This is a genomic window from Bradyrhizobium sp. CCBAU 11434 (assembly GCF_028128895.1).
Classification (GTDB): Bacteria; Pseudomonadota; Alphaproteobacteria; order Rhizobiales; family Xanthobacteraceae; genus Bradyrhizobium; species Bradyrhizobium zhengyangense.
On the sequence record NZ_LBJX01000086.1, the window covers coordinates 1 to 57,671 of the forward strand.

Here is a 57,671-nt window from a genome sequence, read left to right on the forward strand (position 1 = left end):
GACAGTCATTGGAATGTCGCCATGGCCGGTAATGAAAATGATCGGAATATGTATGTTCAACCTCGCGAGCTCGGTCTGGTAGTCAAGGCCGCTCAAGCCTGGCAGCCGGACATCAAGAACCAGACAGCTAATAACGTCCGGGATCGGGCTCTGCAGCATTTCGCGCGCCGATCCGAATGCAATGACGCCTAACCCTACCGATTGAAAAAGGTTCGTAAGCGAGCGACGCATTGAGATGTCATCCTCCACGACGAAGACGGTCGCCTTTGTCGAGGCCTCGGCATTGCTGCCTTCACCTGGCGAGTTAAATCGTCCTGTCACGAGACGGCCTCCTTATGCGGCGGTAGGGCAACCTGGAAGGTCGCGCCCGGTCCACTTTTGTGGACCATTGACAGCCGTCCTCCGTGAGCTTCCACAATCGACCGGCAGATTGAAAGACCCATTCCAAGGCCACTCGACTTGGTGGTGAAGAAAGGATCCAAGACGCGGTCCGCGTCGTTCTCGGCGATGCCGACGCCGCAATCCGTCACGGCAAGGTGGATGTGCCCCACATCGTCCTTTGATGATTGAATCAGCAGTTCGCACGTCCGGTCGGTAACTGCCTCCATGGCTTCGATTCCGTTCATCACGAGATTGATGATCACCTGTTGTAGCTGAATCCGATCGCCGAGGATCCTAGGCAGCCCTGCCGTCAACTCGGTTCGTAACGTCACTCGGTGGCTCACCAGCTCTCGTGTTACCAGCACAATGACGTCCTTAACGACCTCATTGATATCGAGCGGCACCATCTCAATCTCGCCCTTCTTCGCGAGCGCGCGAATACGACGGATCACCTCGCTTGCCCGGATTGCGTCTTCGATGATCCACTCCACCGAAGAGCGGGCGGCGGAAAGCTTAGGCGCTTCCCGGCCCATCCAACCGAGGCACGCATCGGCGTTGCTGATAATAGCGGCGAGTGGCTGGTTTATTTCGTGGGCGATCGAAGTTGTCAGCTCTCCCAAAGTCGTTACACGCGTCACATGCGCAAGCTCCGACTGTGCCCTTCGTAGTTCTTGTTCGGCTTGATCGGCGCGAATGGTAGCGGTGATGTCAGTGCTGACGCCACGGTAGCCGAGAAAATTGCCCTTTCCATCGAAGAAAGGCTTGCCACTCGTGCGGACGTAGATCGGAGAACCTGTCCGATTCACGGTGCGGTAGACGAGATCCCGAAACGGAAGATGGGCCTCCAATATCGCCCGATGCTGCCGCCACTTCTCGGGGTCCTCTTCGACGTCGCACGCAATGTCCCAGCGAAGCAGGCCGATCAATCCTGTCGCCAAAATTCCCGCAGCGCTGGTGTGCTCGGATAAGCGAGTGACCTGATGATCCGGCCCGGTCTCCCAGAGCCAGTCGGAAGCCGTTTCGGCGTAGTCGCGAAAGCGCTGTTCGCTTTCGCGCAGCGCGGCAAGCGTGTTTTCCAGGCGTTCCCTAGCTGCGTGTTGCTCGGTCACATCCATATGTGTTCCGATCAGCTCGCTGACGTTGCCATCGCTGCCGACCACCACGTGCGCAACGGAGTGTATGCGTCTTATCCCGCCATCCGGTAGTAGGATACGAAAATCATATTCGAACCGCCCCTCCTTGTGTTCAATCGCCTGGCGCTGCACCTCCTGTAGCCGCGGCAAGTCGTCCGGATGGATGCGCGATCGAATGGTCTCGATCGACACCGGCTCTTGTGGGCGAAAGCCGAACAGACGATCGACCTCGGCGGACCGATATATGAAATCTAGACGGTAGACGTCCCAGGACCAGCTCCCCGTGTGACTGAGATGCTGGGCCTCGGCCAGATAGGCCTCGCTGCGGCGCAGCTGCTGTTCTGCTCGCCTCGCCGCCGTGATATCCGTAGCTGCTCCAACAAACTCGATGTCACCAGAGGCTGTTCTCGTCGCCCGTGCCTGGGCATGGATGTGCTTTACCGAGCCGTCCGGCAGCAGAAGCCGGTATTCGTGCTCGAAATCGCTCGGGTCTCGCATCGCGCGATCGATAATTTCTTTAACCGAAGCCCTATCATCCGGATGAGTGCGTTCAACGACGAGCTGCGGCCCCGGCTGCACTGTGTCAGGATCTAATTGGAAAATGCGAAATGTTTCCTTTGACCAGAAGGCCTCGCCCGTAGTGGGATTCCAGCTGAAGCTGCCTGTGTGACTCAATTCCTGCGCCTGGGCCAAATGTGCTTCGCTCCGCTGCAGGGCAAGTTCGGTCCGCCTTCGCTCCGTGATATCTTCGCAGGCGATAAGGACAATGGGCTGCTCATCGCCCCAGAGCATGGCTTTGGCGTTTTCACGTACCCACAACACCGAGCCGTCCTTCCTGACTTTCCGGACGTCCCACGTGCGCGTTTGTCCGACATCCTCAAGGCTCGTCCGAACGCATTCGCGAACGAACGCGCGATCCTCCTCGAGAAATACGTCCAGCACTGATCGACCGACCAGTTCAGCAGGAGCATAGCCGAGCTGTGTCGCGCCGAGCGAATTGACGCTGAGGATAGTGCCGGCTTCATCGACCATGAAGTACATGGCGGGATTGTGCTCGAAGATGGCGCGCCACCGCTTCTCGCGATCCTCCAAATCGGCCGCACTCCGCTGAAGCTTGGCCGCAACGACACGCGCAGCCTCTCTTTCCTGGCGGAGCTTTCCGACCAGGTGCGCTCCCACAACCGAGGCAATAAAGAATGCAACAACCACCGGCAGATCTTGGGGGTCATGGATTCGCAGGCTGAACGCCGGCGGCGCAAAGTAGTAAGCGAGAGCAGCGATGGTTACGATGCAAAGCGCCGACGACGCAATGAAGCTGCCCATCAGCGAAAACAGCAAGATCACTAACAAATACGCGAACGCCGTCGCGGCGAAATGCGCGTGAAGGTACAAGCAGGCCAGTGTTACCACGGTCAGGGTTATGCTGCCGAAGGTAAACTGAAGGGCCGAACGTTCTAAACTGCTGATCTGGCTACGCATTCTGATACCACCCGGCCTGTTCTCCGGCGGGAGAGCTATAACATTTTGCCAAAGTAGTGTTAGGGCGCGTACTCATAAAGCCACGACAATACCGGGCCTCAGGTCAGTTGTCCGCGCAGTTCTGGTTCAGTTGATCAAGCGGGTTTTTGGCGCAACCATCCCTTCATTTTGAGACCGTCCCGCATGTTGAGAGCAAGAAGTGTAATGTTTGTTGCGCCCGCGACGAGCTCGATCACCTGCACAGCATAGAACGTGCCATCGAATTCTGCCGCCTGAGCCTTGGACGCAAGGAAGAGCGCAGACGGAATAAGAATCAGGATGCCGTTTCCTGCAATGAATGGCATGCGCTTGAATTTGGCCCCGATCAGTCCGGCCCGGCGCGCCTTTGCCAAGATGACACCTGTACCACCGGTCGCAGCGAGCGTCGGAATCAGCAACAAGAAACCCCACGGTATGGTGCTCTTAACCGCTGCAACGGTGGCATGGGACGCGAACAGCTCGCTGAGTACCGTCGACAGCCAAAATGAGCCGATCGTTCCGATAGCCAAGGCACCAGCGACAGGATGGATCAACTTGATCATGAGTATCTTCCCTTCCTAAAAAGAGCAGGGCTAGGCAACGCAGATGCCGGGCACGGCAACTTTCTGGAACAGATGAGGGGAGGCTATCGCGGAGGCCGGATAGCTGGCGATTTTTGCTAGAAAGTCAGGATGGGTGAAGGCCGCGCGGAAGTGTGCGGTGGATTCCCAGACGGCGTAGTTCAGATAGGTCGAGCTGTCGCCGAGAGCTCTGTGCAGCTGAGTGGAAATGAAGCCCGGCTGTCGCTTCATGAACGCTGCATCGTCCTGCCAGGTCTTGAGAAAAGCCGCCTCATCGGCTTTGTCGAGTGTGAATGGGTTCACCAGGACGACCGAATTTGCCTCAATAGCGATCTGGCGGTCGATCGGGAAAGAAGGGTCGAGTGGGCGTAGCAGCGACATGAGTGCCTCCATTGCTATTTGATATGTGATGTCTAATTGGTATTATGTTCACGTACCACGTTGACATCATGATGTCAATATAAAATAATGGTGACAAATGAAAAGAGCCAAGCGAACCCCGGAGGGTGACGCCCTGACCGACCTTGTTCTCGATCTATTCAGGCTCGACAGCCTATTTCTGACGGCCGGCGACCGTCTGGTCGCCCCGCTCGGCCTAACAAGCGCACGCTGGCAGGTGCTTGGCGCCATTGTGTCCGCCGAACGTCCCCAACCGGTCGCTTGGCTCGCACGTGACCTCGGCGGCAATCGTCAAAACGTGCAGCGGATTATCAATGATCTGCACAGAGAGGGCCTCGTATCTTTTGAGGTCAACCCGCATCACCGACGGGCGCAGCTCGTCGTGCTCACTACGAATGGACAGCGCGCCTTCGAAGCCGCAATGGAGTTGCAGGCTCCTTGGATCAACGATCTTTCAGAAGGGCTGTCGGTCAAGGATATACGGATTGTCCATCGCGTGATCACGGCCTTGCGAGATAAGCTTGAGGGCAGTCGTGAGGACAAGTCGGCCTGACACGGCAAAAGCATTGTGATTGGCCCGGCGCCCGTGATTCAAGCTCCCAAACTGGGGCTTCGAATCATGCGCCATGAACTAACGGACTACGAATGGGCAGCTATCGAGTCGCGTGGAGCCCCTCGGGTAAACGACCGACGCGTCCTCAATAGTATCTGCTGGATGCTGCGATCTGGTGTATGGTGGCTTTAATGAGTTTCAACCTTAGTACGCGGTTCGCGCGCCGATTGCCCTCAAGCCGCACGACCTCATCGCGCAGAACCGTCCTCGCGATATCGTGCGGACTTCGAGTGTACAAAGCATCCAACACTGATCTTGTTAAATCATGATTATCGAGAATTAGTGGGAGGTGTTCTGCGGCCGACCTAAGGTTTGGCAGTTCGTCTAGGAATTGCCGAGTGCATCTTCCAGAATAGCCTTAGGCCGCGCGGCTCCCTTTACCAGCTCGCGATCCAGGTCCGCTTTGATGGCTACGGCATAATCGTTGCCGAACTCTACGCGTGGCCTGAATCGTTGTGGTCCAGCGTTCCTGGGGCAGGCCCTGATAGGCTCTTATACCCAGGGCGGGCGTATCGTTCGCGCAAGCAGCAACTCGTGCTTCATCATAGGGCGGGGCTTCGACTGTCGGCAGCAGATCGGCTCCAGCGCATCAGTTTAACTCCCCCACGAATACGCCTGGAGATCGACCAGAGAGTCCTCACATATGCTGTGGAATGTCGGCGCGCGCGTATATGACGTCCCGTCGGATCGCTTTGCGTGCAAGATGACATGCAGTTTGTTACTGCGTTGATCGCCGTTATGTTGCTTGGGTGCAACGCAGCTCCAGGTCCCCATCCAGATGGACAACGAGCTTCAGCGCGCGCAACCTTCTTCCTCAGAGCGCGAATTGTCTGTGAGGATCGCAATCCCCGCCGGAAGACCCTCGAGGATGCAAGTTCCCTGGTCTTGTTCATCCTTGCAATCAAGAGCGTCGTCATATGTCGGCCGATCGATGTCGATGTCGACGAAATGCCAGCGGTAGGTGTCCTTTCCTGCTGGCGTTGAATTTATAGTCGTACGCCCAGTTTGAGATGGCGGCCAACGAAGTGTGCCGATCGGCTCCTTGAGCTTGGGCCTGCGCTGCCGGACTTAAGTGCCGCTACGCCAGTTCCGCAATGACAGAATGGCGTGGCTGTCCCCACGCTAGGGCGGAAGATGTGCTGTCTACAGCAGCGGTGCAGATCGCAAGTATGGATCTGAGTGGTTGCCCAATATTGATGACTGCGTCAAGTCGTTTGCGGACAGAGGCAGGTGCCTGGGTTACGGCACGTCGACCGGGGGCATGGATGCCGTCGGGCGTGGCACGAAGCCATTTTGGTGCCGGTCACGTGCCGCCAACATGATCGTAAAAGCCGCGAGGAGGATTAGGAGAGCGCGCATGCAACAAGGATTACTCGAAAGGATATATCGCAACTATGAAACGACGCGCACCCCGGCCTTGGAGGAGGGGCGGCTCTTACAGGGCATCCCACGGCCTATTGGCCAGCAAACACCCACAAATTTTGATACTCGTTCGTTCTCGCCGGTCGCCGCCTAATAGCGCGACGATTGCGCTAATAAACTGCATTTTCCCGTGCAGACTGCAGGAATAGTGCAGCGAATTTGAGTAGTAATCCGGTGATTGGCCATTCACCACGAAGGTAGCCGCCCCTCGTGGTGCTTTCCGGGCGCCATGAAGGACGGTTCATGCGCAATCATGACATTGTGTCCGGCAGCCTGTTGGCGCTGACCGCGGCTGGGCTTGCGCTGCTTCGCTCTAGCCTGCTCGCATTTGTTTTTATTTTGATCCGGGGGCCGACCTTGGTCGCGCTAGGATCCCTGCGAGACCCCACGCGTACGCAGCTGGACAGGGGCGCTGGTATGTTTTCCACGTATGAAGGCCCGGCGCTTGCAGATGATCTGCTCAGGCATCCGTAGGGATCCGCTTCCTCGATTCGCGTCGTTTTCGCATGTAGTGCCCGTCTTTTTGAACGGCCGACCTGATCTCGTGGCTGGCCTTCGTGCAGTTGCCCACTAACAACGCAATTCCCCTCCATCGAACGATATAGTTAGTCTTATGATTGCGCTCGCATCACGCGTTTGTTGCGTGGGTTGCGCAGCATTTTTGCGCCAAGCCACTTCGACGCTGCGACTAGCGATCCTCGAACAATCAGGCCCAGAACCGCAGGAAGCCTCACCTAGCAAATCCCCGACGCGCATTGCCTTTCGGTGAGGCGGCCCCCTCAAGAGCACAGGTATGAATGTGGTGCTTCACGGGTAATCCCCTCTACCGGCCCTCATTATTTACCTCACCACCTGCAGCGCAGTGCGTTGCTCGCAAAAACCCTGATGCGATCAAGTCCCGGCTTTGGGGACAACATTGCTGAAAACGATGCAGCGAGGGTTGCGGCTTGCGGCAGCTCTTGACCATCTTCTGCTATCGCGGCAACGAGAACAACCAAAGCAGATCGAGATGACGAGAGTGGGGTGTGGCTGTGACGGATCAATCCCAAGCATCGGAGTTGCCGCCGGTCCTGCAGAGACCGTCGAAAGGCCTTCGGTGGATCTTTGCTCTTCTAGCCGTATTGCTCTTTCTTTGCGCCGGAGGAGCCTATGTTTTGACGAATATCGAAACATTTGCGGAGGCGCCGCCAGCGCATGAAGTCGCGCCTCAAACGCTTGGCTTGTCACCTGAGGATAGGGCCGTCCTTTTGGAGACCCAATCTGGGCAGCAGAAGACAGCCGATGAACTTGCCGAGCTCAATCGCAACGTCGATGCGCAACAAGCCGATCTAAAGCGGATCTCGGATCAGATCACAGCGCTGACCCAAAGAATCGAGGAGCTGCAGAAGCCGGCGGCTGTTGTTTCTCCTGCTCCTGCTCCTGCTCCTTCTTCACCACCCGTGCGCACCACATCCAAGCCGGCCAAGAGAGACGTCCGGCCCCCGAAACCACAAGGTCCGGTTTCCGTCGGAGGCGCGCCGCTGACTGCGGAGCCGAGCACGGAACAGCGCTGATTATCACAAAATGCCGGCCACTATGACGCTGCCCCTTCGTCCAAAACCAACGCTCCCCCCTCCTTGATCGGCAGGCAGACCCTCTCATTGCTCCGCGTGGTTTCGGAAATCCTCTGTGAGTCGCAAGAAGTTCATAAGCAGGACGTGCCCCTGTGAGGTAAGGATCGACTCGGGATGGAATTGGACCCCATAGGTGGGATAATAGCCGTGCGTGAGGGCCATGATCTCGCCTTCCTCCGAAAGCGCTGTCACTATGAGGGTCTGCGCACATGACTGATCAAGCTCGACGATAAGGGAATGGTAGCGTCCGACGTCAAGCGGGGTTGGCAGCCCCTTGAATAACCCTCGGCTGTTATGCGCAACGTATGAGCGCTGGCCGTGCATGGGCCGTCGCGCACGCGCCACCCGTCCTCCAAAAACGCTCGCAATACACTGATGTCCAAGGCAGATGCCGAGAATTGGTACGCGTCCCGAAAGTTCGCGGACCACTGCTGTCGATATTCCTGCCTCAGTTGGGGTGCAGGGACCGGGCGATATCACCACCGCGCGCGGCTTGAGACCAACGAGCTCGCTGATGCTGATAGCGTCGTTTCGGATCACTTCGGTTGCTTCATCGAGCTTGTGGAAATAGCGGGCAATGTTAAACACGAAAGAATCGTAATTGTCGATGATGACAATCAAAATGCACCAGCTGGTTCAGAGCCAAATGCATCGAAGATTCGCTCTGCCTTGGCGAGCGTTTCCTCGTATTCGGCCTCGGGCTCCGACAGGGCCGTTATACCGCTGCCCGCATGAAACACAGCCAGGTCGCCGTCGATTGTGACAGTGCGAATCGCAATACTTGTGTCCATGTGCCCGTTGAATCCGATGAAGCCGATCGCCCCACAATAGACCTCTCGCGCTATGCGCTCGATTTCTGTAATAATTGCCATCGACCGCAGCTTTGGGGCTCCCGTAATCGAGCCGCCGGGAAAGCAGGCGCGGAGCAGGCTCACGGCGTCTTCGTCTCCGCCAAGTTTCCCCGTAACGATCGACACGAGATGGTGCACCGAGGCATAGGACTCGAGATTGCACAGGGCCGGGACCTCTACCGAATGCGCAGTGCAAACGCGTGACAGATCGTTACGCAAAAGGTCGACAATCATCGTGTTCTCGGCATGATCCTTTTCGGAAGCAAGGAGAACAGCCGCACGCCGGTGGTCTTCCTTGGAATCACGCGAACGCGCGATCGTACCCTTGATGGGTCGTGTCTCGACTTGTCGCCCCTCAAGCTTCAGGAATCGTTCCGGCGAACTTGACGCGATGGTCAGCTTTCCCCATCGCAGCAGGGCCGCAAAAGGCGCCGGATTCAACGATCGTAGATGGCAATAGAAGGCGAGCGGGTCAAACGAGGTTGACAGGCGGGTGCTGAAACGCTGCGCAATATTCGTCTGGAACACGTCACCCGCCAGGATCAAGTCGATCACGCATTGTACCGCCGCAATGTAGTCCTCGCGGCTGAAGTTCGAGCGCCATGTGCCCGCTTTGCTGGGACAACCCTTCTGTGGCGCCTTTGGACCGGCAATCAATGCTGCAAACTCGTCGGCTCGACGGCGCGCTCGTTCGCTCCGTCGCACGCGATCCTGCTCCGGCCATCCGGTCGAGACGATCCAGCATTTGTTATCCCGGTGGTCGAAGCTGATGACCAGGTCATAGAAATGCAGGATGGATTGGGGCAAACCCAGACCGGTAATTGCCGGCGCAGACAATCGCTCCAATGTCCTGTTCATGTCGTAGGCAAAGTAGCCTGCCGCTCCTCCCTGGAACGGCGGGAGATCGGGACGATGCTCTTGAGGGTATTTCGCGAGTAGCGTGCGAAGGACCTTCCATGGATCGGCCTCGAGAGTAAGTCCGTTCCAACTGGCTTGGTCGTTCGCGACCCTATAGGTGCTGAACGGGTCGCACGTTAGATATGAGTAGCGCCCAAGCAGCTCGTGCCTTGCTGCGCTATCGAGAAACGTGAGATGCGATCGATGCCCAAGACGTCGCATCGCTGTGACAGGTTCGACCCACTGCAACTCGCGAACGTACATCGGGTTATCGATCACCGGCGGCTGACGTCGTGAAAGTGCTGTACCATCTGTTGCCCCAGCCGATGACAATGACGCTTGTCTGCGATGGCCCGAAACTTGAGCTCCATTGCCGAGTTAACCCGGCGGTGGACTTTTTGCTGCGGCAGCACCTCGATCATCCTGCCGTTGAGGCGAAAGGAGTATCTATTGATACATCGTAGTCGGCCGCGAACCGCAGCTCGCGGAGCGGTCGGACCCGTTTAATCGACTGCTGGTAGAGATCGTGCGCCTTGTACGCGGCAAGCTCCGCCTCGCTGTCGAACTCGCCATAGACCACGATGTCGATATCGTTGCCGAGCTGATCGGTCTTGCGGTTGCGGGCAACCTCAAGCCGGCGCGCATGTGGTATCGTGGTCAGAAGCGAAAGACCTTCGACGATCTGGTCGATATGGGCCTCGTCCTTGGCGCTGAAGAAGACGATGTGACGAATCATGACTGTCCGTGGAGATGTCGCTAGCGACTGGCATAACTATCGGGGAATAGAACCCGTTGCAATGAGGCTAGTCGCTTGCTGCATGATCGTCGCTCGCGACCGCTGGCGGTCTGCAATGAATCTTGCCAGAGTTGCTCAGGACGCTGGAAAGGCAAGGCGCTCAATCGTCTGAATGTGCCGCGTGAGCAGGTTACAGGCTTGATCGATGTTGCGCGTTCGCAAGGCTTGCAGAATCAGGCGGTGATCTTGATTGGAGCGCGGTCGCCAGCCCACCGATCGCGCCATAGCGAACACCAATCGAGAATTGGCAAGCTGCAGTCCATCGAGGCTCGCGAGCAGACGCGGCATTCCGCACGGCGCGACCAAGGCTTGGTGAAAGGCGCGGTTGGCCGTCTCAAACTCCTCGATCGTCTTTGCATTGTCTCCTTCGATCAAGGCGAGCTCGATCCGAGCTAAATGAGCTGTCGCGAGCCTTGGCGCCGAATGGCGCAATGCCACCACTTCCAGCGCGGCGCGCATTTCGGCGATCTCCTTCACTGACCGGGTATCGAGCGGGGCAACCCGAACACCGCGGCGCGGCACAGCGACAACAAGATGTTGTGCCTGCAGCTGCCGAAAGGCCTCTCGCACCGGGACGTGGCTGGAACTAAATTCTCGTGCAACGTGATCCTGACGGAGTGGCGCGCCTGGCTCTAAGGCGCCGCTGATAATGCGCTTAGCGATCGAGTCCGCGATGCGCGCGACCGTCGTCATGTTGTCAGTAGTGATCATAGATTATCTACCGCAATAACCGGTGCATTTGCGAGGCAGCTCGATTAGCATCTCCTCGAGAGCGATGACTATAGATAATTCACGTGATTATCTACAATTGGGCGGAGTTGGGTTATGGATGCTGCTGCGCAAGTCCAACCGAAGGAAAGAAGCAACGGGGCGCAGGTTCGGAATGGTTGGAACGTCGAAGAGGCTAAGGTGCTCTACGACCTTCCTTTTGCGGACCTGATGCTTCAGGCGCAGCGCGCTCATCGCAAGAACTTCGATCCAAACCACGTCGAAACCACGAGCCTGCTCAGCATCAAGACCGGCGGCTGTCCGGAAGACTGCGGGTACTGCTCGCAAAGCGCGCATTACGAGACCGGCCTGAAAGCCACCCGTCTGATGCGTTGCGCAGATGTGGTTGCGACCGCGCAGCGCGCGAAGGATGCCGGCGCCACGCGCTTCTGCATGGCCGCAGCCTGGCGCACGCCTAAAGATCGCGATCTTGATTCCGTCTGCGAGATGGTCAACGCGGTCAAAGGGCTCGGCATGGAAACGTGCGTGACGCTCGGCATGCTGACGCCGAAGCAGGCCGCGCGCCTAGCCGAGGCCGGGCTTGACTTCTACAATCACAACGTCGACACATCGCCCGAATTTTACAGCAAGATCATCTCCACCCGCAGCCTGCAGGACCGCATCGATACGCTGGCGCATGTGCGCGATGCCGGCATCAAGATCTGCTGCGGCGGGATTATCGGTATGGGCGAGCGCGTTGAGGACCGCCTAGGTATGCTCGTGCTGCTCGCCAATCTTCCCAACCACCCCGAAAGCGTGCCGATCAACCTGTGGAATAAGATCGAGGGCGTGCCGGTGGAAGACACCGCGGAGCCGCCCGATCCGATCGCGCTAGTCCGGCTGCTGGCGACCGCGCGGATCATGGTGCCGAGGAGTGTGGTTCGCTTGTCCGCCGGGCGGCAATACATGACCGATGAATTGCAGGCGCTTTGCTTCTTGGCCGGCGCAAATTCAATCTTCATCGGCGACGTGCTCTTGACCACCGAAAACCCGAAAGTTGATCGCGATGCGGATCTGCTGGCCCGGCTCGGCATCACGTCCAGGCTCGCCTGACAGAAGCATTGCGCGAAATATGTTGCCTCGACTCCAGCCTAGGTGAGAAATGCAGATAACTTTGATGAAGGGCAAAATCCATCGCGCCTCAGTGACCGAAGCTGATCTGCACTACGAAGGATCGATCTCGATAGATCGTACGCTCCTGGACGCGGCAGGAATGGTGATCAACGAGCGCGTCGAAATCTACAATGTCGAAACAGGGGCGCGCTTTGCCACCTACGTGATCGAGGCGCCGCCGAGGTCTGGTACGATATGTCTGAACGGTGCGGCCGCCCGACTGGCGATGCCCGGAGACAAGATCATTATCGTTGCATATGCCTCATTCGACGAGGCCGAAGCAAAGATATTCAAGCCCCGCATTGTGCGTGTGGACGGAGAGAATCGCATCTTGGCACGTTGAACCTAACTGGCCATCCATCCTTAAACGGCCGGCGCAGTTTTTGCGCGGTTTGATGCGATCCTGTGAGTGATGAATGCGGTCAATCCAAACAGCTAGACTTAGTCGCTACGTCGCAGCGTTGAATGCCTTGAACGAAGAGAAACGGCTGCGCTGCATCAAGCCGCGCGTGGGTATCGACTTCGCATCGAACGACTATCTGGCGCTCGGGAGCGCCTCGCGCATCAAAAAGGCGATGGTCGCCGCGCTCGAGGCGGGCACTCCGGTTGGAGCCGGTGGGTCGCGCCTTCTGCGCGGCAATTGCGAGGAGCATGAACGGCTCGAAACGGAAGCAGCTCAGTTCTTTGGCGCGGAGGCAGCGCTTTTCTTTGGAGGCGGCTACATCGCAAATTTTGCCCTCCTGACAACGCTGCCGCAGCGCGGCGATTTGCTCGTTCTCGATTCGCTCGTGCACGCCAGTATCCACGAGGGCGCGCGGGCCGGCCGCGCAGAGTGCCGAATTCACGCGCATAATGATCCCCAGTCAGTCGAAGACGCAATTCGCGACTGGCGAACCAAAGGTGGAGCGGGCCGCGTCTGGATTGTGGCCGAAAGTCTCTACAGTATGGATGGCGACTTCGCTCCACTCGAAGCGCTGGTGGCAATCGCTGATCGCCATGACGCATTTCTGATCGTGGATGAAGCTCATGCCACAGGTGCTTACGGGCATCAAGGACGAGGGCTCACGGCCCCTTATGACAGGCGCGACAATCTCATCGTAGTTCATACCTGCGGCAAAGCGCTCGGTGCGGCGGGGGCACTTGTTACCGCTTCCGGCATCCTGCGCGATTTCATGATCAACCGCTGCCGTCCGTTTATTTTTGCTACCGCCCCATCACCATTGATGGCCGTTGCCGTTCGAGAGGCACTCCTCATCCTGCAGAACGAGCCGGAGCGGCAGCAACGGCTGGCCAAACTCGTTGCGTTCGCGCATCGGCAGATCACTTCGCTTGGCTTGCGCACACCTTCGACCTCTCAGATCGTGCCGTACATCGTCGGTGACAATGCACATGCAATGCGACTTGCCTCTGCTCTGCAGGCGCGCGGCTTCGATATCCGAGGAATTCGGCCGCCAACCGTCCCCGCAGGCACCGCCCGCTTGCGAATTTCGTTGACACTCAATGTTGGGGAAGCGGACGTGCGCGCAATGCTCGATGCGCTGGCCGAGGTGACGAGGGGCTCGTTTTGATGAATAAGCAGATCGTCGTGGCTGGTACGGACACCGGGGTCGGCAAAACGGTATTTTCCGCGGGGCTCGCCGGCCTTCTCGGCGCGAATTACTGGAAGCCGGTCCAGGCCGGGCTCGAGCAAGAGACCGACTCCGAGTGCGTCCGCCGCCTCGGCGGCATCTCGGCCGATCGGATTATCCCGGAGCTCTATCGACTTCTGACGCCTGCGTCGCCCCATTACTCCGCGGAGATCGACGGCGTTCGCATAGACACAGAGACGCTTCGACCGCCGCACAGCGGTGAGCGGCAACTCGTGATCGAGGGCGCCGGCGGCCTCATGGTGCCGCTGACAGCGCGCACTCTTTACATCGACATCTTGGAGCGCTGGCAGCTGCCCGTCGTGCTTTGCGCAAGGACGGGACTGGGCACAATCAATCATTCCCTGCTCTCCATAGAGGCTCTGCGCAAGCGTCAGATTCGAATCCTTGGAATTGCGTTCATTGGTGAAAGAAACGCCGAAACTGAAAGCGCGATTTGCGAGATCGGGAGAGTGCGTTGGTTGGGACGGCTCCCGTGGCTTGTTCCCCTCACGAACGACACGCTGCAGGCCGCTTTCAAGGACTCCTTTGTTGGCAGTGATTTTCTGACCCTATGAAGGTAGCCAAGAGGTCGCCGATCTGGCACCCGTTCACGCAGCATGCTCTACAGCAGGACATGACGAAGGTGCTGCGAGGAGAGGGGGCTTATCTCTACACCGAAGATGGCCGACGCCTTATCGATGCAATCTCCTCCTGGTGGGTCGTGACCCACGGCCATTGCCATCCGTGCATCGTGAACGCAATCCGAGAACAGGCAGGCAAGCTCAATCAGGTCATCTTCGCCGGATACACTCACGACCCGGCTGAGCAAGTTGCGACGGAACTATTGAAGGTCACCTCCCCGGCGCTCGAGCATGTGTTCTTCTCCGATAGCGGGTCGACCAGCGTCGAAGTCGCGCTGAAAATGGCGCTCGGCTACTGGCACAATACCGGAAGACAGCGAACCCGAATTGTGGTGATGCAGCACTCGTACCATGGCGACACGATCGGGGCGATGTCGGTAGGTAGCCGAGGCGTCTTCAATGCGGCCTACGGGGCGCTGATGTTCGAGGTGACCTCGATTCCGTTCCCGGCAAGAGATCGTGAGCAAATAGCGCTCGATGCGCTTGAAAACGCGTGTCGAAACGAACATCCCGCAGCCTTTATCGTGGAGCCCCTGATATTGGGTGCCGGTGGAATGCTGATGTATTCTCCCTCGGTGCTAAGAGAGATGAAGCGGATCTGTGAAGCCTTCGATGTCCTGTTCATTGCGGACGAGGTCATGACCGGCTGGGGCCGGACGGGTACCTTGTTTGCGTGTGAGCAGGCCGATGTCACGCCCGATATTGCCTGCTATTCGAAGGGCCTTACGGCTGGGGCGCTGCCGCTCGCCGTCACGCTCTGTCGAGCCGATATTTTCGATGCGCATTATTCTGAAGATCGCACGCGTACGTTTTTTCATTCGAGCTCATATACGGCCAATCCAGTGGCCTGCGCCGCCGCCAAGGCCAATCTGGACCTATGGCAGGATCAGGAATATCGCCGGCGGCTCGCATCCTTGGCCACGATGCAAGAACAGTCTCTCGCGCCATTTTGCGCCGATTCACGGTTCGCAAACGTCCGACGCACAGGAACAGTCACAGCGCTTGAACTCAACACGAGCGATGCCGGCTATCTGGCGGACATCGGGCCAAAGCTTTTAGCTTTCTTCCAAGCGCGGAACCTGCTGTTACGCCCACTCGGTAACACGATCTACGTGATGCCGCCTTACTGCGTTACGGCGGCCGACCTTGACGAAATCTATGCTGCCATCCGTGACGCTGCTGACTTGCTGATGTGAGATGCATGAGGCTGTGCATCGTATGCAGTGACAAGATCTTGCAAGGTGAATGCGTCCGTATTGCTGCCGTTTGATAGTGCAACGAGGCTGCAGCCCCCACGGCTCGCAGGCTGATCGTGCTTTGAGCACTTGCTTTAAGCGCTCCCGATAAAGCTGCCGCAGCAATCCTGCGGGCTAGCCGTGATAGGCGCAGCATTTGGTCGAAATGTCGAGCGAATTGCGTTAATCACGATAGAGAAATCCATTAACTTGAACAAATTCTCGGCGAGGCGTTCTGCGGAAAGTACTGCTTCTCGAGGCGGCCGCACATCAGTGTCAAGGCTCTTGATGGCTGCAAGAACCAGGGAGACGGCCCGCCGGGCGACCGCAGCTTTAGTCCGCGCGTGGTGCTGTGGTCAGAGGGCAGCTGGGCTTTCCAAGTAATGTCTGACAGGAGGCGCGAATGCACATTGGCTTCCGTAATTCCCTCGACCCGTCAGCCAAATGCTGCGCCGTATGCGGCGGAAAATTTGGGATGATCCGCCATTACTGCTGGCGAACGGCCCTTTGCTCCACGAAATGCCTCAACCGCTTCAAGGCGCGGCGGGAGGCCGATCAGAAATGGCTTCGATGGTTGCGAGCGGCTTAGGACTAGACCGAGCTGTGCCGTTACCGCCTGGTCAGACTTGTTGCAGCCTCGAATGGTCCTCTAGAGCGCACGGAAATCAAGTGACAGAAACATCGGCAAAAATAATCGATTTCAGGGCCTATAGGGCCAGCAGGCTGGCTCGGTCTGAGCGTCTTCGCGACGACATCTACTCGACCGCGACACTCGCTGCGCTTACATCGGCTTGTCACCTTTGGACGTTCCTGGCCTGCCATCCGTTTGCTTTGCTCGCTGCGCCAGCGCCGAAGCAGGAGTCTCACGAGTACCCCATGAGGGGCAGACACGAAGATGTGCACTGAAGAGGAAGTGCCCACTACGTGCATCTGCAGCTCGGTCCGGCGGTGCCTTCACCGTCTGGAGAGTCTGCAATCAGCCCAGATAGCGCGTGCAGATGGTGGCTCGTCGCGAGCGCCGCTCCTCGATCGAGGCGGCGGCCGGCATAGTCTTTGAAGCCGTACGAGAAGATCAGCCATCGGGTGGTTAAATCGCGGTCTAGCGATGAGGAAGGTCTTGCCTCATGATTGCGCGACCATTGGACTGTTTTTGTGTTGTTCTCCAGTTCTAGAGAACTTCGATCTCCATCCTGCATGCTATTGACAGGTTTCTCCCGCATTCTCTAGGAAGCGCCGACGGTGTGCGGGGAGCGGATCCAATATGAGCCACAGTTCAGGACGGCCTCTAGAACGTGTCACGATTCCGGCACTGCAGCAGTGGAAGGATAAAGGACGGCGTGTTGTGATGACCACCGCCTACGATGCTGTTGCGGCGCGCATCGTGGATCCCATTGTCGATATCATCCTGGTCGGCGATAGCGTTGGAAACGTGTGCCTGGGATTCGACAACACGCTGCCTGTCAGCATGGCCATGATGAATCATCACCTGGAGGCTGTTGCGCGCACGAGGCCTCATGCCCTGCTTGTGGCCGACATGCCCTTTCTGAGCTTTCATGTCGGTTCTAAGGATACGATTCGCAATGCAGGAGGTTTTCTGCAGCGCGGCGCCGATGCTGTGAAACTCGAGGGTGGTGCCAAACGCATCGACGTGGTACGCGCCTTGGTTGATTGCGAAATTCCTGTGATGGGACATCTCGGTCTGACCCCGCAGAGCGTCAACGTCATGGGTGGATTCAAGGTGCAGGGACGGACAAAGGATACCGCCTTGCGGCTACTCGATGACGCGCACCGTCTGCAGGAAGCCGGCTGCTTCGCGCTGGTCCTGGAGGGCATTCCTGCCGAGCTCGCGGCGCGAGCGACCGAATTTCTCACGATCCCCACCATCGGGATCGGAGCAGGACCCGATTGCTCGGGCCAAGTGCTCGTGTCTCATGATGTCTTGGGGCTAACCGAAGGCCATCGGCCCAAATTTGTTCGTGCCTATACAAATGGATTCCAGCTGTTGCAGGAGGCGCTGTCGCGCTGGGCTGCCGATGTCCGCAAAGGTGCATTCCCGGGCTCAGAGGAGTGCTATCGGCTTCCTGATCAGCTTCGGCATGCCGTCGCCAACTGGGTGCCCTCCAATTCAACCTCAAGGTAAGAAATGCAAGTAATTACGAAGGTCGCTGAGCTGCGTCGCGCCCTTGCAGACGTTCGTAATGCCGATAAGCGCATCGGATTCGTTCCGACGATGGGGTACTTGCACGACGGCCACCTGGCCCTGATCTCGGCTAGCCGGGGACACTGCGACGTCACTGTCGTTAGCATCTTCGTCAACCCCACTCAGTTCGGCCCAAACGAGGATCTCAGCAAGTACCCTCGCGACTTCGCGCGCGATGAAGCGTTGTGCCGCAGTGCCGGGGTCTCCATCATCTTCGCGCCAAGTGCAGAGGAGATCTATCCGGCTCAGTTTGAGAGCTTTGTCGACCCGGGCGAACTCGCAAAACCGCTCTGCGGAGGTTTCAGGCCTGGACATTTTCGTGGTGTAGCGACAGTCGTCTGCAAGCTATTCAACATGGTGCAGCCGGACGTCGCGTACTTTGGACAGAAGGATTTTCAGCAATGCGCTGTGATACGCCGCATGACGGTTGATCTGAATCTTCCGATCGAGATTGTCACCGCGCCAACCGTGCGGGAACCAGATGGACTCGCAATGAGCAGTCGCAACCGTTACCTCAGTCCCGAAGAACGTGGTCGGAGCCTTGCAATCAGCCGTGGCTTGTTCGCCGCGGCCCAAGAGTTTGCCTCAGGGGAGCGCGAGGCGTCAACGCTGATTGCGCTTGCAAGAAAGCATTTGGAAGGGGTCGATCGACTCCAGTACCTTGAGCTTGTCGACGCTGGGACCCTCAGGATTGCTGAGAGCCCTCTGCGCCATCCAGCGGTGCTCTGTGTCGCAGCGTACGTCGGCTCGACTCGGTTGATCGACAATGTAGTCCTGACCTAGTCGCCATCGTAGCCAGATCCGCAAGCGACTGCGCTCAGAAGCAGTCGAACCCGATCAGTTGGCGCTGAAATCCTCAACATCCTGAAAGAGCTCTCGAACGCGATCCGAAAGTGCTCCTTTGCGTCCTGAACAACTGCCCCACGCTCGAGCACTTGATGTCGGTTGATCGGCTCTGCCGCTGACAAGTGGAGCGAGACGGAGCCGCTCCACTCTGCCGAGAGCAGCCAAGCGCGGGTTCGCTTTTCGTATTATGACTTTGGCGGCTCGCTCAGACGTTCCGGGCCATTCCGACCGCTTTGCGCGCTTTCTACGACGTGGCGCAAAGCAATTTCAGAAAGTCGTACAACCAGCTGTTTGAGGCGCGCAATCTCCTTCTAACGGCGCTCCAGCTCGTACTGTTCGGCCGTCATCACAGATGTTGTGCGACGTTGGCTGCTGCCGAGATAATTCATGTAGTTGCCTTTCCGATTGGACAAGCACAGCAGAAAGTCTGAACAGCCCAGTCGCTTCTCTTCGCTGAAACGAGGCGCCTCGCCGACAGATCGGAGGTTTCATATGCAGGCCGCGGCGGGCTGGTTTGCTAGCTCACTCCCTCCCAAAGGGTTCGCGCCCAGCTCGCTGATGCGACCGTACTTTCGGCGACGCCATCTCGCTCATGGCTCATGCTCAGTTGCAGTAATGGCTCACAATGTGGCCGCGGAATATGCCGCCCTCCGGCTGCGTATGATCGCTCTGGGCGGAGACTGTAACAAAATGGCAATATCGATTAATGCGACGAGTCCTGCTCCCGCGCTCAAATCCTGCATTACGGCAGCGCCTTCGATGAATTTTCACACGACGTTCGCGTGTCCGTGCTTGGGCCTTCGGCTGCGCCAGGCTTATATGCCCAAAAACGCAAGTCGCTACTGAGATCATCCGCCTGTAAGCGAGCATTGCCAAAGGAGGCTCGCTCAAAATCGTGTGCTGCCAATGCGTGCGATTAATTAATCCCCACACGTCCGTAACCACGAAATCGCTTCACGATCGCGAGCCGACCGGCTAGGGGACGAGTCACGGGTCACTGATCGTCGCGTCAGATCAGATCTTGGCGCGATTTCGGCGCCAAACACAGGGTTGACGCTGGTTTTTGACGCGAAGATATGCTTCATCCCAACAATTGATCGCGACGTCCCTCTGCAGTGCAAGATGCGAAGCGCTCGGACTTGGTTGGACGCGGCAGGCGCGATAAGCAACAAATCCTCTGACCGCAATTGAACCTGATGAGATCGGCAACCGAACTGGCACCGTCCGAACACATTGGTCAGCCGCAGCCGGCCAGCCAGTCCGGCGCGCAATAGAAGTCCCCGCATGCCTTGCGTAATCCCAGGGCGTCGCGTTCGGCTCTGAGCTTCGCCAAGCTTGTCAGTTAAGCCAGAGAGGGACGACGAGAAAAGCAAAAGCGGGCCGATTAAGCGAGCTGCCGCAATTTGCACCGCCATGAAAATCGGCTCACCTGCAGTCACAAAGCCTCACGCGATCTGATGTGCTTGCGTTGCGGCCCAGCAAATGTCCATTATCTTCCTCGATGGGATGAGGGAGATCTCCCAATGCTGGACGGTGTCACGACCGCGCTCCTGCGCACGATCCTGGAGGAGGTTTGCGAGAACGTCTCACCGTATGACGCCGGCATCCGCGCCTACGTTGCTTCCAAAATCCTGGAGGCCGCCACCAGAGGTGAGACGCGGCCCGATCGGCTTAGACAGATAGGTCAGGAAGCTCTTTCCAAAGCGCCAACGATGTGGCGATAGATCTAGGACGTGGCTTGTCATTGAGGTGAATTTACAAGTCGCAGTGCTGAAGATCCTGGCCTGTTCTCTAGGTTCGGTCGCCGTCGCGTCGCCTGCGGCATGGCGACCCGGCTAGCTCGCAGAGGTGTATCCGTCCGCGCAGAGGTTTTACTCCCGTGCGAGCGCCGCAAGTGCCTTTTCGATCACTGTGATTTCTTGACTGACCTGAGCGATCGCTTCCTTCGGATCAATTCCGGTTACGCGGTTCAACTTCAGCAGTAGCTCCCGCCGATGCGTCAGAAGGTTCTCCAGCGCGCTGCGGTTGTTTAGTTTCACATAGCCGTCCACAATCAATCCAATCGAAAGAGACATCGAAACTCTCAAACAAACCTGTTCTCAACGGAGCTCCGTATAACACATCGGCAGATGATGTTCAGCTCGCCGGAAGAGAATACTGACGGGCGAGCTTGTTAGCGATAAGCCTCCGCACCCGCGGCCTGCCAACCGTTCCTTGCGTTTTACAAGCGTCCAGCTCTGTTTGAGGGACTAGCGGAGCAGAAAATCGGCGCATGGGGAGCAAAAAACGCTGCGGATCGTCGAAATGGAAATGCTAGGAATGATATTGCGAACTGCCATGCCGAACGGTTTCCGCGATGCGACGACAGGCAGCGCGTTAACTAGCGACATGCTCGCCTAAATATCTCCTCGTAGACATTGCGACGACGTCAGGAGCGCCCAGGATGCTCGATGAATACTTCGCCCGCATTCGTGCTTACCGCAACAACATCCACCGCTATCGTCGCCTGCTGAAGTCGAACCTGTCGGATGTGGAGCGTCAGTTCATCGAAAAACGCCTCACCGAAGAGCAGACCACGCTCGAGTCTATTTCGGCCGAAACCTTCCCGCTCGCGTTTGGCCTTCGGAAAGGGGGCGGACGTGACGGCGAGCTAGGCGCGGAGCCGCGAACGACGTGCGCGTCCGGGACCCCGGCGGTCTGATCTGCCGACCTGCGCAGGGCGCGGTGGCACCCCAGTTCTACTCAGGGATGCCCCAATTTTTCCGACGAAATCGAATTCAGATCAATATGTTAGTTAGAGTGTTTCTGGGACGCGCACGCGACTCATCGAAGCAAAATGGCCGCGCGAGCGAGCGGCCATTTGTCCCTGTCGTCGCGACGAGTGGGCTGGCCAGGGGATAGCCTGGCTCAGTAGCTTGAGCGTGCGCGTTCCGTCCGCGTTGAAACAGAACGCCACCGATTGAAGACGTGCAGGGGCGCGGTAGGCTCGTGCAGGTGGTAATCAGCGGAGTCCTATCATGCCGCAAGGATCTATTCTTCTCGTGCACGGCACTGGTGTTCGGCTTGGCAATTACGAGAAGAGCTTAGAGGGTCGCCGAGAAAACGGCCAGCGAGGGCAGCTTGGGACGGAATTTGTTCCCTGTGCTTGGGGAGACCCGCTCGGGGTTGAATTCGAAGGGCTTTCTCTTCTGGATGTTCCGACTGCGGAAGTCGAGCTCAAGGCGGAAGAGGATCTCGCTCAGTGGATCTGGATCCTAGATGATCCGCTTGTTGAACTTTCCTTGCTCGGAATTCCAGATGGAAGTGCTGCAAATGCAGGCGTTCTGAATCCGGAAGGACCAACGCCGGCCGAGCAAAATCTCGAACAGGTGAGGGCGTACGCTCCCAGCCTGGAGTTCCGGCAATTGCTCGCTCGCGGCGGCCTTGAGAATGTTTGGGAGCCCGCCCGGACCCGGATTTTATCCGATAAGGTCACCGAGCGCGCATTTGAGGCGTCCGAGCATGAACCTCAAGAAGCGTTCCGCGGGCTCGCCCGAGCTTTGGTGGCGCAGCTGCATGTGGAAGCTGTCTCTCGCTCGCGCCCCGCTCTGTCCGCCGTTCACCGCGAGAAGCTGGTGCAGCGGCTCTTGATTGACTGGAAGCAACAGGTGTTCGGGATAAGCGACCGATTTCTCAAATTTGTGGCGCGCGCCGGGACGAGATACCCCAGAGATCGCCGCAACGCGCTCAATACGGTCGCGGCTCTCCCGCTCGGAGACGTCCTGCTTTATCAGACCAACGGAGCCAAGATCCGCTCGTTCATTAAGAGCAAGATTGAGCCCTGTCCTGCGCCAGTGACCATCGTCGCACATATGCTCCACGACAGGATCTAACGGTCAATAGACAGCTTGCGTCGTTGTTCGTGCTCGCACTTGTTCAGTCTCTGTTGGAGCCGCCGGAAGAGGAGCAAAGCCGATCGTCAGTTGCCCTCGATGTTCGACAACAGCTCGAACGCCGCCTCACTGCGGCCCTGGCCGCTTTGCCGCAGTCTCCAGCCGAATCCGCGAGCGAGCTTGGACACGTCGCAAAGTTATTGTCGAGCGATGGCAAACGAGACATCCCATGGATGCATTTCGAAGCCCGGCTCGCCGCTGCCTATGTCGAAGTCTCCTCCCGGTTAAACCAAGCAAAAACCTCTCCGCGGCGATACAGCACTACCGGTGCCTTCGGGACTATTACTCCAAAGTCGAACGGGATTCGCTTGAAGTTGGGCGCATGGAGAGCCACCTAGGTGACACTCTCTCGCTCAGAGGGGAGCTTACTCAAAGCCTGACTGATCTCGAAGCCGCAGAGGCGTGTTCCCGAAGGGCCGCAGACCATTTCCGCGCCGCTAACCCGACGAATGAGGCTGCGAGCTTGCAACACCGCATCCAGGTGTTAGCCGATCGACGACGAGTGCAGAGCGCCTTTCAAGATGCTCCTGTGGCTAAGAAGACCCACCCAAGATCGCCACGAGCGAAGAAGCCTCCCTCCGAGTCAAAGTCTGCTAAATCGGCGGCCAGAACGCGGAAGCCGAAGCGCAAGGTTGCGAAAAAAAGAAATAGCTCAAAGGACAGCCACAGGGCGGCGCAGCTTGTGCCAAGATTTCCAAGATTTCCGAGCGTGACGTCAGGAGTAGTTTGCAACTTCTAAAAGCGCGGATTGAAGCCGTTTGGGATCTTGACGCTTCGTACTGCTCGACCGGTTCTCGCTCGCGGACCTGTTGGTATTCGGCCAATATCTCGCCAGTTTGTTAGATTGGCTACACGCGCAGCCAAATCGCTCGCTCGCTAGCCAGCTGAGACAGCCACAATATTTGTCGTTCATCGGTCTGCTATCACGGCATGACATTTGCTCTACTAGTGAGACGATGGGTATCCGTAGTCGCGGCGAGAGGCACAGCTAGGAAGGAGACGACTTGGCAAATCTGGGACTGGAGACAGTTCATGTCGCCGCCAATATCTCCAGCAGCATTCTGGGAAATACAAAGGTAAGCGGCGGTACCGCGCGAAAGGTGGAACATCAAGCTGGTGCGCGCCGATCCGGGTCGGCTGCGAAATACCCGGGCGCCTGTAGTTTTAATAGTCATGGGGCAAATGGCAGGGCGTTTGCGTGTAGCCAATCCCGTAGGATTACTGCACGGGTTCTCGGCAACCGGCCGCGGGGTTTTTCGACAGAGATCCCAGTCGGCCGTGCGCCAGGGGAGGCCGCAGTTCCGGGGCAGAACAACCGCCTCCAGCCTTTGGATCAATCACTTCAATCTGCACGGGGCAATCGAACCCTATGATTGTGCGTAGTCTGCACGACGTTGAAGCAACCGATCACTTCGTCGATTGGGGCAATGGTACTAGCCATCGCCTCCTAACGGATAAGGACGGCATGGGTTTTAGCATCTGCCACACCGTCGTGCGCGCCAACACCGTTTCCCTTCTGCAATACCGGAATCATCTCTAAGCCTGCTACTGCATCGGCGGAGAGGGTGAGGTCGAGGACATGAACGGCAATGTCTTTCCCATTCGCCGGGACGACATGTATGTTCTTGACAAGCATGACAAGCATTTCCTGCGCGGGGGACGGGGCAAGGACTTGATCCTCGTTAGCATCTTCAACCCGCCCCTCACCGGAACCGAGCGCCACAAGCTCGACGACACTGCAGGCTCCACATATTGAGCGATGCGAAGAAACACCAATCCAATATGAACTGCCGCTAATTGCGAGAAACATTTACTCGAGCCATCCAGCACTGCCCCGTACCGCACGCGCGGACCTCAGAAAAACTCTTTGTCCCGGTTTTGCGAAAGGCGCACGCGATGCTGTTCGGTTGAGCCGACAAATTACTTTGGGAGCCCAGGCTTGTCCGGAAGAACAGGCGGTGGATGCTTATGCCGATTAATGGCGCGCTCAGTTGTACGATGTCGGGCGACGCTGTCGGAGAGCTGACATAGCCCCGCTGTGACGATCGCAGTGATCGCACTCGATTTCACTGTTGGCACGATACATGCGCAATCCTCTAAAGAGCGCCATAGAGGAGAAGTCGTTCGATGAGAGCGCTTACCAGAAACGCTGACGCGGTTGAGTGGCAGCTGCGATACTGCCGGCACCATGCTTGGTGGTGCGGAATGAGCGATGAACAGGTGCAGAGCATATCTGGCGCACATGAGCTGCTGGCGCGCGGGGAGGGTTTTGGCGACGGCGCCTCGAGCAGTTTAGAAGATTGCATCCTCCTTTCGTGTCATCGTCCGTGGCTGCGGCGCCGGCAATCTTGAGTTCCCGGGCCGCAACCCTGTTCTGAAGCAGCTTGCATCGAAGATTCGTTTGCAGGTGCAGCCCAGTAACAGGGCGGTGATTCCGGTTCGACCGACCGGCTCACAGTCTCTTCTTTGTCCCCACAGGTTTTGGGGATTGTTCGTATGTCCTCGGTTTGGCAGCGGAAATAGATGCAGACTGCCCGGTCTACGCTCTGCCATGGCCCCCGTTCGATGACGTTCGTCCACCGACGCTTGAGGCGGTGGCCGCAGAGGTGATCCTTGCGATCAAACAAATCCAGCCACGTGGCCCATACCGCTTTGCTGGATACTCATCAGGTGCGATCCTGGCTTATGCAATTGCCGAGCAGTTACTGAGTGGTGATGAAGTTGTGTCATTCATGGCGTTCATTGATGTTAGTCTACCTGAGGCTTCTTCAAACGGATCACTAAAGAATTTGGCGCGAGAATTTGTTTTGGATCGTTGTGGAATCTTGCGCGATGCGTATCACGAGATTTTGGAACGCGACTGCGAACAAGCTTCCATCTCTGAGTTGCTTGAAAAGGCGCAGCAAATAGGAGCGCTAGCTCCAGACGCGCGCTACGATCATATCGCGTTCCGTCGCTCGCGATCGAAATACATCAGTTCTATGCGAGCGAGCCTCTCATCAGTCATCGGGTCCCACCTGACAAACAACTCAGAAGCGACTTGCCAAACCAGGGCTGGGACCGGGTCGTGAATGCTATTCGTGCCGTACCGGTTGCAGGCAACCACGCAACAATAGTGAGCAATCCAGAAAACCGCCGAGTTTTGGCTCGAGCCATTTCAAAAGCCCTTGATCGCGGCTGTTGAATAGACCAAGAGAACTTTCTCCGAGGCCCCAACCTTCGACGCCGTTGTGAAGCGGATGCGCTCCGCCTCAAGATTGAGCCGCGGCGCTTGCGAATGGGCCACCGACTTCGGATGTGGGGCGCCAACGCGGTACTAGATCAACGCAGCAAAGCGAAAATTGGGGAGCCTCCTTGAGGAGCTTGAAACTTGTCGTCGAGCGGCGAGGCACGCCCAGGACTTGCCAGAGGCGCAAGAGCTGATCGACCAAGTCGTCAGGGCAGGCTCAGCAGTTCTGGACTACTACGCTGATCTGCCCCCAAACTTGGCGCGTCGCATTCTGCCTGACGATGGGGCCCGCCGGCTTAGCTCATCCCGGACTTTCGGATCATCTCAATGCCGCGCTGGCAGAGATTGCGGGAGCGCGCGACACCGGGGCCTTATCGCGCGCAGTAATGCGCAAGAGCAAGCGGTTCCGCAGCGCAGCTTGCTCATTCAGCGCCAAACTTGAATTGCTGCCGCGTTTTCTCAACTTGGGCACGCGCGCATTAAAACTATTGTCCAAGAACGAAGTGAAAGCGCTGACACTTTCTTCTATTCTTCTATTCTCATTTGGAAAATCCTCAAGGATGGCCGGGTGGTGGGTGCAAGCGTGTTGGCACTGAGGCTTTCGGGGGCCGGAAGGGACTCGAGAGGCGTGTGGGGGCTCGCACCGGCTGGCACTCATTCTTGGCATGCAAGCTGCTCTGCTCGATTCCGAGGTGCTTCACCATCATTACCCACGACGTCGGCTTCCTGTTTGGCGCCGACGTCGATGCTTATGAGCCGGCCAAGATCAACTCTTTGAGTCGATCTTGTAAGAGGCCTGAAAGAATGTACCCCAGCGCTCCATACTGTACTTCGCAAGAATGCGCGGGGCACCGACGCAGCCGCTGCTGCTGCACAAAGAGTCGCTGTCCTTTTTGATCCACATGGCCCAATAGCGGCCACCGACGCCGACGCTGATGTTTTTGGTGATCGAGTAGGACAAGACGCCTTCGATCTGGACGCCGCCACCACCATTTCCGCGTTGTTCATCAAAGGTGGTCATGTCGCGCAAGAGATGATAGTCACGTCCCTTAAAACCGGTCCAGGGCAAGTAGGCCACGTCGGCGTTCAAACGCCAACGCTCGGTCAGCATGGTTTCGGCGCTCACGCCGATCCGAGGCGCATTCCATTGAGTATCCTCTCCGCCGATGATCCTGCTGTCACCCGACGTCAAACACGAATACAGCGGGTTAGCCACCTGCATGCATCCGGTCGAGTCCGAACTCTGGCCGTAATAGGTCTAGCCTATAAATCCCCCGACCTTGTAGTCGCTGCTGCGCAGGAAGTCGTAACCGACGTCAGCCGTGTAATAGGCAAACCTTCCGTTTGACTGCCCGGAAAGGTTGTTGATGTAGGAAAGTCCGTCCTCGGGTATCCAATCTTCATTATTTTTCCTTTGTTGAACTGCCCGATACCAAGATTGCTTTTCAAGAAAACTCCCCATGGACTGTCAACACGGCCGAATAACTCCCCGGAAAGTCCGTCCAGTCCATGATAAGTGAGCCTCGATTCCAGTATGCTGGGGTCTTCAGGCCAGCCGTACCGAACTGCGCTGTGATCCCACTGGAACCGTCCCCGGCTCAGCCAGAGCCGCGAGCCGCCTTCGAAGGACCAGCCGGGCGCGTAGAAAATGGGTGGTACGCTGCCAGCTGATTTCGCATACAGCGGCGCATCGGACCATTGTGCGGCCTCTGGGTCCGCACCAAAGTGGTAGTTCAGGCCAATCTTTCCGATGTGATAGTTACTGGTCAGGCTGGTTGTGCTCGCCGGCAGAATCGCAAACGGCGGAAACTGCACTGTCGCAGCCGTCGCGACACTCGGGCCGCCAAAATGCAGATAGTCATATTCGACGTTCACCGACCATGCGGGCGTTAGGGCTTGTTCGACGCCCAGCCCGATAATGCCACCGACCCGACCATCGTCGAAATGCGTTCTGCCCTGTGGCCAGCCGCCTTCAAAGTTGTTGATGACACCGCCCCGATTGTTTTGCCAGGCTAGGCCTGCCTTGAGATAGGCCAGCGTGTGTCCGAGCGCGCCAAAGGCGTAACCGACGCGACCGGCCCCGGTGGCAAAGAGGCTCGGACCTGCCTTGCAATTTGCGCTCACAACGAAGCGAAGAGGCGAGGCATGTACTTGTGCCGTTGGCGACAGCACCGCTGGCATCCAGCTCGATGCCAAACACCCAGCTGTTGTTCTGCCAGTTGTAACCGATCTGGCCACCAGCAAGGAACGCCGGGGTATCGACGACGCCGCCATAGATTGATGGACCGTATGGATTGCTGAAGGAGGTGCGGCCGTACCCACCGCCGGCATGCCCGCCAATATAGCCTCCAGACCAGTTCCGCACCGCCTGTGGCAGTTTAAATTGTGGCTCAAGATCCGCTGGCTTCGCCGCGCTGCTTGCGACGAGCGCAATTGTTGTCGCACCACAAAAAAAGATTCTGCATCGCATCAAAGATTACCCCGGAACTTGCCAGTTCACGACCCGCCTCCTCAAGTATCGCCGCACGACAATCGTCGGAGCAGACCAGACACGCGGGCGCGCCGGGTCCGTCCCGAAGATCACCGCACTACGATTGGTGATGATTTCCCGAATGAAGCAAACCGCGTGCCGAATTGAACTCGTAGGCTTTGCGGGGTCTTCGGAAGTGTTTGTCGCGTCAACTTGCCGACGTTGTCTCAAATTCGACAATCTGAGCTTCCGATAGTCTCTCCATGCCCGACATTTGCGAAGGCAGATCCAATGCGCAACGTTTATGTTTGCGTGGAAATAGTTGCGTGCCAAGCCGCCGCCAAACGGAAGACAGCCAAGGCTTGGGAGTGAGTGGCGATTGTGACCCCGGATGCTCAAAAGCAACACACACGATGGAGTGGCAGCCGAAATGGAGAAAACACAGGACTTTTCTAAAACTGATTGCGTTAGGTGATTTCAAACGGCAGGCGCCCACTTTAAGATCACAAAGGATCAAATGCCGATTGCACGAGCCCTTTGAGCGCAAGCTCGGAATGACAAAAATCCCGCAACTGGATTTGTGACGATCGGGTCGCTGAGTTTCCTGCTATAGTATCGCGCGCGCCGTGGTGGTGGTGGAAGGCGCAGCCGTCAGACTTCTATCTCACGGAACCCACCCGCCATATTCATCCTCGGACCACCACTCATTATCCTTGTCATCGGCTTGATCTATTGGCTGGTGTTCATGCTTGCTGCCTCTGCGCTCCCGGTCTTCGTTGGCGTGACGATCGCCATGTTCGGCTTTTATACCCGTGCCGGCTTGCCCGGAGGCATCGTGACGGGCCTTGTGGCGGGCGGTGTGAGCTTTGGTGTCGCCCGGCTTGCGCTCGCTCTCGCGCCATGGGCTTGGGTTCGGCTCCTGATATCCTTCTCTACGTCGCGCCGCTACCGTAGCGGGCTATGGCGCCACATATGGAATCGCCTCTGATGACGGTGCCTTCACCAATCTGGCGGATGATATTTGCCGTCGTCGGCGCCACTGCCGTCAGCATCACAGCGTTCATCCGCTTCACTGGAATAGCCGTAGCTGGACCTGCCCGGCAATGATTGCGCCACTGAAGGCGTCGCGTCGACGGGCGGGACCGCACCAGATATCCGCAATGCTCGCGGTCCTCAGCGTCGAAATTCGAACGAGAGCGGGCTGGCCTTTGAAGCTCCGATCAACAAGCTTGCGCCCCGGCTTCGTCACGGTGATCATAGAGGCATGGACCAAGCGGTCGCATCTCAATGGATACGGCGACAATAAATGTGAACGAGCAGCGCGGCCGATGCGTAATCTCGGTCCCAGATCCGTCCGTTGCTGGAGGGACAAAGCGCCTGTCACCATCGAACTCAGTTGCCGGCCTCTCGGTGCGGTCGAACTTGCCACGTTCTCCTTGACGTCAGTTCTGCAGGCCGAGCGCACCAACGGCCTCTTCGATGGATTGATCTAGCCCGAAGGACGGCTGACGCCTCAACCGCATAAGGCGCAACAGCGGCGTCACAACTTTCTTCCCCGCGACTGGGCCATCATTCTTCGCCCTAGCCAAGAAAGTTGCTGCTTTGCTCTCAGGCCCCTTGTTCGCCGTCGATCGCCTCCGGCCTGTCGATCACCATCGAGGGGTTGGCGAAGATCGGAGCGGTGAAGCTCGGATCGTCGAGCTTCAGACCTAGATAATCGCGGCCCTCGTTGGAGCGCTTCGACCAGGCGGCCCCGATCTCCACACTGGATGAGGAAGGTGAGGGCTTCAGCCTGATCTGGCCCCCGTCTCAGCCGTCGCAACGGCGACTGACCCGATCCACAATGCCTCGCCGGCTGCATTACCTTGCGCAGGAGCCGGCCGCGATCTTGCGGCAGCGTCGCACCCCGACCATGCGAGCTTCGCAGGACGGACGCACCGATCCCCTCAAGGAGCTTTAGTCGCAAGTAACCGAGGGCTCGTCGTTGTGCTTGAGGTGTCGCTTTCGTACATTGTAACTCACCAGCCAGATCACGCCGACTGCGATCGGCACGAAGGCTGCGGTCAGGAACGAGGGCTCTACTCGCAGTCCGACATCATGGGCGCCCTTGGCAAGATAACTAAACAGGCTGACCACATAATATCCTATCGCCCCGACCGACAATCCTTCGACCGTGCACTGCAGCCGAAGTTGCTGTCTCGCACGCTCGTTGATAGCCTGCAACAGGTCACGATTCTGTCGTTCGATTTCGACGTCGACCCGGGTTCGCAACAGGTCGGCGGCCCGCGCGAGCTTGACCGACAGAGTCGCTTGACGGTCCTCCACAGTGGCGCAGGTTCGCATCGCCGGCGCCATGCGGCGTGCCAGAAACGACGACCAGGTCGGATAGCCCGAGACATCGTTGCCTTCAATGATGGATAGTCGCGATTGGACCAGCTCGTTATAGGCCCTGCTGGCGCCGAACCGAAACAGACTGCCGGTCGCGCCTCTTTCGAAGGATGCGGCCAGCGCCGTCAGCTCGGCAAGCAGATGGTTGTTGAACTGCAGCCCCTCACCGCTTTGCATTTTCTCGAGCGCCTCGACAAGACGGCGGTCGATGCGATCAACAGATGGTGCAAGCTCAAGGGCCGCCGACAGGCCAAGCAGCGCCAATGGACGGTACGTCTCGATTTCCAGGAGCCGTTGCACCAGCGCTCCGAGATCGTGCGACGTCAACCCGAGGTCGCAGACGAGGATTTTCGTAAAGCCTTTTTCGTCTACGCGGAAGTCTGAGGCGGCCACGCCTGCGCCGCTCTTTGTGGCAACCATGGCCAGGCTGTCCTTGTCAAAAATCTGTTCGGCCCGCCTGGTCGGCGAGGCCTCCCGCTCCACTTCTAGCCTGATCGCGACCAGCAACTGTCCGGTCTGACGCAACGCGCGGATCAGCGATCGGATGGTCCCATCAACTTTGTCAAATTGGTCTGCGGCAGAACAATTTGCATTAGTCCAGATCCAGGTAAATGTTGTAAATTCCGAATGCTGCTCCCAGCGTAACGTGGCGGGACCGATGACAATCTGATGAAGTTTCGCCGATTGCTCAGGCGGCGTAAGATTGCGCTCGAGGCAAAAATCGATAAAACGGCAGCGGTCGCTTGTGGCCGCCTCGCCCTGTGCAAGAAAAGCGAAGTGGATCACGCTGAACGGCGAAACAAGGCGCGTGAAGGGGCGCGCGTGCACTTCGCGGAGCACAGCGTCGCGTTGCGGATGTGGCGTGAAGGTTCGCAGATCCAGTTCATCGACCATGTATTGACGCCTCGCTTCAGGTGAGCAGGCAACCGGCCGCCTTGACGCGGGATGCAATGGCGGTGCTGGGAAACGGTTGCGCGGCTAGGTTGCTGATGAAGTCATGTCGACGGTCACTACCGAGGCCGCCTTGAACTCGGGAGAAAGGTCTTGCGGGAGGAGCGTCGGGCCAGGCAAATTGAGATGGAGGCGCCCCATCCAGCTTTCGAATGACGGCATCAACGTATGGTCCGGTGTTCACGGCGAAATGTCGGCATTGCGGCTCATAGCTGTAGCGCTGCGTGCGCGAACTTGGCGGTGGCGCGCGGCACGGTTCGACGAATGCCTAGATTTACGTGGACATGGTTGTCTGGCCGTCCCTCAAGTGCTGCCGCGTGTCCGCCGATGAGCACCTCGGCTTGTGGCTTGATTATGCCGATGTCGAGAGGGGGGCGGGCGGAAGCTCCTTCGCAGCCATGACCAAAGCTCCTGCTCGCCCTGCAAACGATCTGCGCGCGGGTTGGCGAGGTCGAACATCGCGAAGAGCGAATTTATGAGGTTCGCCTCCAGGAGGACGACGCTCGCATTTGGTCAACAGACCTAGTGCGCGGGGTTTTACAAGAACGGGCATGAAACCTGCCAAGACGTTTTTCGTCCCACCAATATCTCTCTAGCGTGACAGACTTTCGGTCGCACGATGCAAACGCGTCTTTATGTCCCATACCAAATTTGGTAGGTAGCCGTTTTAGCTCCGCGTTGCGTAAACTGTCGTTCCCGCGGCGAAGGTTGATATTCGAAGCAAGCGCAATTTGCACCAGCAGAATCATCGGCTCCCAAAGCCGATCGATCGACCCGATATCGGACCAGACTGCCGCTCACCGAAGAATTAAAGGCGTTTTGTCTGTGAAGAGTCGGTACTTCGTGGCCGTGGGTAAGTTGCTTCGTTAGACGAAGCCGTTGATGCAGTGGACGCGGGCTAGACGCATTCGTCTTGCGGCTGAGCAAGGGCGTGCGTGGGCCGTCCTCGAGGCGGCTCGCTAGATCTAATCCCAGCCGAGTGCACACGAAATCACCGAGTCCGATCGGCGGTCCGGTTGGAAGTTTCCGGCGACCAACGTTCGCAACTTGATTGATGGCTGGCAGAACGGCAGATCAGACCGGAAGGATAACTTGTGCATCTCGTCATCGTATCGAACCGGTCGCCGGTGGCGACGTCAATCAACCCAAAACAGGCTGGCTTGAGGCGGTCCTTGCTACTGTGGGGCGATTTCTGTGGGGCCGAGGCGATGCTCGCCTATGATTTGATAGATTTCAGACGGACGAGAATCGACAGAATTTCCTTGCCTGTGTCCGTGCCGATTTCGAGCTCACGCCTGATGGAAATCGTGTGGTGATTTCCCCCAATGGCCGCGTGACAAGATCGCAAGTATTTCCGATCGGCATAGATATAAATAGATTTGCACAAAATTCTGTCCAATGCCGATGCCTTGTTGCTATTGCCAGGTCTCAATCGTGAGAAACGTGCCGTCGACGTCGACCGGCTTCGGCTGGAACCACGGTCCCTCAAGCAGCTCCAGACGCCCTGCTCGGCGCGCTCAATAGTGTAGATGGCATCCCGAGGGCCGTACCAGCCCACGGCGGATGTTTGCACCCATGGTCATCCGTACATGGCACAGTCGGCTGCAGGCATAAGGGAAGGGACAGCCGACAATCCGTTCGGCGCCGAGGTTATCCTCATACCTCGACTTAAGGGCGGCTGAAAGGAAATGGCTTGTCATTGGCTGCCTGCTTGAAACCTCGGCTATCGGGCGCCGCAGCTTATCGCGATCCTGCGACTAGAGCAGTTCGACGCCGGCACAAAAGCCGGTACAGCGATCAACCTCCAAGGCTGACATCGTCGCGAATCGAAGATGACGAAGTTGCCTTTGTGTTTGACGGTCAGCCCTTCAGCCTTGAACCCGCAGTCGCTGACGTGGCCTGACGGCGGCAAGGTTCATTCGCCACGATTAGTGAAGACCTTGACGAAGACTGCCTGCGCGGCTGGACAACTCTGACAAGTTTGAGGCTTCTAGCATCGCTGTTCTAAGTTGAGTGGGGTGCGCCGTGCCCCGCGAGTTACCGAATTCTAGGAATTTATCGCGGCCGTCAGCTTTTGGTCAGGGGACGGGGTTAGTCAGGCACTGCCCGCAAGGTGCCTGGGCAGCCCCACGAAACTCCTTTACCGGTCATGCTCGATCAGGTGGAGGGGAAATGTCGTAGCGTTTGATGAACACGTATCGCGCTCTGCGCGCGACGTTTGATGATCGGCAACGCAGACAAATCACATATCTAGGGTGTCCAAAATGCCGCATGAATATCGCAGCCTTAGTGTTATCGTTCGGTTCTCGTCGGGCGCGAAGGGCGATAACGGCGAGATAGCCGGAAGGACAATACAAGGTCGAGGATGGATACGTACTTCTTAACAAGTTCAAAGATAGTAGCATTGCGTATCAGGCGGCCCGTGGCAAGGACGATGATCCCATCGCTATCGCGAAACGACACTTAAAATCCTGGGAGACGCAGGATGTTTGCCGGAACCTGGAGCCGTCTAAGCGGATTGCTTGAGCCTGTATTTGGCGCGTCGCAAATACGGCATCTGGAAGCACATGGGCCTCGCTCCATCATCCGTGATCCACCCGCCGCTGTTCTTGCGTGAGTTGTAATGGCCCAATATGTGATCATGGCAGACGATGCCGATGTCTATCTGTCATTCGCCGCCGAGCTAGCGGATTCGGTCAGGCCCATCGTGCTGTCCTATTTCCGCACGGCGCTAGATGTCGTGGCCAAGTCCGATGCCAGCCCGGTGACGATCGCCGATCGAGCCGTCGAGTTGCGTCTCAGGGAAAGGATAGAGGCGCGCTTTCCGGAGCATGGCATCATCGGCGAGGAGATCGGAGCCAAGCCCGGCGGAGCGTTCACCTGGATAGTTGACCCGATCGACGGCACTAAGAGCTTTATCAGCGGCTTTCCCTTGTTCGGCACGCTGATCGCGTTGACCTATCAGCAGCAGCCGTTCTGCGGCCTGATCGACATCCCCTTTACGGGCGAGCGGTGGATGGCGAAGCCCAGCGTGGCGCGGTTTGGCGATGGATTGGCTCGGACCAGCGCATGCGAGAGTCTCGCCGACGCGAGCTTCTACACCACATCGCCTGACATGTTCCGCAAAGGCGAGATGGAGCCATTCGAGCGGTTGTCGCGAGTTGCGCGGATGCGCCGATTCGGCGGCGATTGCTACATCTATGGCCTGCTTGCGTCGGGACACTGCGATATCGTTCTCGAAACGGGGCTTCAGCCATATGACTACATGGCGCTGGTTCCGATTGTGCAGGGCGCCGGCGGCTGCATCACCGATTGGGAGGGATGCCCGCTCTCGATTCACTCGGAAGGGCGCATCTTGGCAACCGCAACGCCGCGGCTTCATGCCGAAGCGCTGGCCTTGATCCAGGGATAACCACCAATCATGCCCTACGGAGGGACGGATGTCCGCTTTGCTGACCTCAGGGAGCTGATGGCCAAGGTGACGTCCGAGTGGACGGGCGATCAGCTCGTCGGCATCGCCGCTGACGGTCCGGAAGAGCGGCCTGCGGCCAGATGGCGCTCGCCGATCTGCCGGTCAAGGCCCTGGCCGAGGAACTGATTCCGGCCGTACTGACGACGTCTCTCGCCTGATCTTGGATCGACATGATCCGGCGGCGGCTCTTTGCGATCGTCTCATCGCTCACCGTCGGCGAATTCCGCGATTAGCTGCTGAAGCCGGAAGGCCAACGAAGGTCCAAGTCGATTGGTCCTTCAGTGTCCACGGTTAGTAATGCATCAATTTGCGCAAACTCGCGACTTTCGGATTCCGTCAAACCAACAAGCTTGGGGCAACAGCCTCGCGCAAAAAAGAGATGGCCAGGAAGATCAGGGAGCCAACGAGCCGGCAATCGAATAGGCGCTCTCGACCGTCTTCTCTATGCAGATCAAGTGTAGACGCTGCATAGGCCAAAATCCACATTCTTAGCTTTCTTGTTCTTGTTTAGTGATTATGGCCGCCCCGTGCCCATTCCGACGCATCAACGATCTCGGTGCGACCGCTCAAAGGCAGTCTGGTCACCAGCATCCAGTCGATGAGGGACATCTCCTTTCAGCCGCCCGAATTGACGCTGTTTCTCGATATGACGGCGGCTTTGGGGAGCGAATTCAGCAGCGGCTCGAGGAAATACGGCTGAGCGGGAGCTGAAAGGGGGCGTGGCGATGAGGACACACATTATTGCGTTGGCTCCGCGCAATGACCCGGGGGGTTATCCAACGGTCGCGCGCCAACCTTGAGCTGATTGAGGCTACCTATGCCAGCGAGGGCCAGGGCCACGTGGTCACGCAGCTTGATCAATCACTCCTCGCGTTCATTGTGTTTCCGAAGGAGAGACACTTCTATGAAAGCATCGCGCAAACCACGCTGGACGACCTCGCATCACTCGGTTGGCCGTCGCCCGCTCAGATCGTGGGTGAGACCGACACACTTGGGCAGTTGCTCAGGCATTTGCGCAATGCGGTCTCTCACGGATTGATCATTTTCCACGGCGCTGGCCAGAGGGCTCCGACGCTCGTCAGCTTGACCAGATATTCATCGAGTTTGCGGATCGGAAGACTTCGTCCAGCCCCATCTATTGGGAAGTCCGGATCAATGGCACCGACCTAAAGGCCTTCTTACGCTCCTCGGCACCGAACCGCAGCGTTGACGAGCACGATTGTTCGCGCGGCTCGGTCGCGGCACGTGGGTCTGGCCAAGCCGCTCGCCGGAATTCCCACATTCCACAGCCAATCTGCGTAGAGCCCTCAAACGAATCGTTGACACTCGCTCGCGAATATCACCACATGTGGACGTCACGGTTCCGCTGGATCGCAAGATTTAGTGGCTAAGAGGGAAGCCGGTGAACTGCGCCAGAAGGCGCGGAATTCCGGCGCTGCCCCCGCAACTGTCAGCAGCGAGCTGCTTCCGACAATCGTCACTGGTGCTTTTGGCGCCGGGAAGACGGGAAGCGAGCGACGACCTGCGAGCCAGGAGACCTGCCGTGACGATCTGAACGTCCACGGGCGGGGTGTCCGGCGGTCGCTTGCATGCACCGTCCGGTACTTTTCTGCCGGCGTTTCTGCGGCGTCCCTCCTTCAGCCCCGTCCAAACACAACGCGCGCATCACGGGGCCTATTGATGTCACTGAACCTGCACGACGCGGAAGGCGCTTCCGCACCCATCATCCAGTTGCGTCCACATTCACTTGCGGCTGCTTCCAGCGAACCCGCCATGCAGATCATCCGTCGGAACGGCAAGGTCACGCCGTTCGATTCCGCAAAGATCGCGGTCGCCATGACCAAGGCCTTCCTGGCCGTCGAAGGCGCCAGCGCGATTGCTTCACGTCGCGTCCATGAGAGCGTCGAGCAGTTGACCGCCGAAGTCTTCGCCGCCTTGATGCGGCGGGTAGGCGATGGACGCACCTTCCATATCGAGGATGTGCAGGATCAGGTCGAACTCGCCTTGATGCGCAGCGAGCACCACAAGGTCGCGCGCGCTTATGTGCTGTATCGCGAAGAGCGATCGCGCCAGCGTGCCGAGGAGGCAGCTGCCGAAGCTGTGCCCGCTGCTGCACCATCGCTTCACGTAACGCTTGCTGACGGTTCTCGCGTCGGTCTCGATACCAAACGGCTCGCGCTGATCATTGGTGAGGCCTGCGTCGGTCTGGACGGCGTGTCCGCCGGCCCCGTGCTGGCCGAGACCACCCGCAATCTCTACGACGGCATTAGCCAGGATGAGCTGGCGCTGGCCTCGATCATGGCCGCGCGCACGCTTGTCGAGCAGGAGCCGAACTACGCTTATGTCAGCGCGCGCCTGCTGCTCGACAAGCTGCGCGGCGAGGTATTGTCCTACGTCCACGGCGTTCCCACGTCCGCTGCCCGGGCTGACATGACGACGCGCTATGCCGAGTACTTCCCGGTCTATGTGAAGACCGGGATCGCCGCCGAACTGCTCGATCCCGAACTCGCCCGTTTTGATCTCGGCCGGATCGCGGCTGCGCTGAAGCCTGAGCGCGATCTGAACTTCCAGTTCCTCGGCCTTCAGACGCTCTACGATCGCTACTTCCTGCACGTTCGCGGCAAGCGGATCGAGTTGCCGCAGGCCTTTTTCATGCGCGTCGCGATGGGCCTCGCAGTCCGCGAGATCGATCGCGAAGCAAAGGCGATCGATTTCTACGATCTGCTGTCGTCGTTCAATTTCATGGCCTCGACCCCAACACTGTTCAATTCGGGCACACCGCGCCCGCAACTCTCGTCCTGCTTCCTCACGACCGTCTCTGACGACCTCGACGGCATCTTCAAGTCGGTCAAGGATAACGCGCTTCTGGCAAAATATTCCGGTGGTCTCGGCAACGATTGGACGCCGGTGCGCGGTCTCGGCGCCCACATCAAGGGCACTAACGGCGAGAGCCAGGGCATCATCCCGTTCCTGAAGGTCGCCAACGACACCGCGATCGCCGTCAATCAAGGCGGCAAGCGCAAGGGGGCGGTGTGCGCCTATCTGGAGACCTGGCACGTCGACATCGAGGAATTTCTCGATCTGCGCAAGAACACCGGCGACGACCGCCGCCGCACCCACGACATGAACACCGCGAACTGGCTCCCCGACCTGTTCATGCAGCGCGTCGACGTCGACGGCGAATGGACGCTGTTCTCCCCCGACGAGACGCCTGATCTGCACGATCTCTACGGCGAGGCGTTTAAGACGGCCTACGAGGCCTATGAGGCCACGGCGAAGGCCGGCGGCCTGCGCGTATTCAAGACGGTCCGCGCGACCGATCTCTGGCGTCGCATGCTGACCATGCTGTTCGAGACCGGCCATCCCTGGATGACCTTCAAGGACCCCTGTAATCTGCGCTCGCCGCAGCGGCACATGGGCGTGATCCATTCCTCGAACCTCTGCACCGAGATCACGCTGAACACCTCGGCCGACGAGGTCGCGGTCTGCAATCTCGGCTCGATCAACATGCTCGCCCATGTCGGTGCGAATGGCCTGGATCAGGCCAAGCTGAAGCGGACGGTGACCACGGCCGTGCGGATGCTCGACAACGTCATCGACATCAATTTCTACACGATCCCGGAGGCGCGCCGCTCCAACATGCGCCATCGCCCGGTCGGGCTCGGCCTTATGGGCTTCCAGGAGGCGCTTCAGGTCCAGCGCATTCCGATCGCGTCAGATGCGGCCGTTACCTTCGCCGATGTGAGCATGGAAGCGATCTCCTACCACGCCATCGAGGCCTCATCGGATCTCGCCGCCGAGCGCGGCCGCTATCCGAGCTTCGAGGGCTCGCTGTGGTCAAAGGGCATTTTGCCGCTCGATTCGATCCAGTTCGTCGCGGAGTCCCGTGGCGGGCATGATGCGGACCGCTCATCCACGCTGGACTGGGACCGTCTGCGCAAGAAGGTCACCACCAGCGGCATGCGCAACTCCAACGTCATGGCAATCGCGCCGACCGCCACGATCTCCAACATCTGCGGCGTCTCGCAGTCGATCGAGCCGAACTACCAGAACCTGTTCGTCAAATCGAACATGTCGGGCGACTTCACCGTCGTGAACGAGTTCCTCGTGCGCGACCTGAAGGCGAGGGGGCTGTGGGACGAGGTGATGGTCTCCGACCTCAAATATTTCGACGGCAGCGTTGGCCAGATCGACCGTGTCCCTGACGATCTCAAGGCGCTTTACGCGACGGCTTTTGAGATCGACAGCGCCTGGCTGATCGAGGCGGCTGCACGCCGCCAGAAATGGATTGACCAGTCGCAGTCGCTCAACCTCTACATCGCCAATCCCTCGGGCAAGAAGCTGGATGCGCTCTACCGGCTGGCCTGGCGGCGCGGGTTGAAGACGACGTACTACCTGCGCTCCCGAAGCGCCACCCATGTCGAGAAATCGACGCTGAACGGAACCGACGGCAAGCTCAACGCGGTGTCCGCATCAGTGGCCGTCTCGCACGCGCCGAGCATGATCCCGACTGCAGCAGCGCCCGACCTCGACGGCATCAAGGCCTGCCGGATCGACGATCCCGAATGCGAAGCGTGCCAGTGAGGAGATGACGATGCTCGATTGGTCCGATACCGAAACAACGGCGGCTCCGACCGCCTCAAGCCTCGCCACCGCGCTGCGTCTGCAGACCCAGCTCAAGCTTGAGCCGGCCGACCCGACCGGCCTAGGCGCAATCGATCGCACCGGCGGCCGGGTCTCCGTCGACGAGAAGCGGATGATCAACTGCCGCGCCGACGTCAACCAGCTCCTTCCGCTCAAATACAAATGGGCCTGGGAGAAGTATCTCTCGGGCTGCAACAATCACTGGATGCCAACGGAGGTCTCGATGCAGGCCGACATCGCCCTATGGAAGTCGCGACACGGCCTGACGGAGGACGAGCGGCGCGCGATCAAGCGCAATCTCGGCTTCTTCGCCGCCTCGGAATCGCTTGTCGCGAACAACATCGTGCTGGCGATCTACCGTCATCTCACCAATCCGGAATGCCGGCAGTATCTGCTGCGGCAGGCCTTCGAGGAGGCGGTTCACACCCACACCTTTCAGTACATCGTTGAGAGCCTCGGCCTGGACGAGGGGGAGCTGTTCAACATGTACCGCGAGGTGCCGTCGATCACCGACAAGGCGGCCTGGGCACTGAAGCACACGCAGCATCTGGACGATCCGTCGTTCCAGACGGGCACGCCGGACCACGATCGCGCCTTCCTCCGTGATCTCGTCGCCTTCTACGTCGTGTTCGAGGGGATGTGGTTCTACACGGGCTTCGCGCAGATTCTGTCGCTTGGCCGCCGCAACAAGATGGTCGGCATCGCCGAGCAGTATCAGTACATCCTGCGCGACGAGAGCATCCATCTGAATTTCGGCATCGACGTGATCAACCAGATCAAGATCGAGAATCCGCATCTGTGGACGCCGGCCTTTCAGGACGATGTCCGCGCCATGATCCGCGACGCAGCCGAGCTTGAAGCGGCCTACGGACGCGACACGATGCCGCGCGGCCTCCTTGGGCTCAACGCCGCGCTCTGCGAGCACTACATGCACTTCATCGCCAACCGGCGCTGCGCGCAGATCGGGCTCGTACCGGTTTTTGCCGAGGCCGACAATCCATTCCCCTGGATGTCGGAAGCGATGGACCTGAAGAAGGAGAAGAACTTCTTCGAGACCCGCGTCATTGAATATCAGAACGGCGGTGCGCTGAGTTGGGACTGAGCGTCGGGCCACGATGGCGACCGGTGCCTTGTCTGGCTGAAATCTAGAACAGATGCTCGCACGCTCGAACAGGACGGTGCGGGATTATAGTTTCGGACCCGCACATCACCATGAAAAAGGGGAATTGGCGCGCCCGGCAGGATGAAACTGGGAACTAGTATACCATTGTTGCTGCTCTCTAATTTCGCTTGGAAAGCCCGGACTGCTAGTGTTGAGGTTCTATACCGACGCGATTGCAGCGTTTCTTTCCGCCTGAGCGGCAATTTTTGCGAGTGGATGATGGAAGTAGTGGTCCCTCATTGCACTCCGGATAGCTGTGGACGACGCCTTCTCGACATAAGGCTTCATGGCATCGCCATCTTTCCAGCCGACGCTGTAATCCGTTGGGGCTGGGTGCGCTTTCAACCACTCCAGCGCATCCGCCCCGATTGGGCCGTTCGTCCATAGCTCGAATGTCACATGCTTTCCTGACAGGCGCGAGTCCGTCTTAAAAATCTTGTGCAGCAGCGGCACGCGGTCGTCGCGCCACTTCTGTACTTCTTCAAGGTTGACTCGCGCTCCAGGAATTTTCGCCTTGCATTCGACCACGAGTGGCCCTTTGTCATCCGGCCGACCTAGGAGAACATCGGTTTCCGCCGTTCGGCCCGTTTCGTAATCCTTCCATTTTTCGCCCGAGCGCAAATATCCCCCCTCGACGTCTTTCACCAGCGATCCAACGATGATCTCGAAAAGCGCGCCGCGAAGATTGTTGGCAGCCCCCTCTATGCGCGTGAGACTATTCAGCACGCGTTCAACGTGATCCGGATTGACCGAAGCAGTCGCGCCCGTATCAGCCAGCAGTGAGATTAAATCACGAAGCGCTTTCGCAACGTCCTCTCCGAATAGGTGAGATGTTGTCGTTGCGAGAATTCCACGCGAGCGCGCTAACCCGAACGCTTTGCCCGAAAAGCCGTCTGCAATAAGGAAAGGCATAATCGGCGCGACATTTGCTGGTGCCGACGCAAGATCATGCTTGCGCACGAAAGCTGCGATAGCATCTACGTCCAGGTGAAACACCGAAAAGAACCGCTCGCCTGGAACGATATCGAGGAAGCTGTGGCGCGCTTCGTAGAATTGCGCGCCGCTCACAAGCGTGGTGAACGCCAGGGAGAACCGGGATTTCTCATCGTCAGCAACGCAGCTCCCAACGGCCCTCTTTCCGCTCGGCTTACAGCGGCCGACTGGCCGGGCGATGTGCAGGTTGATTGGCCATCGGCCGATCCAGAAAAACGTATCCTTCCGGCGCCGCAATCATCGCTTGTCGAAGCGGCGGAAGAGGCCGGCAGGATGGCCGGGGAGTTGCCGTTCGCGACACTCGCGCCGGAGACTCTCGTTTGGAAGCTGGCTGGCCTCGTATCTCTTGCGGCAACGGGAGAGGACGAGAGCCTCGATCACACCTTCCGGGCTGGAGAGCTTCCCAATCTTTTTGAGCAGCTCGTAATGCAGTTGCAGGATCTGCCACTGCCCCCGTCTCCCTATCGGGTGCAGGAGCAGGAGCCCAACCTGGTGACGGAAGAAAGGGTCCGGCTGATTGTCGGCTATTCGGGGCCGGAAAAACATCGTGGCTGGCACAGGCTGCTCAACATACCCGGGCGCTTTGATCTATCTCGATGTCGCCGATACACCCGGCACTGCTCTCGCCAACGCCGTTGCCCGGGAAGTCGCTGGTCGGTTGTTTCAGTCGGGAGGCGGCCTTGGGCAAATACTTCTGCCTGGCGCGTCCGGGCGAGAAATACTCCAGCTTCTATCCCGCCACCTGACGGAGCGTAGAGAGGTTGTCACAGTTGCCCTCGACAACATTCACCAGTTGCCTGCCGACGATTTGATGGGAGTTATTCAGTCTAAGAGAGAGAGATCCGTTTTGTGCTTTTGGGCCGCCCCGAAGGCGAAGTCTCCGCTCTTGAGGCAATCCTCGGCGTCACCCGAGAGGCTCTGTTTGGATGGGCATCAGATACAGTAGCGGCGGCGGCCCATGATCAAGGATGCCAGAGCGATGCCGCCACTTGCCAGCGGTTGATTGATCTAACCGGGGGCCTTCCGCTTTTCGTTCTAAATGCAATCTCCGTCGCAAAATCCGCCTACGATGGTTCGCTAAAGCAGTTCTGTGCTGATCTTGCGCAATCGGCACACACCCGGGAAGTCGCCCAGGACTTCATCCTCGGTCGGGTTTTTGACCGGTTGCCAAAGGCAGTGGCTGACGTTGCCGAAACGCTAAGCCTTTGCGATGCACCACTGAGGCGCACGGAAATACAGGCCTATATTTCGAGCGCGGGCGGGTCCGATCAGGCTAACGCCGACCGGGCTCTTCGCCACCTGGTGAGTCACGGTCTGCTGCAGGTGTTTGCCGACGACCGGATCAAGCTACACGATGCGGCGCGCGCAGTAGGCAAAGGACGATTGCTTCTCCGCGGCGCTGAGAGTGTAAAAGCGTCCCGGGAAACCCTTCGAGCTGTCGTACAGAAGAGCCTTTTAGAGAACTGGCACCCGGCGAAGCTATCGCTGTTCCTCCGGCTGAGCGGAGAGGTCGGTCGCCTCGATGTTTTGGTCGAAATGGCTACAGACGAGCTCTTCCACGAAATGGGTGTCTGGCCCGAGGTTGAAGCTTTACTAAGCTTCCCTGGGCGTGCTGTGAAAAGAATATCTCCTGGCTCTACGCTGTCGATCTTGATGCGTTTCATCACTTGCCCCATCAAGAATCGAATTCTTCAAGGGATAAACAACTGCTCGGAAGAGGCGACTTTCCGGTCTTTGAATGAGATACCCCGTCAGTCACTAAGGGGCTCCGCTTTGGCAAAGGAGTCCGCGTACAATTGCTCAACCTTGGTAACTTCATCTTGGGTTAACTCGGCGAATTCGCTCTCGCGCGCCCGCTTCGAAAGCCTCCCTTGATTTTGCCGCAGAAAGCCGAACAGATTGTTCAGCGTTCGCTCCGGCATGTCGATGATGCTTTCGACTCCGGACCGGAACAGATCGAAGTTGCGAAGGAAGCTCGTCTCGTTCGGAAGGTCCTGCTCGATTGTTTGCCGCACGCATTCGTACAGGAATTCTGCATGAGGGGTCGCGTCGAAGAAACGGTAAAAATCCCCGGTGTCGTTCAAAACCTTCACGTTGTTCTTTGGGGTCGCCTCCCATTGAACGCAGGGAAGCAGCCTGCTGGAATAGCTTTCCAGCACGCCCTTGTACTCAACGATCCGGTCAAGAATTGCCGACGATACTGGAAAATGAACACCTGCCGGATTGAACCCGCGCCTCGCGAGAACGTGGTGCATCAGATAGCGGTGAATACGTCCGTTGCCGTCCTCGAACGGGTGGATATAGACAAAACCAAATGCGAGCACCGCCGCTGCGATAACGGGATCGATCTCGTTTTCTGCGGTGTGATCGAACGCGATCAATCCTGCCATAAGAGAGGCGATGTCTTCATGCCGCGCGCTGATGTGGTCCGGGATAGGCCGCTGCGTGTCTCGATCGTGCTCACCCACAAAGCCGCCTTCTTTACGGAAGCCAAGCTTCACGAAACGCTCGTCTCCGATAACGATCCCCTGCAGGCGCAGGAATTCCTGCTCGTCAAGCGGCGCGCGTCCCGCCTCGCCGATGGCGCGTCCCCATCTCTGAATGCGATCCTGGGGCGGTCTTTCTCCTTCGATGACGTAGCTAGACTTTGAATCTTTCAGCAGCAGGAAAGCAGCCGTGCGCGCGAGCAGATCTTTCGGAACTTCGCTTACGACTGCGCGCGCGCGCTCCTTCCAGTCCTGCGCGATGAATTCTTTTAGCGTGGGCGTCTTGAAAACGAGCGGACAGAACTCCGGCGTGCCGGGTAGGTTGTTGCGAACGCGATGCCGGGCAGAATTCGTGCCGTCCCCGCCGAACTGAATGTCAGTGTCGATGGCGTCCACATAAGAGACCTTGTCTGTAAGCGACAGCTTTAGCTCGCGGCCAAGCAGCCACTCGTACAGAAACCAGATACGGCGCGTGTAAATACCAGTCGGCTTCTGCCGGACAAGCTCCGCGATATCTCCTTCTTTAACCGCGAGGAAAAGCCGCTTCAGGATGGCAAGGTCGAGGCCTTCATTCTTGAGGGCAAAAGTCAGGTGTCCCTCAAGCGAGGCCTCAGGCGCATGGCGGGGCGTGTAGATGCGCCAACCATCCTGTTCAATGATCCGGTGCTTGGTGCCGATGGCTGAAAGGATGCGGGGTACTGGGACGGAGAGCTTGTAGGCCCCAATAAGCGCCGCATAACCCGCTGGTACAGCGGGTTCAGGCAACCGCCTATCGTGAAAAACGCTCACCGATCCTGAAAATTCAGCGCCCAATTGCGGTTCCTCTGAAAAACCTTCTCCGCTCCCGTTTTTTCTTCACTGGAGCGGCTCCGTCTCGAAAATTTATCTTAGCACATGAAAAATGACCGCTCAACGTATAACTCGTGAAAAGCCTTCACCCCTCCTAGATTTGACATTGTCACCAATTTTTGCATAAAGTACTGACATTGGAGCCGCTGATGAGCGATGGACCGCACAGAAGTCTCCCCATGAGGAGGCATTGGAAGGACCTTGCCGAGCGAGCTGCGAAAGCGGCGTTCTCGTCGGATCAGGTTGCGGAAGGACTGCCCCATGCGCTCAAGAAGGACATTCTAAGCGCGCCATTAGCCGAGGTACGCGACATCCTGGGAGGCGGCACTCTATTTCCAGACATGACGATCGAGAGACTCGAGCTGCTAAGGCAGGGCCACTACGGCTCTGCGGCGACGCATCAACTTATCGACTGCGCAATCGAAACTGTCGCCGTCGGAATGAGCGGCGATACCGCTACCGAAGCTGCTCTGGCGAATGCGCTGGAAGGCGCGGCGCGCGACCACATTCGCGGCATTGAAGAGCACTATCAACGCGAGGCTTCTTCCCGCAGCGCCGGATTCGTTCGGGCCCGCTTAGACGGGGCCCGACAGCAGCTCGACTGCGGCGGCCTCGCCCGAGAGCTCTTATCGTTTAGCAAAATGCCCTCCCAGCGGTCAGTCACGCTGCCTCGCCAGTCGGGGCTAGATGAAGGACCGCCACTATGAACATTACGGCATACAGGCCGAAGATCAGTGAGAGAGCGGTTGATGTGGTCGAGGCTGGTCGTCGCCCTCGGAAAGGCCGTATCGGACTTGAGCTCAATCGTGATCTTGAATTTAGCACCGACGCCCTGCGATCCTACGCGTTCGCGCGATGGGAGCCGATGATTTACGACGCAATGGTCGTCGCCGCCGCGGTCGAGTTTTCTGATCGCGCCGTCAAGCGTCCGTCGCGAGGCTGGACCCGAAAAATTGAAGTGCGAATTGCCGTTCATGACCCGATGCGCTGGAGCGATCCCTCCGTTTCAGGCTCGTTGCATGAAGTGTTGGGATTCCTGACCGGCGATTTGTGGAAGATCGAGTTCGTCAAAAGGGCTAAAATCGAATCCTCTCCCGTGCAGGAATGCCTGCAGATCCCGCGACCGACGAAAGCCGTTATCGCATACAGCGACGGCATGGACTCGCGAGCTGTGGCCGGACTTCTCGGAAAGACGCTTGGCGAAGAGCTTGTTCGCGTACGCGTCGGCGCTAAGGCTGCGGGAAAGCCGGTCGTCGATGGACGATTGCAGCCTTTCACGAAAGTCCCTTACAAATTTAAATCGGTTCTGACGAACGGAGAAACGACGGCAAGAAGCCGCGGCTTCAAGTTTGCGCTGATCAGCGGCCTTGCGGCCTATCTGACGAACGCAAGCGACATTCTTGTTCCCGAAAGCGGGCAAGGTGCAATTGGCCCCGCGCTGGTGACTGTAAGTCATGGCTATCCGGACTACCGCAACCACCCCAGGTTTACGCGATTGATGAGCCGCTTCTTGAAAGCGCTCACGGGCCATGCAGTGGAATTCAGGTTTCCTCGCCTCTGGAATACTAAGGGAGAGACGCTGCGCGCATTCGCAGCTCTGCCCGAGGATGATTCTTGGAAAGACACGAAGTCGTGCTGGAGGGATAGCCGTTGGAGCACGCTCAACGGGACGAAGCTTCAGTGTGGCGTATGCGCGGCCTGCATGTTGAGGCGCATGAGCGTGCACGCGGCGGGCCTTAGCGAAGAGCCGGGAAGGTATATCTGCGAAGACTTGCGGGCGCCCACCTTTGCCGAAGCAATCCATCCGGAATTTCAACGAAAGAGTGCGGCCTTCGAGCAGTACGCCATCGCAGGAACGCTTCATCTTGATCACATGGCAGATATGGCCGAGGACGACGCTCGTCCAGCCGTGCGTCGTCACGCGTTGCTGACAGGAATGGTGCTTGGGCTTTCAGCCAAGGATACTGAAGAAAAACTTGGAGGCATGCTCGAACGGCATGCTGCTGAGTGGGACGGCTTTTTGAATGATCTGGGAGCGCGCTCCTTTGTCAGGAAGTGGACGCGGGCAAGTAAATGATCGGTGAACGGCTAACGGAAGTGGAAATCGGCGAGCGGCTGCGGGTCGCGCGCGAAAGCGCGAAGCTTACTCAGGCTGACGCGGCTGCGCAGATCGGCGTGGTGCGAACCACCCTTGTCGCAATTGAGCAAGGCAAGCGGCGCGTGCAGATCGATGAACTTCAAAAGCTTGCGAACATCTACGGCACTTCGGCCAACGCGCTGTTGCGCCGCGAAGCCGTTCATCTGGATATGATTCCTCGTTTTCGCAAGCTTGCAGAAAATGAAGATGGTGCAGTCGAACGGGCGACCCGGCTATTGAATGACCTGGTCCGTGCGGAACTGGAGCTGGAAAATGCGCTTGGTGTGACCCGAACCCGTAACTATCCGCCTGAGCGACCCATATTGCCCGGAGACGTGCGCGCACAGGCGGAGCAGGATGCTCAGGAGTTACGAGACTGGCTCGGACTTGGGCCCGGTCCAATCACCGACATTGTTTCCATCCTCGACTTGCAGCTCGGCGTCCGCGTTTACGTGCGACCGCTCGATGGCAAGGTTTCGGGCTTGTTTGCTTTCGACGAGGCGGCTGGGGCCTGCATTCTGCTTAACTCCAATCATCCGTCGGAACGCCTGAACCAAACCGGAGCGCATGAGGCCGCGCATCTGATCTCAACGAGGCGTCAGCCCGAAGTCCTGACGGACGATGAGCGTTTCACGTCGCGAGAGGAGCGATATGCCAATTGCTTCCAGCGTTCCTTCACCATGCCCGCGCGGGCCGTACGGCAGCGTTTCGCGGAGATAACGGCAGGTCAATCTCATTTGACTCGGCGTCATATCATCCTTCTCGCTCACGCGTTGCATGTCTCACGAGAAGCTATCGTCCGGCGGCTGGAGGAGCTGAAGCTCGCGCGTGAGGGTACCTGGGATTGGTTCACGGCCAACGGCGGGATTACCGACGACCAAGTTCGTCAGGTGTTGGGCGAACTACCGGACCGGAAGACCCATTCTGCTCGCGCGCAGGGGGCTGTGCCGCCCCGGCTCGCCCTGCTCGCGCGAGAGGCATCGAAAAAGGAGATCTACAGCGAGGGCCAGCTCGCACGCCTGCTCCATCTTGATCGTCACGAGGTGAGAGTGCTTCTTGATGGTGTGGAAACTGAAGAAAGCGAAGCGAATGAACTCGTCAAGCTTTCCCCTTAGTCCGCACATCGCACTCGTCGCCGACGCGAGCGTTGTCATTAATCTGAATGCAACGGGCCGTGCTGCTGACATCATCAAGGCAATCGGCAGTCCCTTCTTTGTAACGGAGAACGCATCTTCCGAGTTAGCGAACGGATCGACAAAGGGGCACCGCGATCATGACCGCCTTCTGGAGCTCGCTGACGCTGGATTTATCCGAACGCTATCGGTGCAATCCACCGGGCTGCGGATTTACGAATCTCTGATCGAAGGCTCGACTGCCGCTACGCTCGACGACGGAGAGGCCGCCACGATAGCTTGCGCCTACGAAATGTCAGGAATCGCCCTCATCGACGAGCGGAAGGCGAGAGCGATCTGCCGAACCTCCTTTCCCAAACTCCCCGTGCTGTGCACTGCAGAGCTTCTGATCCACAATCTAATTGCTGATGGCCTGGGAGCGGACGGGCAGGTCGATGCCTTGATGAAAGCGCTGACAGTCGCAAGGATGCGCGTGCCTCCAGAACTTGTGCTTTCGGTGACGCGATTGATCGGCACCGAATGGGCATCGAAATGCCCAAGCCTCCCTAAATCAGCGCGGCAGACAGCCGCCTAGCGGCCAATCGAATCCGTTACGGTTTGCGTGGCTTCTTCTTATTCTTAAAGAAATTGTTCCGAAGATGAAGGTTCATCTGCGCCATCATTTCCTTCGGTTCGAGGAAGTCGGCAATGTAGGCCCATACGTTGTCCAAATCCTCCAGATCGGCATCGGTGAACATCGAGGCAAAGATGCCATGCTTCTTGAAATAGGCTTTATGCTTGGCCATTTCCTTGTCGAAATTCGCACTTGCCTCCGCATTGATGTCCTTTTGAAGCTTGCCTTTTGTCGCCGTCAGCATGCCATGACTGGCCCAAGGCGACAGCTCGAAGCCTGTTTTCTGCATCGTTGACCCATCGATAATGCAAAAATCCAACCGATACTTGCGCGCCTTCGCGCGTCCCTCAAAGCGAAGCTCGGGGATCAAAAGCGGCACATTGAGCGGGTCCGCTGACCCGCGAACGAAGGCGCTATACCGTGCCGCGATATCAACCTGACACTTTGAGCCGCTATGTCGAACGATGATATCCTCTAAAAAGTCCAGGAGATCATCAACGTCGGTAAAAGTTCTTTTCTTGTTCTTTCCTGGTATTACTAGTCCCGTTTCCATTGCGTGACCAACGGTCCAGTAGCCCGGCTTGAAGTGCCTGATCTCACTCTTATCGTTTTCCCAGTCTCCGTTTTCGAATCGTGGCGTGACGAGCAAGCCGTAATCAGCATTGTTTTGACCCATCCAGACTTCGGCCTCCCCAACGGACGCCGTTTTTTTGGAATACTCCTCGTAGTGCTTGAGATAAGACCGTTCCAAAAACAACATCAGGTATTCTTGGGCTGCGTCCGACGCCTGCGAAGTTTCGTACAGTTCATCGTATGCGGTCTTCCAGCCAGTCGTAGAAAGGTGTCCTTCGAAGCTGTCGAGATAGAGAGTGACATAGTGGAGGGGGGAGGTAATAACCTCGTTCTTGAGATCGATAAACTCGTCGGCCTTGCCGCCAATCTTGGCATTCAAAGAGGCCTCGTCCTTTATACCTGTTTGGGCAAAAACGTCTGGCAACAGCGCTCGTAATTTGGCAGTCATCGCTGCAATTTCTTTATTGCGCGCGGTTTTGATAGGGGCGCGCTTTTTGGGCGCGGTTTTCGATTTCGTGGCTAACGCCATGATCGATCTTTTCCGTGTTGCGATTGGTGCACTACTAATTCATAACACTCGAAAGTTGAAAAGAAATTCGTGCCCTATTTTAGACTTGGAAGAAACGCCGGGAAGGATCAGCGATTTTCATAAATCATCCATGCCGCGCTGATAGCCCCTTGGTCGTTTCTGTCTCTGGCTCGCATTGACCTTCGTCCGCCGAGTCTTCCATCGCTTATCGTTGGAACCAGGAAGCTCACCATGAGGCAGAGTGATATCGAGCTTGTTCACCTCGATTCTGTCTTGCAAGGACTCTACTTTCAGTTCCCGGGCAGCTTCCGCCTCGTAAACCTGCCGCCTGATTTCCGTTTCGAGGGAGCGCAACTCGCGCGCCTCCAGCTCGCCCAAGCGCCTTGTACCTCCGCTCCAGCACAAGCCTCTCGCGCTGATGCCGCCGCTCAAGCGCTTCGCGCTCGATCCGATGCCGCTCGGCAGGATTGATTTTCGGATTGCGGCGCAGCGGCGCGATCACGGACCGCAGGCCCGGCACCCGGTCGAAGAGCGCAAATATCGCCCCCGCCGCCCGCGCGAACTGCTTGCCCGCTTCGCTCTTGTGCGCGGCATTCAGCGACATGCGCTCCGAGCCATGCGTTGTCGCGAGCTCCTGCGCCCGGCCATCCAGCCTATGCCGCCGCACCTTATGCTGGGCGGACAGCTTCGCCCCGGTCATTATAGGCGCTGGAAATGTCGGGCGCGCAGTGGCGCAAACGGCGATCGCATTGGGCGCTCAGGTGACAATCTTCGTGCGCAACGGCGCCGAGATAGCGCAAATTGAGCAGGAGTTCGGCAGGCGCGTGAGATGTCTGCTCAATCGCCGAGGTGTCCTGCGCGAGGAAGTCAAGAAGGCTGACGTACTGATCGGCGCAATTCTGATCTCCACCTTCAATACGCCCGCGATGGTGGACGAACGCATGGTATCCACCATGAAACCTGGATCGGTGATCGTGGACGTCACTTGCGGCTACGGGAAGGGATACTTGCCGTCCCTTAAGCGCACAACAAGCCATCGCGCTCCAGCGCAGCTCATAAACAGCGTCTTGCACATCAAGATCGATCATCTGCCTGCATCAGTGCCGGTAACAGCATCTAAAGCGACATCCGAGCGTGTGATCAGATATGTCCGCAAGTTGGCCGATGTCTGCTTGCGCGGCGGTCGGTCAAGAATGATCGAACGATGCATGATAGCCAAGGCCGGCGAGCTCGTTCATCCAGAGCTCATTCGGCATGATGCCTTAGAAACGCGAATGCCAATCGCCTAAACGATGTGGAGTTCGGTATGTTCTCGCAATTTGAGATGAGCCCTTCAAGGATCCATCCGGAGGTCCTCCGCTACTTCCTCTCCAAACAGAGCGAATTCGGGTGCACGAACGTCTTGCCTGCGCACCTTCCGAAGACCTCGCATTCAATCGAGATGGCTAAGAATGCGATCACGCTCGACTTTGCGATATCCAAGGCCTATCGGATACCGTTCTATGTGAGGTCAATCGAAAGGTTTGCGGGCGAGCGGCGATTGTCAGACGGTCAGTGCGGGTCCGTGAATCTGGATTTGCCCGGCTGGTTTTCGGCGGACTCGACCTACTCGTCCCACCTCGATAGCATCCGGCGCGCGACCAGAGAGGAACTGTTGAGCCGCGTGCGAAGCGATTGACGAACTGCGTAGATTCTCTGCATCTTTTTTGTCCGAAGCAGTGCAATTTGGCGTGTTCGGGCTGCTATGCGTCCGCCGTTCCGATCGACAAGCACCCGTATACGGAAGAGCAGATAACCTCCTATTTCGATGGGGCAGCCGGCATCATCTCCCAAGCTCGCGCACTGGGTGCCAAGGTGATACAGACATCGGGGGACGGTGAAGTAACTGTGTTCCCACGGTTCGTCGATCTGCTGGAGCTCGTCGCAGCATCCGGCATGCAATGGCTCATCTTCACCGCAGGATTGATATTTTCAAGCGAGGAAGCGGCTGCCGGTCATTGGCGAACATACGGCCGTTTTTCGAGCTCTCACATCCGTGAACAGGTTGCTCGCAATATTGAGCGCTTCTCTGCCGCCGGCGACAGCAAGCCGACTGTCTTGCAGATCTATCATTCCGTTTGGAGCACATCGGGTCCCCAATAATTCAAGCTGGCGCAATCCGAGAACCGGAGAATACGACTATCGTGAGGTCGTGCTTACTGATCACGCGCTGGAGCTGCCATCGAGCCTGCTGGACCTGATGGCGGTGTTCAAAGGGAACCATCGCAGCCGTTTCGGTATAGAGTTTCCCGTCAGCGATACTTCCGCTCGAGATGTTCCTGCGTTAGCCACGTTTGTCGCTCAGGAAGGCCTTCGGAGCTACTTCGAGCCTGTCATAAGGACGGGACGGGCTAGACGAGGAAGAATAGGCGGACAAAAGTCGTGGTCCTGCGAAAGTGAGGCCATAGCTTCGCACGATGTGGACAAGCTGCTTGCAAGAAAGGAGTGCTCGTTTCGTTTCCTCCATCAGCCGATCGCGAAGTTCAGAGCTGGTGACGGATTCTTTGCCAGCCCAGGCACCGGTGTCGACTTGGACGATCTGGCAAGCCTCGGCTTGCTAGAAGGATTGAGTGTAGGTGACAATTTGTTTGGTGCCATCCATTCGCCTTTGATAGTCAATGCCAACTACAACTACACGTCTGGTTGCAAATGCAATCACTTCTCAGAGCGTCTGTTGTTCGATAGAGCGAACCTCGCCGCTGAATGGCAGAACCTCGTTAACCTATCTTCAGCCGATATCACGGCCGCCGATCTCGTCAGTCGCTTGTGTGAGACGAGCAATGAGCTCTAACGTTGGTGCTTTGGGTAAAGCAGGCTCGGGTCCAACAGGCGGAAATCACCCGCTTCCAATCGGCTATAGGGAGAGAAGTGCATTCTACGATTATGAATTTGGCTCGTTCCCGGATGAAGTCGAGTTCATCGCCTCTGTGGGGCAAATGCGGGGGGGGAATGTCCTCGAGGTGCCGTGCGCTTGCGGCAGATTGACGCTCCTACTTTCGCGCCGCGTTGAGCGCATCACTGCGGTCGACCGTGACCCGAAGATGCTTCTGCAGCTGCAAAGGCGTTTGGCGGCATGCGGCGGAATCGAGAATGTAAAGACTGTTCTTGAGGACATGCGGTTTCTCAAGCTGTCCGCCATGTTTGACGTCATCGTGTGTCCGCGCGAGTGTTTTCAGCTTCTCGGCAGCGAGACCGAGGCACTGGACGCCTTATCATCATTCAAGCGCCACATGTCGAAGCGAGGGCGCCTGGTCCTAGATCTCGCGACGTTCGCCCGGTCGAGCGAACCTACGGAGGATGGGCCTGAATACTTCGCGGCCGGACTCGGTGACAACGAACTCATCGCAGAGTGGGAAAGAGGTCTGGACGATGGTAGCCTCCTCAGGCGATCGCGATACCAACGCCTCCGTTCAAATCAGCTGCTCGAGCTAACGTTCTTCTACACTCTCGTAAAAGGCGCGTTGACCGACGAGTTTGTCTCGACGGTCGAGTTAAGGATCTACTCGCTTTGCCAGATGTCCGCCCTGCTGCAAGCCGTGGGGTTTCGGATGGTTGAAGCATATGGCAATTACAGTCGGGCGCCCGTCAGCGAAAACTCTGCCCGCCTGGTCATCGTGGCGGAAGCTACGTGATGCGAAGCCGAAGTCAGTATGTTGGCGGGTGGTTGGGTGAGGACGAAAGCCGGGTGACGTCCTCCAGCGCTCCCTGGAGGGACGCGCTGTCACACACCAGGCTTGATCAAGAGCATGTTGATTACTTCTCGCAGTACCGATCCCTGTATTTCAATGAATCCTTCCGGGACGGACAGGGGACCGACGAAATTCTCGAGCTCATCGCGGGCGTAGAAGAGATCGAGTGCTGGCTTGATCTTGGTTGCGGCGCAACGACCTTGTTCTGGTCTATTCCCGCAAATGTCCGAACGAGCATCGATTGCTGCGACAAAAGTGCCGAAGCACTCAGGGGGCTTCACGACTTCATTCCATCGGACGACATCCCTCCCTGCTACCAGCAAGTGCTAGCAAGGTTCGGGCGTGACCACCATCACTTGGCGTGCGTGCGGGAGAAGATCGACAAGTTCATCATCCATGATGTGCTCAGCACGCCCTTTCGTGACGCACCCGGCCCGCAGCACGGTTTGATTACGGCAATTGGTCTTTTCGGGCTTTGCAAAAGCCCAGAACGTTACGCGTGGGCTCTTGGAAACGCCGCGGCTCAACTCGCTGAGGAGGGCTACATGATCGGTGCCGACTGGGTCAGGAGCGCGCGTTTTATCGACGCGGAAGGGCATGATAACTCATATATCAACGAGGCATCTATCAGGCGTGCCGCCGACGAACACCGGCTAGACGTACTGTCTCTGAGCAAGGTTTGTATTCGGGACGACCCGCTTTATTCGACCGTGTTCGTCTGGCTCATGCGCAGAGAGTAATTCGTGAGGTCGCTCCGATTGGACGCCAGTGACTAGTCCTCGCTCTGGTACGGCTATTGCGGTGAAGATTTGATGATCCGCAGCAAGTTGAGTTGTTTGACCCAGCGGCTATGACGACCTTCTTGAGGTGAAATGACCTGGAGAGGACCGGTCCCGCTCGGCAATGGGGAGCCCTCTTGCGCATCTGCCACCAGGAACGTGCCGTTATCAAACTCGGGCAGAGAAAGAATCGCGACGAAACCATCAGCGCCTTGAACGTGGAGATATTTTGCGACGTCGGCACCTTTCAGATCTTGCTTGAGCGGCACCCCTGCTTTGTTCAAAAGGGCAACCAGGTCAACTCCTGAATAGGTCGTACTTTTCCCGGCCGAATCCGTGACGGTGATCGATGTGTGAGGAAGTGCCTGAAAGTCGGCTTCAGAGAAGGACAGCGGAGTCGTCACTTGTCCATCTACCGTCAAATAAGCAGATGACGTTGCAGTCTGCGCCTGCGCGCTTGCCGCAAAGAGAAAAAGGAGAAGGGCCGTACGTTTCGTACAGAACACGATCATCATCCTCCCTTTAAAAGGTCAGGGCCTACTTCCAAGCGCCGAGCGAAAGCTTACTGGGAATCAATTCGGGCTTGCAAAGGCGGATTCGCGCTGTAATTGTATCGGAATAAAAATGGTGCGTCATAGAGGAAAGAGGCTCATGCGCGTTATTCAACGATTAGGAAGTCGTATATTTCGCAACGTCCTTTTTGCGACCACTATCACATGCCTTGCTCCGACGCATGGACATGCCGCAAGCGGTTGTGCTCCCGGATCGACCTGCCTGTCGGTGACAGGGAAGGGCGTTCCGGCTCCTGAGCCGGCACCTTTCATTGCGCAATGCACCGGGGTATTCCCAGACTTCATCACGCCATCAGCGATGGTACCGAACGCTGGTCCGTGGTTCAAGCTGTCCCAATCGTACCCTACGGCTGTCCCGGCGAACGACGCACCGTGGTCGAATATCGACTTCAAGGACGGAGTGACGGGGGCCAATGCTTACCTCTATGCTCTGCGAGACTATGCATTTGATGGCATGATCGATGCCGACTTCAAGCCGGAAGCCAACAACGTTCGGCCCTGGTTTCACATGCCGCTGATGAATTTTGGACCCCGTGCACGAGAGCCGATGCGTGGCTTGACGTCAGAACGTTCTGTTACCGGACCGGAGCTCGGTCTCAAACCAGGAGTGACCATTCACAATTACGCGGTCGGCTTCTACAACGCAGCGGGTGCCGTCACGATCGGACAGGTCCTGGGCGGCGCTTCGCCGGATTTGGCAAAGGCTCAATTCGCCCAGGGAGCAATGACCTTCAAGATCTTGTTTAGCGACGTTACCGCGAATGACTTCCAGGGTTCTGACGTCTTGTCGGGTGCTCCGCAGTGGACGATCCGAACAGCGGCCGGCCCCCAAACCGTGCGCCTCATGCAGATGGACGTCGCCGCGGTGGATAGTCGCTCGCCAACCGGGTGGGTCTTCGGGACTTTTGCTTTTGACAGCAATGCAACTGATACGTCCCCGTGGCGGAGGCTCCGGCCCGTAGGCCTTTCATGGGGAAATGACTTCGGCTTCACACCCGCTGATCAGCAAGCAGGGAAGGAGCTGACCGAAACCACGATCTCGGACCAGGCGCCTGCTTACGCAGCCTCCCATTTGGGATGGGCGGGGCGCGCGAACGGGCCGGTCGACAATCCGATTTCGGGGTGCTTGAGCTGTCACAGCACCGCCCAATTGCCGTCGGCGCCTATTACATTTTCCAACACCTGTACGACGGACGCTCAGAAGATGCTTTGGTTCAGAGACCTGAAGGGTAATCAGCCGTTTGGAGGTGTGGATGCAAGCTGCAATCCCATCACCAGCGCACCTCCGCCGAAGCCTCTCGATTTTTCACTCCAATTATCGGTCGCAGTCCAGAACGTGGTGCAGTTTGGCGATGCCAATCCGTGTTCGCCATCGGCCTCTATCATGAACCTTCGGGTCGACGACCATCCCGGAGAGCACCCGCGGATTGCTCGCTAGCGCCAGTAAGGGATAGAAGAGGCGCTTCGGCAAGATGGTTCTTCTCAATGACGTGCTGTGACATCTTCGTCGCAGCACGGTTGGCATCAAGCTGTCAGGTCTTTGAGGAAGTCCTTCTCGGAATAGGTCTTGGCGTCGAGCCCGAGAAATTTCGAACTCAGTTCGGGATTTCTGGCGATCGTCTGCAACTCTTCGATCTGCGGTGGGGTTGCAGGCAGAAATCCGGCAAGCCTATGTGCTCGCTCGACTTCATCTGCATATAATGCCGTGCGCTGAGCCCACTGGAGCTTGAGTTCCTGCTCGAAGCGGGTGTCCACGTGGGGACGTGCAATAATGAGCTCTGCCAGCAAATCGGCATCAAGAAAGGCATCGGTAATTCCCTGGGCGGTGACCGAGTCCTTGTGAGACCAAGCATCGCCAATGAGCCACGCTCCGGTGCCTGGCATGGCGCGAACGAACGATGGCTGATTCAACGCCCTTCGGAAGCCTTCAAAGAGCGCGGCCTGGGGCGGGAGCGTGACGAAGTTTGCTATTCGAGTTGCTGCTTCGCGCAGAAAACGTTGGGGACCAACCTTGAGACTGTTGAAGAGAGCCGCCGGTCGCTGAATGACGTAGATCATGTCTCCGTCTGTGGTGGGAACACAGGCTTGGGCACCCCACTCGTCCACAAGGATGTAGCAATCGCTCTCGACCGTATTTGGCACATACTTGTAGAGCGTGAAAGTGATCGAACGACGAAACATTGAGTATTGGACCTGGAGTCGCGATGCCACGCTCGACATCATGCCGTCGGCGGCTACAAGGAAACGGGCAGCGACCGTCCGAGTACCTGCGGGCGTGGATGCCGAAACAGTCCATCGGCCGCTCTCGAACTCCATAGCGCGCACGTCATGCTCATAGCGCACCTCGGCATTCGCTTCCATCGCCAGCTCGCCCAGTAAAGTGTCGAGCGGACCTCGTTTCACGCATGTACTGGAAA

General features: G+C 57.9%; 47 protein-coding genes, 3 pseudogenes and 1 riboswitch (1 of these 51 running past the window's edge). Of the genes and pseudogenes, 30 read left to right on the forward strand and 20 right to left on the reverse strand.

Going from position 1 to position 57,671, the window contains the following annotated elements; translation table 11 throughout:
• The 4 genes from XI06_RS19535 to XI06_RS19550 all read right to left on the reverse strand — a co-directional run.
• The coding region (locus tag XI06_RS19535; RefSeq protein WP_271606174.1) for a response regulator at positions 1 to 321 on the reverse strand (321 nt) is incomplete at its 3' end.
• Complete coding sequence (locus XI06_RS19540; RefSeq protein ID WP_271606175.1) at positions 318 to 2,993, reverse strand: PAS domain S-box protein; 2,676 nt, start codon at positions 2,991 to 2,993, stop codon at positions 318 to 320. The genes XI06_RS19535 and XI06_RS19540, both read right to left, overlap by 4 nt.
• Before the next feature lie 134 nt (positions 2,994 to 3,127).
• Positions 3,128 to 3,574 (reverse strand): hypothetical protein, encoded by a 447-nt coding sequence (locus XI06_RS19545; protein ID WP_271606176.1) that lies wholly within the window; start codon positions 3,572 to 3,574, stop codon positions 3,128 to 3,130.
• Positions 3,575 to 3,604: 30 nt separating this feature from the next.
• Positions 3,605 to 3,973, reverse strand: coding sequence for an antibiotic biosynthesis monooxygenase family protein (locus tag XI06_RS19550; protein ID WP_244558879.1), 369 nt, complete (start codon positions 3,971 to 3,973; stop codon positions 3,605 to 3,607).
• A 97-nt stretch (positions 3,974 to 4,070) separates the two neighbouring features.
• Here XI06_RS19550 and XI06_RS19555 point away from each other — a divergent pair, with 97 nt between their 5' ends.
• The 3 genes and pseudogenes from XI06_RS19555 (at position 4,071) to XI06_RS19565 (ending at position 7,579) form a co-directional block, all read left to right on the forward strand.
• Positions 4,071 to 4,544: a MarR family winged helix-turn-helix transcriptional regulator gene (locus XI06_RS19555; protein ID WP_271606177.1), complete on the forward strand. Its 474-nt coding sequence runs from the start codon at positions 4,071 to 4,073 to the stop codon at positions 4,542 to 4,544.
• A 66-nt stretch (positions 4,545 to 4,610) separates the two neighbouring features.
• Positions 4,611 to 4,730 (forward strand): annotated as a pseudogene (locus tag XI06_RS19560) (transposase); the annotation flags it as partial.
• 2,450 nt (positions 4,731 to 7,180) lie between these two features.
• On the forward strand, positions 7,181 to 7,579 hold the full coding sequence (locus XI06_RS19565) for a hypothetical protein (RefSeq protein WP_271606178.1): 399 nt from the start codon (positions 7,181 to 7,183) through the stop codon (positions 7,577 to 7,579).
• Between the two features lie 84 nt (positions 7,580 to 7,663).
• Here the strand turns inward: XI06_RS19565 and XI06_RS19570 are convergent, their stop codons facing one another.
• The 4 genes from XI06_RS19570 to XI06_RS19585 all read right to left on the reverse strand — a co-directional run bounded on the left by XI06_RS19570 (position 7,664) and on the right by XI06_RS19585 (position 10,894).
• Entirely contained in the window at positions 7,664 to 8,260 is a 597-nt protein-coding gene (locus tag XI06_RS19570; RefSeq protein WP_271606179.1) for an anthranilate synthase component II, read from the reverse strand.
• Positions 8,257 to 9,651 carry an aminodeoxychorismate synthase component I gene (gene pabB / locus XI06_RS19575; RefSeq protein WP_271606180.1) on the reverse strand — a complete coding sequence of 465 codons (1,395 nt, stop codon included), beginning with the start codon at positions 9,649 to 9,651 and terminating at the stop codon, positions 8,257 to 8,259. Before pabB ends, XI06_RS19570 begins: the two co-directional genes overlap by 4 nt.
• Before the next feature lie 154 nt (positions 9,652 to 9,805).
• Positions 9,806 to 10,123: a Dabb family protein gene (locus XI06_RS19580; protein ID WP_271606181.1), complete on the reverse strand. Its 318-nt coding sequence runs from the start codon at positions 10,121 to 10,123 to the stop codon at positions 9,806 to 9,808.
• 135 nt (positions 10,124 to 10,258) lie between these two features.
• Positions 10,259 to 10,894: a GntR family transcriptional regulator gene (locus tag XI06_RS19585; RefSeq protein WP_271606182.1), complete on the reverse strand. Its 636-nt coding sequence runs from the start codon at positions 10,892 to 10,894 to the stop codon at positions 10,259 to 10,261.
• Between the two features lie 114 nt (positions 10,895 to 11,008).
• On the opposite strand from XI06_RS19585, the gene bioB reads away from it, so the two are divergent.
• From bioB to XI06_RS19625, 8 genes are all read left to right on the forward strand, one after another.
• Positions 11,009 to 12,004 carry a biotin synthase BioB gene (gene bioB / locus XI06_RS19590; protein ID WP_271606183.1) on the forward strand — a complete coding sequence of 332 codons (996 nt, stop codon included), beginning with the start codon at positions 11,009 to 11,011 and terminating at the stop codon, positions 12,002 to 12,004.
• A gap of 49 nt (positions 12,005 to 12,053) precedes the next feature.
• Positions 12,054 to 12,407 carry an aspartate 1-decarboxylase gene (gene panD, locus XI06_RS19595; protein WP_271606184.1) on the forward strand — a complete coding sequence of 118 codons (354 nt, stop codon included), beginning with the start codon at positions 12,054 to 12,056 and terminating at the stop codon, positions 12,405 to 12,407.
• 73 nt (positions 12,408 to 12,480) lie between these two features.
• Entirely contained in the window at positions 12,481 to 13,632 is a 1,152-nt protein-coding gene (locus XI06_RS19600) for an 8-amino-7-oxononanoate synthase (protein ID WP_271606185.1), read from the forward strand.
• On the forward strand, positions 13,632 to 14,267 hold the full coding sequence (bioD, locus tag XI06_RS19605) for a dethiobiotin synthase (RefSeq protein ID WP_271606186.1): 636 nt from the start codon (positions 13,632 to 13,634) through the stop codon (positions 14,265 to 14,267). The genes XI06_RS19600 and bioD overlap by 1 nt, the downstream gene beginning before the upstream one ends.
• A complete protein-coding gene (locus tag XI06_RS19610) occupies positions 14,264 to 15,529 on the forward strand; it encodes an adenosylmethionine--8-amino-7-oxononanoate transaminase (protein WP_271606187.1) in 1,266 nt (421 codons plus the stop codon). The genes bioD and XI06_RS19610 overlap by 4 nt, the downstream gene beginning before the upstream one ends.
• A 1,300-nt stretch (positions 15,530 to 16,829) precedes the next feature.
• Positions 16,830 to 17,708, forward strand: coding sequence for a 3-methyl-2-oxobutanoate hydroxymethyltransferase (gene panB, locus XI06_RS19615; RefSeq protein WP_271606188.1), 879 nt, complete (start codon positions 16,830 to 16,832; stop codon positions 17,706 to 17,708).
• A gap of 3 nt (positions 17,709 to 17,711) precedes the next feature.
• Complete coding sequence (gene panC, locus XI06_RS19620) at positions 17,712 to 18,551, forward strand: pantoate--beta-alanine ligase (protein ID WP_271606189.1); 840 nt, start codon at positions 17,712 to 17,714, stop codon at positions 18,549 to 18,551.
• A gap of 1,586 nt (positions 18,552 to 20,137) precedes the next feature.
• A complete protein-coding gene (locus XI06_RS19625) occupies positions 20,138 to 20,338 on the forward strand; it encodes a hypothetical protein (RefSeq protein ID WP_271606190.1) in 201 nt (66 codons plus the stop codon).
• Positions 20,339 to 20,485: 147 nt separating this feature from the next.
• On the opposite strand, the gene XI06_RS19630 is transcribed toward XI06_RS19625, so the two are convergent.
• The gene (locus tag XI06_RS19630) at positions 20,486 to 20,689 is read right to left on the reverse strand and encodes a hypothetical protein (protein WP_271606191.1); all 204 of its coding nucleotides are present in this window, start codon (positions 20,687 to 20,689) and stop codon (positions 20,486 to 20,488) included.
• Between the two features lie 368 nt (positions 20,690 to 21,057).
• Between XI06_RS19630 and XI06_RS19635 the strand changes: the two genes are divergently transcribed.
• The 4 genes and pseudogenes from XI06_RS19635 to XI06_RS19650 all read left to right on the forward strand — a co-directional run bounded on the left by XI06_RS19635 (position 21,058) and on the right by XI06_RS19650 (position 25,617).
• Positions 21,058 to 21,315, forward strand: coding sequence for a hypothetical protein (locus tag XI06_RS19635; protein ID WP_271606192.1), 258 nt, complete (start codon positions 21,058 to 21,060; stop codon positions 21,313 to 21,315).
• A gap of 316 nt (positions 21,316 to 21,631) precedes the next feature.
• Positions 21,632 to 22,486, forward strand: coding sequence for a hypothetical protein (locus XI06_RS19640; protein ID WP_271606193.1), 855 nt, complete (start codon positions 21,632 to 21,634; stop codon positions 22,484 to 22,486).
• A gap of 1,429 nt (positions 22,487 to 23,915) precedes the next feature.
• Positions 23,916 to 24,302: pseudogene (locus XI06_RS19645) on the forward strand (ectoine synthase).
• Positions 24,303 to 25,053: 751 nt separating this feature from the next.
• Entirely contained in the window at positions 25,054 to 25,617 is a 564-nt protein-coding gene (locus tag XI06_RS19650; protein WP_271606194.1) for a thioesterase domain-containing protein, read from the forward strand.
• Between the two features lie 924 nt (positions 25,618 to 26,541).
• Here the strand turns inward: XI06_RS19650 and XI06_RS19655 are convergent.
• The 5 genes and pseudogenes from XI06_RS19655 to XI06_RS43905 all read right to left on the reverse strand — a co-directional run bounded on the left by XI06_RS19655 (position 26,542) and on the right by XI06_RS43905 (position 32,057).
• Positions 26,542 to 26,991: a hypothetical protein gene (locus XI06_RS19655; RefSeq protein ID WP_271606195.1), complete on the reverse strand. Its 450-nt coding sequence runs from the start codon at positions 26,989 to 26,991 to the stop codon at positions 26,542 to 26,544.
• A gap of 47 nt (positions 26,992 to 27,038) precedes the next feature.
• Entirely contained in the window at positions 27,039 to 27,947 is a 909-nt protein-coding gene (locus XI06_RS19660) for an outer membrane protein (protein WP_271606196.1), read from the reverse strand.
• Between the two features lie 1,906 nt (positions 27,948 to 29,853).
• A pseudogene (locus XI06_RS19665) lies at positions 29,854 to 30,009 on the reverse strand (DUF736 family protein); the annotation flags it as partial.
• 192 nt (positions 30,010 to 30,201) lie between these two features.
• On the reverse strand, positions 30,202 to 31,527 hold the full coding sequence (locus XI06_RS19670) for a DUF3422 family protein (protein WP_271606197.1): 1,326 nt from the start codon (positions 31,525 to 31,527) through the stop codon (positions 30,202 to 30,204).
• 263 nt (positions 31,528 to 31,790) lie between these two features.
• Entirely contained in the window at positions 31,791 to 32,057 is a 267-nt protein-coding gene (locus XI06_RS43905; protein ID WP_442869463.1) for a DUF2169 domain-containing protein, read from the reverse strand.
• A 2,150-nt stretch (positions 32,058 to 34,207) separates the two neighbouring features.
• Here XI06_RS43905 and hisN point away from each other — a divergent pair.
• From hisN to XI06_RS19690, 5 genes are all read left to right on the forward strand, one after another.
• Complete coding sequence (hisN, locus tag XI06_RS19675) at positions 34,208 to 34,996, forward strand: histidinol-phosphatase (protein ID WP_271606198.1); 789 nt, start codon at positions 34,208 to 34,210, stop codon at positions 34,994 to 34,996.
• A gap of 57 nt (positions 34,997 to 35,053) precedes the next feature.
• The gene (locus tag XI06_RS43910) at positions 35,054 to 35,182 is read left to right on the forward strand and encodes a hypothetical protein (RefSeq protein ID WP_271606241.1); all 129 of its coding nucleotides are present in this window, start codon (positions 35,054 to 35,056) and stop codon (positions 35,180 to 35,182) included.
• Between the two features lie 633 nt (positions 35,183 to 35,815).
• Positions 35,816 to 36,226, forward strand: coding sequence for a HEPN family nuclease (locus XI06_RS43915; RefSeq protein ID WP_442869462.1), 411 nt, complete (start codon positions 35,816 to 35,818; stop codon positions 36,224 to 36,226).
• Positions 36,227 to 36,397: 171 nt separating this feature from the next.
• Positions 36,398 to 36,616: riboswitch (cobalamin riboswitch) on the forward strand.
• Between the two features lie 120 nt (positions 36,617 to 36,736).
• Positions 36,737 to 39,640 (forward strand): ribonucleoside-diphosphate reductase subunit alpha, encoded by a 2,904-nt coding sequence (locus XI06_RS19685; protein ID WP_271606199.1) that lies wholly within the window; start codon positions 36,737 to 36,739, stop codon positions 39,638 to 39,640.
• A 10-nt stretch (positions 39,641 to 39,650) separates the two neighbouring features.
• Positions 39,651 to 40,802 (forward strand): ribonucleotide-diphosphate reductase subunit beta, encoded by a 1,152-nt coding sequence (locus XI06_RS19690; RefSeq protein WP_271606200.1) that lies wholly within the window; start codon positions 39,651 to 39,653, stop codon positions 40,800 to 40,802.
• 219 nt (positions 40,803 to 41,021) lie between these two features.
• Here the strand turns inward: XI06_RS19690 and XI06_RS19695 are convergent, their stop codons facing one another.
• Positions 41,022 to 42,092: a hypothetical protein gene (locus XI06_RS19695; RefSeq protein ID WP_271606201.1), complete on the reverse strand. Its 1,071-nt coding sequence runs from the start codon at positions 42,090 to 42,092 to the stop codon at positions 41,022 to 41,024.
• A gap of 1,514 nt (positions 42,093 to 43,606) precedes the next feature.
• Positions 43,607 to 45,154 (reverse strand): Fic family protein, encoded by a 1,548-nt coding sequence (locus tag XI06_RS19700; RefSeq protein ID WP_271606202.1) that lies wholly within the window; start codon positions 45,152 to 45,154, stop codon positions 43,607 to 43,609.
• A 215-nt stretch (positions 45,155 to 45,369) separates the two neighbouring features.
• On the opposite strand from XI06_RS19700, the gene XI06_RS19705 reads away from it, so the two are divergent.
• Genes XI06_RS19705 through XI06_RS19720 form a run of 4 tightly spaced genes read left to right on the forward strand, consistent with a single transcriptional unit; the run spans position 45,370 to position 49,034 of the window.
• A complete protein-coding gene (locus XI06_RS19705) occupies positions 45,370 to 45,897 on the forward strand; it encodes a hypothetical protein (protein ID WP_271606203.1) in 528 nt (175 codons plus the stop codon).
• Positions 45,894 to 47,267 carry a 7-cyano-7-deazaguanine synthase gene (locus tag XI06_RS19710; RefSeq protein ID WP_271606204.1) on the forward strand — a complete coding sequence of 458 codons (1,374 nt, stop codon included), beginning with the start codon at positions 45,894 to 45,896 and terminating at the stop codon, positions 47,265 to 47,267. Before XI06_RS19705 ends, XI06_RS19710 begins: the two co-directional genes overlap by 4 nt.
• Positions 47,264 to 48,442: an XRE family transcriptional regulator gene (locus XI06_RS19715; protein WP_271606205.1), complete on the forward strand. Its 1,179-nt coding sequence runs from the start codon at positions 47,264 to 47,266 to the stop codon at positions 48,440 to 48,442. Before XI06_RS19710 ends, XI06_RS19715 begins: the two co-directional genes overlap by 4 nt.
• The gene (locus XI06_RS19720) at positions 48,387 to 49,034 is read left to right on the forward strand and encodes a hypothetical protein (protein ID WP_271606206.1); all 648 of its coding nucleotides are present in this window, start codon (positions 48,387 to 48,389) and stop codon (positions 49,032 to 49,034) included. Before XI06_RS19715 ends, XI06_RS19720 begins: the two co-directional genes overlap by 56 nt.
• A 16-nt stretch (positions 49,035 to 49,050) precedes the next feature.
• Here the strand turns inward: XI06_RS19720 and XI06_RS19725 are convergent, their stop codons facing one another.
• Positions 49,051 to 50,175, reverse strand: coding sequence for a hypothetical protein (locus XI06_RS19725; protein ID WP_271606207.1), 1,125 nt, complete (start codon positions 50,173 to 50,175; stop codon positions 49,051 to 49,053).
• Positions 50,176 to 50,292: 117 nt separating this feature from the next.
• Positions 50,293 to 50,553, reverse strand: a complete 261-nt coding sequence (locus XI06_RS19730) for a hypothetical protein (protein WP_271606208.1) — start codon at positions 50,551 to 50,553, stop codon at positions 50,293 to 50,295.
• A 224-nt stretch (positions 50,554 to 50,777) separates the two neighbouring features.
• Between XI06_RS19730 and XI06_RS19735 the strand changes: the two genes are divergently transcribed.
• The 5 genes from XI06_RS19735 (at position 50,778) to XI06_RS19755 (ending at position 54,643) form a co-directional block, all read left to right on the forward strand.
• A complete protein-coding gene (locus XI06_RS19735) occupies positions 50,778 to 51,464 on the forward strand; it encodes an NAD(P)-dependent oxidoreductase (RefSeq protein ID WP_271606209.1) in 687 nt (228 codons plus the stop codon).
• A gap of 436 nt (positions 51,465 to 51,900) precedes the next feature.
• Positions 51,901 to 52,317 carry a hypothetical protein gene (locus XI06_RS19740; RefSeq protein WP_271606210.1) on the forward strand — a complete coding sequence of 139 codons (417 nt, stop codon included), beginning with the start codon at positions 51,901 to 51,903 and terminating at the stop codon, positions 52,315 to 52,317.
• A gap of 49 nt (positions 52,318 to 52,366) precedes the next feature.
• The gene (locus tag XI06_RS19745; RefSeq protein ID WP_271606211.1) at positions 52,367 to 53,005 is read left to right on the forward strand and encodes a hypothetical protein; all 639 of its coding nucleotides are present in this window, start codon (positions 52,367 to 52,369) and stop codon (positions 53,003 to 53,005) included.
• Entirely contained in the window at positions 52,995 to 53,846 is an 852-nt protein-coding gene (locus XI06_RS19750) for a class I SAM-dependent methyltransferase (RefSeq protein ID WP_271606212.1), read from the forward strand. The genes XI06_RS19745 and XI06_RS19750 overlap by 11 nt, the downstream gene beginning before the upstream one ends.
• A gap of 32 nt (positions 53,847 to 53,878) precedes the next feature.
• Entirely contained in the window at positions 53,879 to 54,643 is a 765-nt protein-coding gene (locus XI06_RS19755) for a hypothetical protein (RefSeq protein WP_271606213.1), read from the forward strand.
• Between the two features lie 53 nt (positions 54,644 to 54,696).
• Here XI06_RS19755 and XI06_RS19760 read toward each other — a convergent pair whose 3' ends face one another.
• Positions 54,697 to 55,197 carry a molybdopterin-dependent oxidoreductase gene (locus XI06_RS19760; RefSeq protein ID WP_271606214.1) on the reverse strand — a complete coding sequence of 167 codons (501 nt, stop codon included), beginning with the start codon at positions 55,195 to 55,197 and terminating at the stop codon, positions 54,697 to 54,699.
• Between the two features lie 136 nt (positions 55,198 to 55,333).
• Here XI06_RS19760 and XI06_RS19765 point away from each other — a divergent pair, with 136 nt between their 5' ends.
• Complete coding sequence (locus XI06_RS19765) at positions 55,334 to 56,692, forward strand: hypothetical protein (RefSeq protein WP_271606215.1); 1,359 nt, start codon at positions 55,334 to 55,336, stop codon at positions 56,690 to 56,692.
• Between the two features lie 86 nt (positions 56,693 to 56,778).
• On the opposite strand, the gene XI06_RS19770 is transcribed toward XI06_RS19765, so the two are convergent.
• On the reverse strand, positions 56,779 to 57,671 hold the 3' portion of the coding sequence (locus tag XI06_RS19770) for an FAD-dependent oxidoreductase (protein ID WP_333909353.1). It continues 349 nt past the right edge of the window; only the last 893 of its 1,242 coding nucleotides appear in the window; its start codon lies beyond the right edge, outside the window; its stop codon occupies positions 56,779 to 56,781.

What these genes read in the sequence shown, in the direction of transcription:
- XI06_RS19540 (WP_271606175.1), bottom strand. Translation starts at nt 2,993, where the DNA reads ATGCGTAGCCAGATCAGCAGTTTAGAACGTTCGGCCCTTCAGTTTACC.
- XI06_RS19545 (WP_271606176.1), bottom strand. Translation starts at nt 3,574, where the DNA reads ATGATCAAGTTGATCCATCCTGTCGCTGGTGCCTTGGCTATCGGAACG.
- XI06_RS19550 (WP_244558879.1), bottom strand. Translation starts at nt 3,973, where the DNA reads ATGTCGCTGCTACGCCCACTCGACCCTTCTTTCCCGATCGACCGCCAG.
- XI06_RS19555 (WP_271606177.1), top strand. Translation starts at nt 4,071, where the DNA reads ATGAAAAGAGCCAAGCGAACCCCGGAGGGTGACGCCCTGACCGACCTT.
- pabB (WP_271606180.1), bottom strand. Translation starts at nt 9,651, where the DNA reads ATGTACGTTCGCGAGTTGCAGTGGGTCGAACCTGTCACAGCGATGCGA.
- XI06_RS19580 (WP_271606181.1), bottom strand. Translation starts at nt 10,123, where the DNA reads ATGATTCGTCACATCGTCTTCTTCAGCGCCAAGGACGAGGCCCATATC.
- XI06_RS19585 (WP_271606182.1), bottom strand. Translation starts at nt 10,894, where the DNA reads ATGATCACTACTGACAACATGACGACGGTCGCGCGCATCGCGGACTCG.
- bioB (WP_271606183.1), top strand. Translation starts at nt 11,009, where the DNA reads ATGGATGCTGCTGCGCAAGTCCAACCGAAGGAAAGAAGCAACGGGGCG.
- panD (WP_271606184.1), top strand. Translation starts at nt 12,054, where the DNA reads ATGCAGATAACTTTGATGAAGGGCAAAATCCATCGCGCCTCAGTGACC.
- XI06_RS19600 (WP_271606185.1), top strand. Translation starts at nt 12,481, where the DNA reads ATGCGGTCAATCCAAACAGCTAGACTTAGTCGCTACGTCGCAGCGTTG.
- bioD (WP_271606186.1), top strand. Translation starts at nt 13,632, where the DNA reads ATGAATAAGCAGATCGTCGTGGCTGGTACGGACACCGGGGTCGGCAAA.
- XI06_RS19610 (WP_271606187.1), top strand. Translation starts at nt 14,264, where the DNA reads ATGAAGGTAGCCAAGAGGTCGCCGATCTGGCACCCGTTCACGCAGCAT.
- panB (WP_271606188.1), top strand. Translation starts at nt 16,830, where the DNA reads ATGAGCCACAGTTCAGGACGGCCTCTAGAACGTGTCACGATTCCGGCA.
- panC (WP_271606189.1), top strand. Translation starts at nt 17,712, where the DNA reads ATGCAAGTAATTACGAAGGTCGCTGAGCTGCGTCGCGCCCTTGCAGAC.
- XI06_RS19625 (WP_271606190.1), top strand. Translation starts at nt 20,138, where the DNA reads ATGCTGGACGGTGTCACGACCGCGCTCCTGCGCACGATCCTGGAGGAG.
- XI06_RS19630 (WP_271606191.1), bottom strand. Translation starts at nt 20,689, where the DNA reads ATGTCTCTTTCGATTGGATTGATTGTGGACGGCTATGTGAAACTAAAC.
- XI06_RS19635 (WP_271606192.1), top strand. Translation starts at nt 21,058, where the DNA reads ATGCTCGATGAATACTTCGCCCGCATTCGTGCTTACCGCAACAACATC.
- XI06_RS19640 (WP_271606193.1), top strand. Translation starts at nt 21,632, where the DNA reads ATGCCGCAAGGATCTATTCTTCTCGTGCACGGCACTGGTGTTCGGCTT.
- XI06_RS19670 (WP_271606197.1), bottom strand. Translation starts at nt 31,527, where the DNA reads ATGGTCGATGAACTGGATCTGCGAACCTTCACGCCACATCCGCAACGC.
- hisN (WP_271606198.1), top strand. Translation starts at nt 34,208, where the DNA reads ATGGCCCAATATGTGATCATGGCAGACGATGCCGATGTCTATCTGTCA.
- XI06_RS43910 (WP_271606241.1), top strand. Translation starts at nt 35,054, where the DNA reads ATGGCCAAGGTGACGTCCGAGTGGACGGGCGATCAGCTCGTCGGCATC.
- XI06_RS43915 (WP_442869462.1), top strand. Translation starts at nt 35,816, where the DNA reads ATGACCCGGGGGGTTATCCAACGGTCGCGCGCCAACCTTGAGCTGATT.
- XI06_RS19685 (WP_271606199.1), top strand. Translation starts at nt 36,737, where the DNA reads ATGTCACTGAACCTGCACGACGCGGAAGGCGCTTCCGCACCCATCATC.
- XI06_RS19690 (WP_271606200.1), top strand. Translation starts at nt 39,651, where the DNA reads ATGCTCGATTGGTCCGATACCGAAACAACGGCGGCTCCGACCGCCTCA.
- XI06_RS19705 (WP_271606203.1), top strand. Translation starts at nt 45,370, where the DNA reads ATGAGGAGGCATTGGAAGGACCTTGCCGAGCGAGCTGCGAAAGCGGCG.
- XI06_RS19710 (WP_271606204.1), top strand. Translation starts at nt 45,894, where the DNA reads ATGAACATTACGGCATACAGGCCGAAGATCAGTGAGAGAGCGGTTGAT.
- XI06_RS19715 (WP_271606205.1), top strand. Translation starts at nt 47,264, where the DNA reads ATGATCGGTGAACGGCTAACGGAAGTGGAAATCGGCGAGCGGCTGCGG.
- XI06_RS19720 (WP_271606206.1), top strand. Translation starts at nt 48,387, where the DNA reads ATGGTGTGGAAACTGAAGAAAGCGAAGCGAATGAACTCGTCAAGCTTT.
- XI06_RS19725 (WP_271606207.1), bottom strand. Translation starts at nt 50,175, where the DNA reads ATGGCGTTAGCCACGAAATCGAAAACCGCGCCCAAAAAGCGCGCCCCT.
- XI06_RS19735 (WP_271606209.1), top strand. Translation starts at nt 50,778, where the DNA reads ATGCGCTCCGAGCCATGCGTTGTCGCGAGCTCCTGCGCCCGGCCATCC.
- XI06_RS19750 (WP_271606212.1), top strand. Translation starts at nt 52,995, where the DNA reads ATGAGCTCTAACGTTGGTGCTTTGGGTAAAGCAGGCTCGGGTCCAACA.
- XI06_RS19760 (WP_271606214.1), bottom strand. Translation starts at nt 55,197, where the DNA reads ATGATGATCGTGTTCTGTACGAAACGTACGGCCCTTCTCCTTTTTCTC.
- XI06_RS19765 (WP_271606215.1), top strand. Translation starts at nt 55,334, where the DNA reads ATGCGCGTTATTCAACGATTAGGAAGTCGTATATTTCGCAACGTCCTT.